At 31.9% G+C, this 57,671-nt stretch carries 52 protein-coding genes (2 of these 52 only partly in view); 34 read left to right on the forward strand and 18 right to left on the reverse strand.

All coding sequences use genetic code 11. The features are described from left to right. Positions 1–1,051, reverse strand: partial view of a response regulator gene (locus ATE84_RS16100; RefSeq protein WP_101448938.1) — the 5' portion only. It extends 179 nt beyond the left edge of the window; 1,051 of the gene's 1,230 nt are visible here — the first part of the coding sequence; it begins with the start codon at positions 1,049–1,051; the stop codon falls past the left edge of the window. Between the two features lie 418 nt (positions 1,052–1,469). On the opposite strand from ATE84_RS16100, the gene ATE84_RS16105 reads away from it, so the two are divergent. From ATE84_RS16105 to ATE84_RS16115, 3 genes are all read left to right on the forward strand, one after another. Continuing rightward, positions 1,470–2,114, forward strand: a complete 645-nt coding sequence (locus ATE84_RS16105) for a hypothetical protein (RefSeq protein ID WP_101448939.1) — start codon at positions 1,470–1,472, stop codon at positions 2,112–2,114. A gap of 397 nt (positions 2,115–2,511) precedes the next feature. Beyond that, complete coding sequence (locus tag ATE84_RS16110) at positions 2,512–3,000, forward strand: RNA polymerase sigma factor (RefSeq protein WP_101448940.1); 489 nt, start codon at positions 2,512–2,514, stop codon at positions 2,998–3,000. Between the two features lie 6 nt (positions 3,001–3,006). Continuing rightward, positions 3,007–3,624 (forward strand): hypothetical protein, encoded by a 618-nt coding sequence (locus ATE84_RS16115; protein ID WP_101448941.1) that lies wholly within the window; start codon positions 3,007–3,009, stop codon positions 3,622–3,624. An 87-nt stretch (positions 3,625–3,711) separates the two neighbouring features. Here ATE84_RS16115 and ATE84_RS16120 read toward each other — a convergent pair whose 3' ends face one another. Continuing rightward, positions 3,712–4,884, reverse strand: a complete 1,173-nt coding sequence (locus ATE84_RS16120; RefSeq protein WP_101448942.1) for a M12 family metallopeptidase — start codon at positions 4,882–4,884, stop codon at positions 3,712–3,714. 267 nt (positions 4,885–5,151) lie between these two features. Beyond that, positions 5,152–5,580 carry a hypothetical protein gene (locus ATE84_RS16125; RefSeq protein ID WP_101448943.1) on the reverse strand — a complete coding sequence of 143 codons (429 nt, stop codon included), beginning with the start codon at positions 5,578–5,580 and terminating at the stop codon, positions 5,152–5,154. A gap of 215 nt (positions 5,581–5,795) precedes the next feature. Here ATE84_RS16125 and ATE84_RS16130 point away from each other — a divergent pair, with 215 nt between their 5' ends. Continuing rightward, positions 5,796–6,206, forward strand: coding sequence for a hypothetical protein (locus tag ATE84_RS16130; protein ID WP_101448944.1), 411 nt, complete (start codon positions 5,796–5,798; stop codon positions 6,204–6,206). A gap of 11 nt (positions 6,207–6,217) precedes the next feature. Here ATE84_RS16130 and ATE84_RS16135 read toward each other — a convergent pair whose 3' ends face one another. Next, positions 6,218–6,541: a helix-turn-helix transcriptional regulator gene (locus tag ATE84_RS16135; protein ID WP_101448945.1), complete on the reverse strand. Its 324-nt coding sequence runs from the start codon at positions 6,539–6,541 to the stop codon at positions 6,218–6,220. Further along, positions 6,531–6,956 (reverse strand): SRPBCC domain-containing protein, encoded by a 426-nt coding sequence (locus ATE84_RS16140; RefSeq protein ID WP_101448946.1) that lies wholly within the window; start codon positions 6,954–6,956, stop codon positions 6,531–6,533. Before ATE84_RS16140 ends, ATE84_RS16135 begins: the two co-directional genes overlap by 11 nt. A 166-nt stretch (positions 6,957–7,122) precedes the next feature. On the opposite strand from ATE84_RS16140, the gene ATE84_RS16145 reads away from it, so the two are divergent. From ATE84_RS16145 to ATE84_RS16155, 3 genes are all read left to right on the forward strand, one after another. Then, positions 7,123–7,968, forward strand: coding sequence for a sterol desaturase family protein (locus ATE84_RS16145; protein WP_101448947.1), 846 nt, complete (start codon positions 7,123–7,125; stop codon positions 7,966–7,968). A 24-nt stretch (positions 7,969–7,992) separates the two neighbouring features. Further along, entirely contained in the window at positions 7,993–8,388 is a 396-nt protein-coding gene (locus ATE84_RS16150; RefSeq protein WP_101448948.1) for a cupin domain-containing protein, read from the forward strand. A gap of 99 nt (positions 8,389–8,487) precedes the next feature. Continuing rightward, positions 8,488–9,144, forward strand: a complete 657-nt coding sequence (locus tag ATE84_RS16155) for a class I SAM-dependent methyltransferase (protein ID WP_101451065.1) — start codon at positions 8,488–8,490, stop codon at positions 9,142–9,144. Between the two features lie 106 nt (positions 9,145–9,250). Here the strand turns inward: ATE84_RS16155 and ATE84_RS16160 are convergent, their stop codons facing one another. Together ATE84_RS16160 and ATE84_RS16165 are read right to left on the reverse strand one after the other, a co-directional pair. Next, on the reverse strand, positions 9,251–9,625 hold the full coding sequence (locus ATE84_RS16160; RefSeq protein WP_101448949.1) for a DUF779 domain-containing protein: 375 nt from the start codon (positions 9,623–9,625) through the stop codon (positions 9,251–9,253). A 12-nt stretch (positions 9,626–9,637) separates the two neighbouring features. Then, entirely contained in the window at positions 9,638–11,161 is a 1,524-nt protein-coding gene (locus tag ATE84_RS16165; RefSeq protein WP_101448950.1) for an aldehyde dehydrogenase family protein, read from the reverse strand. Between the two features lie 576 nt (positions 11,162–11,737). Here ATE84_RS16165 and ATE84_RS16170 point away from each other — a divergent pair. Continuing rightward, positions 11,738–14,971, forward strand: a complete 3,234-nt coding sequence (locus ATE84_RS16170; RefSeq protein WP_101448951.1) for a M14 family zinc carboxypeptidase — start codon at positions 11,738–11,740, stop codon at positions 14,969–14,971. Positions 14,972–15,452: 481 nt separating this feature from the next. Here the strand turns inward: ATE84_RS16170 and ATE84_RS16175 are convergent, their stop codons facing one another. Next, on the reverse strand, positions 15,453–15,662 hold the full coding sequence (locus ATE84_RS16175; protein WP_101448952.1) for a hypothetical protein: 210 nt from the start codon (positions 15,660–15,662) through the stop codon (positions 15,453–15,455). Between the two features lie 115 nt (positions 15,663–15,777). On the opposite strand from ATE84_RS16175, the gene ATE84_RS16180 reads away from it, so the two are divergent. From ATE84_RS16180 to ATE84_RS16195, 4 genes are all read left to right on the forward strand, one after another. Continuing rightward, positions 15,778–16,128: a hypothetical protein gene (locus ATE84_RS16180; protein ID WP_101448953.1), complete on the forward strand. Its 351-nt coding sequence runs from the start codon at positions 15,778–15,780 to the stop codon at positions 16,126–16,128. Between the two features lie 181 nt (positions 16,129–16,309). Then, entirely contained in the window at positions 16,310–16,870 is a 561-nt protein-coding gene (locus ATE84_RS16185; protein WP_101448954.1) for a TVP38/TMEM64 family protein, read from the forward strand. Between the two features lie 23 nt (positions 16,871–16,893). Then, the gene (locus ATE84_RS16190) at positions 16,894–17,433 is read left to right on the forward strand and encodes a class I SAM-dependent methyltransferase (protein WP_158237269.1); all 540 of its coding nucleotides are present in this window, start codon (positions 16,894–16,896) and stop codon (positions 17,431–17,433) included. A 181-nt stretch (positions 17,434–17,614) separates the two neighbouring features. Beyond that, positions 17,615–18,184: a hypothetical protein gene (locus ATE84_RS16195; RefSeq protein WP_101448956.1), complete on the forward strand. Its 570-nt coding sequence runs from the start codon at positions 17,615–17,617 to the stop codon at positions 18,182–18,184. 99 nt (positions 18,185–18,283) lie between these two features. Here the strand turns inward: ATE84_RS16195 and ATE84_RS16200 are convergent, their stop codons facing one another. Further along, a complete protein-coding gene (locus ATE84_RS16200; RefSeq protein ID WP_101448957.1) occupies positions 18,284–18,610 on the reverse strand; it encodes a hypothetical protein in 327 nt (108 codons plus the stop codon). A 117-nt stretch (positions 18,611–18,727) separates the two neighbouring features. Beyond that, positions 18,728–19,999 carry a hypothetical protein gene (locus tag ATE84_RS16205; RefSeq protein WP_143273653.1) on the reverse strand — a complete coding sequence of 424 codons (1,272 nt, stop codon included), beginning with the start codon at positions 19,997–19,999 and terminating at the stop codon, positions 18,728–18,730. A gap of 121 nt (positions 20,000–20,120) precedes the next feature. Between ATE84_RS16205 and ATE84_RS16210 the strand changes: the two genes are divergently transcribed. The 12 genes from ATE84_RS16210 (at position 20,121) to ATE84_RS16265 (ending at position 35,020) form a co-directional block, all read left to right on the forward strand. Continuing rightward, positions 20,121–21,227 carry a hypothetical protein gene (locus ATE84_RS16210; protein WP_101448959.1) on the forward strand — a complete coding sequence of 369 codons (1,107 nt, stop codon included), beginning with the start codon at positions 20,121–20,123 and terminating at the stop codon, positions 21,225–21,227. A 388-nt stretch (positions 21,228–21,615) separates the two neighbouring features. Next, positions 21,616–22,152: a Crp/Fnr family transcriptional regulator gene (locus ATE84_RS16215; RefSeq protein WP_101448960.1), complete on the forward strand. Its 537-nt coding sequence runs from the start codon at positions 21,616–21,618 to the stop codon at positions 22,150–22,152. A 72-nt stretch (positions 22,153–22,224) separates the two neighbouring features. After that, positions 22,225–22,746 carry a GNAT family N-acetyltransferase gene (locus tag ATE84_RS16220; RefSeq protein WP_101448961.1) on the forward strand — a complete coding sequence of 174 codons (522 nt, stop codon included), beginning with the start codon at positions 22,225–22,227 and terminating at the stop codon, positions 22,744–22,746. A 97-nt stretch (positions 22,747–22,843) separates the two neighbouring features. Beyond that, positions 22,844–23,260, forward strand: coding sequence for a hypothetical protein (locus tag ATE84_RS16225; RefSeq protein WP_101448962.1), 417 nt, complete (start codon positions 22,844–22,846; stop codon positions 23,258–23,260). A 107-nt stretch (positions 23,261–23,367) separates the two neighbouring features. After that, complete coding sequence (locus ATE84_RS16230) at positions 23,368–27,108, forward strand: efflux RND transporter permease subunit (RefSeq protein ID WP_101448963.1); 3,741 nt, start codon at positions 23,368–23,370, stop codon at positions 27,106–27,108. A 35-nt stretch (positions 27,109–27,143) separates the two neighbouring features. Next, complete coding sequence (locus ATE84_RS16235; RefSeq protein WP_101448964.1) at positions 27,144–27,497, forward strand: four helix bundle protein; 354 nt, start codon at positions 27,144–27,146, stop codon at positions 27,495–27,497. Then, positions 27,494–28,813 carry a TolC family protein gene (locus ATE84_RS16240; protein ID WP_233195826.1) on the forward strand — a complete coding sequence of 440 codons (1,320 nt, stop codon included), beginning with the start codon at positions 27,494–27,496 and terminating at the stop codon, positions 28,811–28,813. Before ATE84_RS16235 ends, ATE84_RS16240 begins: the two co-directional genes overlap by 4 nt. Positions 28,814–28,845: 32 nt before the next feature. After that, positions 28,846–29,406 (forward strand): DUF3347 domain-containing protein, encoded by a 561-nt coding sequence (locus tag ATE84_RS16245; RefSeq protein WP_101448965.1) that lies wholly within the window; start codon positions 28,846–28,848, stop codon positions 29,404–29,406. A 47-nt stretch (positions 29,407–29,453) separates the two neighbouring features. Further along, a complete protein-coding gene (locus ATE84_RS16250; RefSeq protein WP_233195827.1) occupies positions 29,454–30,014 on the forward strand; it encodes an AraC family transcriptional regulator in 561 nt (186 codons plus the stop codon). Positions 30,015–30,089: 75 nt separating this feature from the next. Next, the gene (locus tag ATE84_RS16255) at positions 30,090–32,591 is read left to right on the forward strand and encodes a heavy metal translocating P-type ATPase (RefSeq protein WP_101448966.1); all 2,502 of its coding nucleotides are present in this window, start codon (positions 30,090–30,092) and stop codon (positions 32,589–32,591) included. Between the two features lie 18 nt (positions 32,592–32,609). Continuing rightward, positions 32,610–33,308 carry a PepSY domain-containing protein gene (locus tag ATE84_RS16260; RefSeq protein ID WP_101448967.1) on the forward strand — a complete coding sequence of 233 codons (699 nt, stop codon included), beginning with the start codon at positions 32,610–32,612 and terminating at the stop codon, positions 33,306–33,308. Positions 33,309–33,313: 5 nt separating this feature from the next. Next, positions 33,314–35,020 (forward strand): efflux RND transporter periplasmic adaptor subunit, encoded by a 1,707-nt coding sequence (locus ATE84_RS16265; protein ID WP_101448968.1) that lies wholly within the window; start codon positions 33,314–33,316, stop codon positions 35,018–35,020. Positions 35,021–35,064: 44 nt separating this feature from the next. Here ATE84_RS16265 and ATE84_RS16270 read toward each other — a convergent pair whose 3' ends face one another. Both ATE84_RS16270 and ATE84_RS16275 read right to left on the reverse strand, forming a co-directional pair. After that, positions 35,065–35,793, reverse strand: a complete 729-nt coding sequence (locus tag ATE84_RS16270) for a LytTR family DNA-binding domain-containing protein (RefSeq protein WP_101448969.1) — start codon at positions 35,791–35,793, stop codon at positions 35,065–35,067. Continuing rightward, positions 35,793–36,830 (reverse strand): sensor histidine kinase, encoded by a 1,038-nt coding sequence (locus ATE84_RS16275; protein ID WP_101448970.1) that lies wholly within the window; start codon positions 36,828–36,830, stop codon positions 35,793–35,795. The genes ATE84_RS16270 and ATE84_RS16275 overlap by 1 nt, the downstream gene beginning before the upstream one ends. Before the next feature lie 223 nt (positions 36,831–37,053). Here ATE84_RS16275 and ATE84_RS16280 point away from each other — a divergent pair, with 223 nt between their 5' ends. From ATE84_RS16280 to ATE84_RS16305, 6 genes are all read left to right on the forward strand, one after another. After that, the gene (locus ATE84_RS16280) at positions 37,054–37,935 is read left to right on the forward strand and encodes an ABC transporter ATP-binding protein (protein ID WP_101448971.1); all 882 of its coding nucleotides are present in this window, start codon (positions 37,054–37,056) and stop codon (positions 37,933–37,935) included. Between the two features lie 31 nt (positions 37,936–37,966). Then, entirely contained in the window at positions 37,967–41,587 is a 3,621-nt protein-coding gene (locus ATE84_RS16285; RefSeq protein WP_101448972.1) for a M1 family aminopeptidase, read from the forward strand. A gap of 253 nt (positions 41,588–41,840) precedes the next feature. Continuing rightward, the gene (locus ATE84_RS16290) at positions 41,841–43,181 is read left to right on the forward strand and encodes a DEAD/DEAH box helicase (RefSeq protein WP_101448973.1); all 1,341 of its coding nucleotides are present in this window, start codon (positions 41,841–41,843) and stop codon (positions 43,179–43,181) included. Positions 43,182–43,186: 5 nt separating this feature from the next. After that, positions 43,187–44,497, forward strand: a complete 1,311-nt coding sequence (locus tag ATE84_RS16295; RefSeq protein WP_101448974.1) for a DEAD/DEAH box helicase — start codon at positions 43,187–43,189, stop codon at positions 44,495–44,497. Between the two features lie 85 nt (positions 44,498–44,582). After that, positions 44,583–44,774: a cold-shock protein gene (locus tag ATE84_RS16300; protein WP_101448975.1), complete on the forward strand. Its 192-nt coding sequence runs from the start codon at positions 44,583–44,585 to the stop codon at positions 44,772–44,774. Positions 44,775–44,942: 168 nt separating this feature from the next. Beyond that, positions 44,943–46,496: a DEAD/DEAH box helicase gene (locus ATE84_RS16305; protein WP_101448976.1), complete on the forward strand. Its 1,554-nt coding sequence runs from the start codon at positions 44,943–44,945 to the stop codon at positions 46,494–46,496. A gap of 3 nt (positions 46,497–46,499) precedes the next feature. Here the strand turns inward: ATE84_RS16305 and rlmF are convergent, their stop codons facing one another. Together rlmF and ATE84_RS16315 are read right to left on the reverse strand one after the other, a co-directional pair. Beyond that, the gene (rlmF, locus tag ATE84_RS16310) at positions 46,500–47,354 is read right to left on the reverse strand and encodes a 23S rRNA (adenine(1618)-N(6))-methyltransferase RlmF (protein WP_101448977.1); all 855 of its coding nucleotides are present in this window, start codon (positions 47,352–47,354) and stop codon (positions 46,500–46,502) included. An 18-nt stretch (positions 47,355–47,372) separates the two neighbouring features. Beyond that, positions 47,373–47,939, reverse strand: coding sequence for a Crp/Fnr family transcriptional regulator (locus ATE84_RS16315; protein ID WP_101448978.1), 567 nt, complete (start codon positions 47,937–47,939; stop codon positions 47,373–47,375). 99 nt (positions 47,940–48,038) lie between these two features. Here ATE84_RS16315 and ATE84_RS16320 point away from each other — a divergent pair, with 99 nt between their 5' ends. Then, positions 48,039–48,620: an HD family hydrolase gene (locus ATE84_RS16320; protein WP_369828527.1), complete on the forward strand. Its 582-nt coding sequence runs from the start codon at positions 48,039–48,041 to the stop codon at positions 48,618–48,620. Next, on the forward strand, positions 48,613–49,779 hold the full coding sequence (locus ATE84_RS16325) for an MFS transporter (protein ID WP_101448980.1): 1,167 nt from the start codon (positions 48,613–48,615) through the stop codon (positions 49,777–49,779). Before ATE84_RS16320 ends, ATE84_RS16325 begins: the two co-directional genes overlap by 8 nt. Positions 49,780–49,783: 4 nt before the next feature. Here ATE84_RS16325 and ATE84_RS16330 read toward each other — a convergent pair whose 3' ends face one another. After that, on the reverse strand, positions 49,784–50,482 hold the full coding sequence (locus ATE84_RS16330; protein WP_101448981.1) for a LytTR family DNA-binding domain-containing protein: 699 nt from the start codon (positions 50,480–50,482) through the stop codon (positions 49,784–49,786). 4 nt (positions 50,483–50,486) lie between these two features. Continuing rightward, positions 50,487–52,166, reverse strand: coding sequence for a histidine kinase (locus ATE84_RS16335; protein ID WP_101448982.1), 1,680 nt, complete (start codon positions 52,164–52,166; stop codon positions 50,487–50,489). Between the two features lie 238 nt (positions 52,167–52,404). Here ATE84_RS16335 and ATE84_RS16340 point away from each other — a divergent pair, with 238 nt between their 5' ends. Continuing rightward, the gene (locus ATE84_RS16340) at positions 52,405–54,804 is read left to right on the forward strand and encodes a TonB-dependent receptor domain-containing protein (RefSeq protein WP_101448983.1); all 2,400 of its coding nucleotides are present in this window, start codon (positions 52,405–52,407) and stop codon (positions 54,802–54,804) included. Positions 54,805–55,084: 280 nt separating this feature from the next. Here the strand turns inward: ATE84_RS16340 and ATE84_RS16350 are convergent, their stop codons facing one another. After that, the gene (locus ATE84_RS16350) at positions 55,085–55,786 is read right to left on the reverse strand and encodes a LytTR family DNA-binding domain-containing protein (protein ID WP_101448984.1); all 702 of its coding nucleotides are present in this window, start codon (positions 55,784–55,786) and stop codon (positions 55,085–55,087) included. Continuing rightward, positions 55,783–56,901, reverse strand: a complete 1,119-nt coding sequence (locus ATE84_RS16355; protein WP_233195828.1) for a sensor histidine kinase — start codon at positions 56,899–56,901, stop codon at positions 55,783–55,785. The genes ATE84_RS16350 and ATE84_RS16355 overlap by 4 nt, the downstream gene beginning before the upstream one ends. 261 nt (positions 56,902–57,162) lie before the next feature. Between ATE84_RS16355 and ATE84_RS16360 the strand changes: the two genes are divergently transcribed. Beyond that, positions 57,163–57,671, forward strand: partial view of an ABC transporter ATP-binding protein gene (locus ATE84_RS16360; protein ID WP_101448985.1) — the 5' portion only. 385 nt of this gene lie beyond the right edge of the window; only the first 509 of its 894 coding nucleotides appear in the window; the start codon lies at positions 57,163–57,165; its stop codon lies beyond the right edge, outside the window.

Consider the following 57,671-nt stretch of genomic DNA (forward strand, 5'->3'; position numbering starts at 1 on the left):
TCTTTGTAGTACCTATTCCATTTAATTTTGGCATATTGATATCCATAAGAATTATATCATACTCATTCTCTCTAACCAATTCTATGGCATCAAATCCATTATCTATAGTTGTACAATCAAAGTTTTCTTTTGATAATATTTTGTCTGCAATCAAGAGATTTAATTTATTGTCATCTACAATTAGCACCTTATGTTTTGAAGCTATAGAGTTATTAAAAGAAGTATTATCACGGTTTATCTCCTCTTTATTGATTTCTTGTTGTGATTTAAAATCAATGACTAATGCGTACTCTGATCCTACATGAGAATCATTTTGAATAATAATTTCGGCATCAATTGCTGAAGCAAGTCTATTTATAATTTTTGAATTAATTCCTGTGCCAAGGTATGTTTTTTTTGCATTTCCAACATTAATGAACTCTTGGTAGATAGATTTTTTGTCTTCTTTTGAAAGTTCATCTCCATCATGATTAATTTTGAAAGAAATAGTAGATATACCTTCGTTTTTCTTAATTAAAATTACAGAGAAATACACGTTTCCATTTTTAGTGAAACGTAAAGCATTACTTACCAGATTCATAAGTATTTGAGAAAGAATGGCAGGATCACCATAAATCATTTGATCAATTTCAGAATCAAATTCAAAGTGTAATACATTATCACTATTCTCTGTAGCATAACTAAATGAATGTATAAGATTTTGAGTAACTTCTTTTATATCAAATAGTATGTTTTGCACGGTAATCTCTTCAGAATCCAAAAAATTAACGTGTAGTACATTATTTATAAGTGTAAAAAGATAATCCCCAGAAAACTTTAATGATTTCAGGTTTTTATCATTTTTAAGGTCAGGGTATTCTTCTTCCAGGAGATTAGCCAATCCCATTATTCCATATAAAGGTGTTCTCAATTCCTGACTAAGAATAGAAATATGATCCTGTTGCAACCGAAACTGCTTTTCCGTTACTTTGTTTAAAGATTTCAATTCTTTATCCTTTTCATCAAGCTTTTTGATAACTTTTCTGTATTGTACATACAAAAAAAGGAGCATGGCCAGAAGTATTCCCCGATAACATAATTGATCATACCTATTTTTAACAACAAAATAATAAATATAAGGTTTATCTTACAAGTTTGTTGGGGTATTTTTTTACATATTTCTAATAATTTATGGTTTACCGTAAAATTATTAGGGTTAGAAGACTAAATTTAATCGTTTATTTGTCAAAACATATAGTATTTCATAGTTTGTTATTCTTCAAAATAAGCATAAAAACACCTCAGATATGAACAATTGGTTATTAGCAAACAGAACCAATATTATTAACACTTGTAATTATTAAAGGTTTGCAACGTCTTTATTAGTAGTTAGTGATTGATAAAAAACAAGATTTTATATTCAATTAACAGTCTTAAAGCCCTATATTATTTATCTTTACTTAAAATTAATAATGAGCAGCATAAAATATATGAAAGCTAATTTTTTGATAGTTTTTTTGTTATGTATGGGAATGGTAATGCATGCTCAAATAGAAAACTCTACTTCTTTACGAATTGACGCTAAAAGTGACCTTAGCACAAATAAGTATAGCCTTTCTAAGGGGGTAAATCCAAATTTGAATAATGATTCGTCTTTATATAAAACTCCAAAAGCATTAATGGAATATGGTCGTAATAAGTCAACTTTTGATATGACTGGTAATGATGGTTTTTTTAAACCCAAAGTTGATCCTGTTCCAAAATGGTTTAAAAAAGATAATGAAATCAAAGAAGAGTATAAGAGTAATCAGTACCTGGGTGATTTTAAGAGTAATGGAGAATTTGTAAGGTTGATGTACAGAGATCATCAGTACGTAGATGGAGATGTGGTAAGAATCTATCTTAATGATGCTGTTATTGTTTCAAAAATATTTCTTTCAGGAGATTTTAAAGGAATCTCAGTTGATCTTATTAAGGGGTTTAATAAGATAGATATACAAGCATTAAATCAAGGAGAATCCGGCCCTAATACTGCAGAGTTTCAACTTTATGATGACAAAGGTAATCTACTCGCAAGTAGTGAATGGAATCTCACCACCGGGGTTAAAGCTACATTGATCGTGGTAAAAGATTAAAATATAACTATTTTAAGAACTTATTCATTTCATTCACGATAGCTTATTTTTCAGAACATTCTAATAGCATAATTAATATTTCATAACTCGTTGTGCATTTGAGATTTTTTAATTCGAAATTCGTCAATTCGAGTGCTCGACCAAAGGAAGAAGTGTATCGAGCCCTTCGACACGCTCAGGATGACGAGAATTTTGAATTAAAAAAGCTATTCTCGATAGTTCTGCTGAGCTTGCCGAAGTACAATTTTTCTTCATTCTATTTCGAAAAACCACTCGAATTGACGCTTTTTTATACTATTAATTTCTAAATGCACAGTGGGTATTTTACAAAATATTTATAGCATATTCTGTGATTTTTTTGATGTACCCTATACTAATAAGGAAAAAGTAGGTTTATATGAGTAAAGAATACGAGTTTACTCGGATTATTAAGGAGAATGAAGGAGTTATTTTTAAGATAACAACTATTTACACTAATAATTACGAGGATCAGAAAGACCTCTACCAAGAAATTGTTTACCAGCTATGGAAATCATATGATAGTTTCAAAGGAAACTCTAAAATTAGTACTTGGATGTATCGTGTAGGTCTTAATACAGCTATTACCAGGTTGAAAAAGGAAAAACGAAGGGGAAATCAAATAGAAATATATGATGTGATAATGCGGCAAACCGAACAATATGATACAGAATTTGAAGAACGATTGAAAAAATTATACGCTCATATACATGACCTTAATGAATTGGATAAAGGATTGATTTTACTGCTCCTGGAAGGTAAGAAATATGAAGAAATAGCTGTGATAACCGGTTTGTCTCCAACTAATGTTGGAACCAGAATTTCTAGAGTTAAACAAAAATTGAAAACAAAAATTGAAAAAAAATAAGAGAAGATGGAATTGGAGGAAATGCAAACAGTTTGGTCTCAGATGAGTGACCAGATAGATAAACAAAAGAAGTTAACTGATAAAATGATTATTATGATGACACAAGATCAATACAGGAAAAAATTAAATAAAATAGCATATCCAGAGATGATAGGAGCAATCATATGTTATAGTGTAGTAATATTGATATTAGTCAATCTTAATAAACTAGATAACTGGTATACCTTATTATCAGGAATAATATCAACAGTCATACTACTAGTTTTACCGATTCTATCGTTAAAATCAATTTATCAAATGAGAAAAATAAATATTGCTAGAAATAATTATAAGGAAACATTACTTGAATATAGTAAAGGTAAAAAACGCTTTCAGGTTGCTACCAAAATGGGAGTTTACTTAGGGTTTGTTTTGATGTTTGTTATTATGCCTGTTACATCAAAAATTATTAATAATAAAGACTTATTTTCTGAAACTAAATCTCTTTGGCCGTTTGCAATCGCTATACCGGTTGCAATCATATTTTTTATTGTTTTTGTGCGATGGGTTGGTAAGTGTTATAATAACAACATAAATTCTGCGGAGACATTATTTAAGGAACTTGAAGATGTTGATGTATCATGAAAAAATTCATACTGTGATGTATTATTACTATAAAAAGGGCTGTCGTTAGACAACCCTTTTTCTTTTTTAGCTTAAGACAAAAAATGTTTATGAGCCACAACGTCCACTATTGCTCCATCTTCCATTGGTACCTAAAGTATATAAAAATCCATTATAGACTACTTTAGCGCCAGCTGCATAATTGTTGTTTCTACCATATTCACTAACTCCATCGCAAATATCTGCACTAGGAGTTGTTTCTTTACATTCTGCGATTCGGTTCCATCTTGCAAAATCTCTTTCGTATAAGAATCCACGGTATGTTACTTTATCTCCTACAGAATAGCTTTGACCGCTTACCCATTCTGCAACACCTTTACATGGGTTTGTTCCAACAGGAGGATTACCTCCATCAGATGGATATGCTTTGTTAGTTCCTTCAATATCAAGAGCTGAAATAGCAGCCTGTCTTCTTGGTAAAACATTTCCGTTAAGATCTGTTATGGTTGGTTGCCCATTTTTACTAAAAGTATAACTTCCATACATCATAGTAGATTTGATATCAAAATCTCTGGTAACCAAAGTTGCAGAATTACTTTTGTAAAACTGGTCCTTTGCTCCATTCTGAATATTATCAAAATTGATGATGATATGATTATCTCTATCAGAACGGTTTTGCTCATGGATATATCCTAGAGTATGTCCGATTTCATGAATAATCACAACAGCTGTTGTACGAGTACCTAAACGAATAAATCCTCTTGATCCATTCATTCCCAGAGTTGCAACACCACAATTACAGCTATCTCCATTACTACTAATGGTTACATAGTTTGATTCATTGGTGCGTTCTTTAAAACGAACATTAGTCTTGCTGGTCCATTCATCCATCGATTTTTGAAGTTCACTTCTTACAGATTGACTCAATCCATTGATTTGATAAACCACAGTATTATTTGTCCATTTACGAACACCTCCACCGAGTCCTAATTTTGCATTTATTCCAGCATCTGGCTCTAGTTTATTAGAGATAGGAATTTCTGTATCAGTTAACTGATCTTCAAATAACCTAGCATCAGTTCCTTGAAGACTATAAGTTCCATCATCTTCCTTTTTTACAAGAACACGATCTCCTAAGAAATACTTTTCGATAAATTGATCTTGTCCTTCATTAGAGTCTGGAATTTGTTCAAAATCTTCATTTTTTTGACAAGAAGCAAAAGATAAAGCAACTGCCAAAACTCCAATTTTAAATCGGTTTAATACGGTTTGTGTTTTCATTAAATTTAATTTTGAGTTTAATTTTGAGTTTATGATTTTAATCTAATTTGTGCACATTGTTTAAACTCTTTACACCTCAAATTAGTCTTTAAGATGGAGTTAAAAAAACAGTTAAACTTTCTTAAAACTAGTGATCCTATTCAAAAATTTGACGAAATCAATATGATATGATTTGACTTTGGAAACAAAATAAATCATAAAAAAAACCTGAATCAATAATTGAATTGAGATTCAGGTTTTAATATATAAAACAGTGAATATTTTTTATTACGAGATCAATCCTTTTGCCTTAGAATTTCTTGAAAACCAAACTAAAAAGATTGCAACGATAATGACTATGATTGGCATTATAACCCGGTTACCAGACAATTGTACAAAATTCTGTAAGAAAAAATTATAAGTAGCTTGTGCAAGAACGGCAATGAGCGAAAGAAGTAGAAGAGGAGAGGCCCATTTTTTTCTTAGGAGTAACGCAATACAACCTATAGCTCCTGCAAATACCGCAATAGCAAAAGCAGCAGTTACCCAAGCCGGTGTGTTATTATAGAAGTTTTGTTCTCCTTCAGGCAAGGTTGCCAAAACTTCATCCGTCATAAAAGCTTGACCAATGTAAGCCATTACACCCATGATATTCCATAAAAGTGCTAAGACACTAATAATCCAGAACCATACTGGTATTTTTATTGTTGTTTTCATAACCTGTTGATATTAAGTTGTTTTGTTGTAACAATGTAACCAGAAACTCTCTGAAATACAAATAGAGGGTTTCATGAGGTTGTTTTTAAGAATAAAATAGATAAAAGAACACCTATTCATCTAAGCATCAAAATATCGATAAGAATTAGTACATTTAATATAAGTTTACTTGGATTGTCAAATTCTATCTTTACTCTAAAACCTGATTATTACATATGTCAAGACCTATAAAAAAAGACAAAATTATTAAGCAATATGATCTAGAGATGGGTAAGGTCTTTTTTTATGAGAATTACCTGATAATTGAAGTAGCAGAAGGGGTTTGTTTTGATTATGAAAAAGCAGAGGTATTATCCTTGTTAACAAATTTACACTTTGGTGACCGCTCTTTCGGTTATGTCTCTCATAGAGTAAACTCATATTCACTAGAGGCCATAGATTATATGAAAATACAAGATGTATTTCCTAATATGAAGGCTTTTGCTGCTGTTACATATAATGAACTTCAAAAAACAAGCATCAGAATAGAAAACATGTTTCATCAAGATGGTATAGTATCTTTTGATAATATTGAAGAAGCAATTAAATGGGTTACAGAAAAATTAGAAAACGATTCAAGTAAGTAGCTTTAAAAAAATTAAGACAGATTATCTAAATAATCATTTAAATCATCTAAAGCTCCATCCCAGAATTGCTCATAAAACTTTAACCATTGATTTACTTCTTTTAATGGATTAGCATTAGCATAGCAAAAACGTTCTCTCCCTTTGGTATCAATATGGATCAAACCAGCTCCTTCTAGAGTTTTTAGATGTTTAGTAATGCCTTGACGACTAATATCAAATTGACTTGATATTTGTGTAATAGGAAGGGCAGTAGTTGCAACCACCAAAGCGTGAAAAATTTCACGCCTTGTGGGATCTGCAACAGCTTTTAATATTGTGGTGATTCTATCCTGCATGAACCATTTGTTTTAGGTAATCCGTTAATCCCGAAATACAATTATCCCATCCACCATCAAAATTGTTAAACATTTCAATAGCAGTTTCTCCTTTGTAACCAGAAATACCAGAATGCTCTAAGTATAATTTAGTTCCTCCTTCAGTTTCTTCTAATACCCATTTAACAGTAGTTTCTATTGGTGCTTCTGTTACAATCCACGAATATACTAAAGTATACGGATTTGCTTGTTTTACTTTACCTTTAATAGGAGAGCAATTTTCACCAGAAGAGTTAAATATATACTGATACCCTTTTTCAGCTTTAAAATCAGCTTCCAAAAACCAAGTTGAAATCTCCTTAGCATCAGTTATCGCGTTCCATACTTTATCAATAGGGTGATTAAGTATCTTTTCTTTGATTATTACATCTTTCATATTTATTATGTTTTTAATATTAATACGCAACTATATGGTTGCAAATATAAGTATATATTTTTAATACGCAACTTTAAGGTTGCTTAAAGAGATAAACAAGTAGTATAATACTCACATTTATAGAAAAACAATTGGCTAATTATTAAAAATAGAATATTTTGTGTTTATGGAAAGTATAATTGATTATTTTGAAACGATACCATCATCTCATCGTAGTCTAATTTTGGTAGGAGGGATTACCTTTTTCTGGCTTATAGAGTATGCGATACCCTTGTTTAAATTTGAGTATAAAAAGTTTATGCATGCATGGCCAAATATTTTTTTTACACTAACCACTATAGTAGTAAATTTTGTATTAGCATTTATATTACTTAAAACCAGTGATTGGACAGTAGAGAATCAATTTGGAATATTGCAATGGCTAGCATTACCACAATGGGCTACTATAATACTTGGTATTGCTTTACTGGATCTTATAGGAGCATGGTTAGCACATTATGTTCAGCATATCATAAAACCATTATGGATGTTTCATCTCATTCACCATACCGATAATCATGTAGATACCACAACAGCCAATAGACATCATCCTGGAGAGAGTGTTATACGATTTTTGTTTACTACTCTGGCTGTATTTATTGTGGGAGCACCCGTAGGTATAATTATGTTGTATCAATCTTTATCTGTAGTATTATCCCAATTTAATCATGCCAATATATCTTTACCAAAAAAAGTAGATGATATAATAAGTTGGATTATAGTTTCTCCGGATATGCATAAAGTACACCATCATTATGTATTGCCATATACCGATACCAACTATGGTAATATTTTTTCTATTTGGGACAGAATTTTTGGAACTTTTGCCAAGATACAAAATGAAGATTTGATATATGGAGTGGATACATATCCAGATGTGGATTCGAATGCAAATGTGGGTAAATTATTGAAACTTCCTTTTTCGAAATATCGTGCACCAACAGGAGCAAAATTTGAATCCGAAAAACCGTAGTTTAATTCACTAAAACAGAAACTCATGAAAATTACATCTTTTATTTGTTGTATCATCATTTCTACAGGGCTTTGGGCACAAACTAAAAGTGCTATTCTGGACTTTGAACCTGATCAGAACTATGATAATATATTAGTCAAGAAAGTGTATACTGATGCACATACTTCGACTTTTATGATATGGATAAAAAAGAATGTAAAACCTCATAAACATATAAAACATACCGAGCAAGTACTAGTGTTAGAGGGTAAAGCCAGTGTGCAATTAAATGATAAAGAAATTATAGTACAAAAAGGAGACTGGGTTACTATACCTGAACAAACTATACATGCGGTAAAAGTCTTATCAAAAATACCACTGAAAGTAATTTCTGTTCAAACTCCAGAATTTAAGGGAGAAGACCGAGTGTTTGTAGAGTAATATTAATTACGGTTAAAACACAAACTTTTCATAAAATAAACCTACTGTATTTAATTAAAAAGTAATTTGAAAACTGAAGTAGTCGTAAAAATGTTTGATATGAGACAACGAATACAGTTTTTGGTTTTATCAGTTTTGATTTTGATAGTAGATATTGGTTATGCCCAATATAAGAAAACGGATTGGGAAGAAAGAGATACCTGGATGAATGTACCCAAAATCTTTAAACTTGCAGAAATAAATCAAGGTAATGAAGTTGCAGATGTAGGATGTCATGAAGGCTATCTTACGATGCATCTGGCTCAAAAAGTAGGAGAATTAGGTAAAGTATATGCTGTAGATGTAAGAGAAGATAGACTTGAAAAATTAGATAAATATATTGATGATCGTAAACTTAAAAATATAGAAACCATAGTTGGGGATTATGATAACCCCAAATTACCAAATGATACATTAGATGTAGTTGTTGTAATGGATACATATCATGAGATGGATGACTACATGAAAATTCTGGGGCATATAAAAAAATCTCTTAAACCGGGAGGAAGGATTGTTATTATTGAAAAATTCAAAGAACATATGCTCAATACATCAAGAGCAGAGCAAACAGAAAAGCATACATTATCTCTAAACTATGTGAAGCAAGAACTACAAAAAGCAGGATTTTCGATATCTAAAGAAATTAAGGATTTTGGAAAATGGAAAAATGAATCTGATAAAACCATATGGATTTTGGTAGGAATTCATAATAACTAATTTTCTTAGTAAACATAATTAATTCCTTATACCCGTTTCTAGTTTTTCTTTTATAGTTTTGATATAATACATCTCAAATAATAGACGTAAACTTCTGTTCTACCGTCTATACTTCACCAACATAAATAGGACTTAGTTGTTCTATTTCTTGTTCGGTATATATCCGTGATTTGATTACAAAACGAATTCCCATAGGGATTTCAAGAGAAAAACTAGATCCTCTACCTGGCACAATATCTATGGTTAATTGTGTATGTTTCCAATATTCAAATTGATCTCTAGACATATAAAAGTTACAACCATAAATATTACCCAACCAGATGTCGGTTTCATTAATTATTAATTCTCCTTTTTGAAAACACATTGGGGAGGAGCCATCGCAGCACCCTCCGCTTTGATGAAACATCAACTCCCCATGTTTTGCAGTAAGGGTATCGATTACAGTTTTTGCTGCATCGGTAATCCTAATACGTGGTATCATTTTGTTTATTTTTTAGAAGAAACCCATTGCTTTTTTATCGTATGATATAAGCATATTTTTGGTCTGTCGATAGTGATTAAGCATCATTTTATGTGTTTCTCTACCGATACCAGATTTTTTATATCCTCCAAAGGGAGCATGCGCGGGGTAAGTATGATAGCAATTTACCCAAACACGACCTGCTTGTACAGCTCTTGAAACCTGATAAGCCTGATGTGTATCACGCGTCCATACTCCGGCGCCTAATCCATAAAGTGTATCGTTAGCAATTTCAATAGCTTCTGCCTGATCTTTAAATGTGGTTACACAAGCTACAGGTCCAAATATTTCTTCTTGAAATACACGCATTTTGTTATTTCCTTTTAGAAGTGTTGGTTGTATGTAGTAACCATTCTCTAGACCCTCGATATAGGCAGATTCTCCTCCTGTTAGTACTTCACACCCTTCTTCTTTGCCAATAGAAAGATAGTTTAGGATTTTTTCATATTGATCATTAGAAGCTTGTGCGCCCATCATAGTTTCAGGATCTAGAGGATGTCCTAATTTAATAGCTTCTGTACGCTCGATAACACGTTCTATAAATTGGTCATAGATATTTTCCTGGATCAAAATTCTTGAAGGACAGGTACATACTTCTCCTTGATTAAGAGCGAACATTACTGCTCCTTCCAGAGATTTATCAAAAAATTCATCATCCGCTTCCATTATACTTTCAAAAAAGATATTTGGGGATTTTCCTCCAAGTTCTAAGGTTACCGGAGTTATATTTTTTGATGCGTATTGCATGATGAGCTGCCCTGTAGTAGTTTCTCCGGTAAAAGCTACTTTATTAATACGTGGGCTTGATGCTAATGGTTTACCTGCTTCAACTCCAAAACCATTCACTACATTAAGAACACCTGCAGGAAGTATACCTTCTATAAGTTCCATTAAAATCATGATTCCTACGGGGGTTTGTTCTGCTGGTTTTAAAACCACACAGTTTCCTGCAGCCAGCGCTGGAGCAATTTTCCATGTAGCCATTAATAATGGGAAATTCCAAGGGATGATTTGCCCTACCACCCCAAGAGGTTCTGGTACATTTATAGATACCGTATTTGCGTCGAGTTCACTAACCGACCCTTCTTCTGCCCGAATTACACCAGCAAAGTATCTAAAATGATCAATAGCCAGTGGGAGATCTGCGGCAAGAGTTTCACGTAATGCTTTTCCGTTATCCCAGGTTTCTGCCCGAGCTAATACTTCCAGGTTCTCTTCTAATACTGTTGCAATTTTCAATAAACAATTACTGCGATATGTAGCAGAAGAATTGTTCCACTCTGGTGCTGCTTTCCATGCAGCGTCAATAGCAAGTTCTATATCCTCATTTGTAGAACGAGCTACTTTGGTAAAACTAACCCCATCAACCGGAGAAATGTTTTCAAAATATAAGCCCTTTACTGGCGAGGTCCATTTTCCTCCAATATAATTATCATATTGGTCCTTAAAACTAGGTCTTTCCATTTTACTTTTTGGGGATGCTTGTGAGATACTCATAATTTTAGATTTAAAGGTTTTTAAGTAATAAAATGTGTGTTTTATTGTCTACATATATAATGTATTGACAAGAAGAGATCTATCCTTAAATATACGGTATTTTGAGCATATTTTTTAATGAACATTGTTAATATTATTGTGAGGTTTTAAGGAGTGTAATACTTGTGTATTTATAATGATGGAAGTATTTATAGCTATTGTTAATGATTTTTGGAAACACTACCTGGCATGACAGCTAAATCATAAAAAAACTAAGAAATTTTATCGCATATTTAATGAAAAAACATATAAGTATTTAATGTCTTTTTTTAAGGAAAACTACTAAAAAAAAAGAAGATTATAAAGCTGAAAATTCCACAACAAACTGAATAGTTATATAGTGTATTTATAGTAACTGTTTTGCGTTGTTTTTCATAATGTTTTCTATAAGAAAAGATTAGGAGAAACGCTTTCTAAAACAAAGAGAAAGTGTTTCTATCTAATTATCAATGAATTTAGTACCTTTAGTTTTGATATTTATTACACAATATCATTAAAACCTAAATATTAACTCAATTTAAACTACTCTTAAAACCAATGAAAAAAAACATCATGTTAATGCTGTTGGTGTCATGCACCATGAGCATTTCTCTTTTTGCGCAAAAAAGTAATAAAGAGCTCGCTAATGAATACCTGAACTTAAAAGGAGAAGTAATTTTCAGCTTCACAATTAACAACAAATCAGAATTAAGTACTATTACCAAAGAATTGGCTATTGTTCATTTTGATGAAAATACTAATAGTGTAAAAGCAATGGCTAATAAAAATCAGTTTTCATCTTTTTTACAAAAAAAAGTTGCTTTTACAGTCACTTCAGAAGACAATATCATAGGATATAGAACTATGACTTCTGATTTAGCTATAAAAGCTGCTACGTTTCCACTTACTGCATATCCAACATATGCTGATTATGTAACAATGATGAATGATTTTGCTACTAGTAACCCGTCCTTATGTAAGGTAGAAAATATCGGAGCTACGGTTGAAGGAGATAAATCTCTATTGTTTGTAAAACTATCAGATAATGTAAACCAGAATGAGCAAGAACCCAGAGTAATGTATACTTCCACTATGCATGGTGATGAAGTAGCAGGCTATCCTATGATGCTTAATCTTATTGATTATTTGCTTGGAGCTTATAACAATACAAGTCATCCAAAACATGCTGAGATTAAAAATCTTTTGGATAATAATGAGGTTTGGATTAATCCACTGGCAAACCCCGATGGTACATATCGTAATAGTGCTAATAACACATCTATTGCTAATGCTACCCGAGGAAATGCTAATAATGTAGATTTAAACAGAAATTATCCCGATCCTGATGATGGGGCTCACCCTGATGGAAATACTTATCAGACAGAGACCGTCGCTTTTATGAATTTTGCTGATACTAAACATTTTGTATTGTCTGCTAATTTTCATGGAGGAATAGAATTAATCAATTACCCATGGGATACCTACGCAGGAGCACACCCTGATGAGGACTATTTTGTATACGTATCTAAAGAATATAGAGATCATTGTCAAGCCAATAGTCCATCTGGATATTTTACCGGACAAAATAATGGTATTACAAATGGGTATGCCTGGTATGAGGTACAAGGAGGCAGACAAGATTATCAGATATATAATCAAAAAGGAAGAGAAGTAACGGTTGAATTGTCAAACAATAAAACACCTGCTGCTAATCAATTAGTAAATTTTTGGAACTATAATAGAGAAGCTCTTTTGGCATTTTTGAAACAAATAAATTATGGTATCCGCGGAGTAGTAACTGATGCAGCAACCAACCAACCGATACAAGCAAAAGTAACAGTTGTAGGTCGTGAGAGCTATGATTCCTGGATACCAACAGAATTACCAGAAGGAGACTATTACAGACCTATAAAAGCAGGAACTTACAATATTTTGTATGAAGCAGAATGTTATGAATCACTTACTTTAACAGGAGTAACAGTGGCAGACTATGCTGCAGTGGTTAAAAACGTTCAATTAACGCCTATAGGCGGAGTAGCACCAACAGGGTTAGCAGCATCAAATATACAACCAACTACAGCAACATTAAGTTGGAGTGCAAACTCTGGTGCTACATATGATGTACGATATCGTGCTACAGGAATTTCAAATTGGACTACTTTATCTTCCAATACAAATACGATTAATATAACCGGGTTAACCGCTACAACTCAATATGAGGCTCAGGTAAGAAGCAATTGTACAGGAGGAGCAAGTTCTCCTTATGGTACCTTGATAAATTTCACAACTACGGATACTCAAGCTTGTACAGGGATAAATAGTTTTCCATATACAGAAAGCTTTGAGACTGGATTAGGCCTTTGGACTAATGCTACCGGTGATGATATTAATTGGACACGAGATTCTGGAGGAACTTCTTCGTCCTCTACGGGACCTTCGTCGGCTCAAGATGGTACTTTTTACTTATATACCGAGGCATCTACAAATGTTACACCGCCAGGAAGTCCAAATAAAAAAGCACTCCTTAATAGCCCCTGTATTGATTTGGCGACTCTTTCAGGTATTTCGTTAGAATTTGGATATCATATGTATGGTTCCAATATGGGAACCATGGAAGTCTTAGTGAGTACAGATGATGGAGCTAATTATACATCATTATGGACAAAGAGTGGAGATCTGGGAAATAACTGGAACCAAGCTACAATTGATCTTACTACATATGCAGGGTCAGTAATAAAATTACAATTTAAAGGTACTACAGGAACGAGTTTTAGAAGTGATATGGCAATAGATAATGTTAGCATAAAATCTTCTGCTCCCGATACAGAAGCTCCTTCTGTACCGACTGGACTAACAACATCGTCGGTTACTTCGACCACTATTGGGTTATCCTGGAATGCCTCGACAGATAATATTGGAGTGTCGGGATATGAAATATATCAGGGAGCTACTTTAGTTACTACAGAAACAAGTACTAGTTATACTGTTACTGGGTTGACTCCTAATACTAGTTATACTTTTTCTGTAAAAGCTAAAGATGCAGCAGGGAATACTTCTTCATCTAGTAATACAGCTAGTGCAACTACATCGGATACTTCAATCACATATTGTGCTTCTAAAGGGAATAATGTGAGTTATGAATATATCGATTATGTAGGATTAGGTGGTATTACAAATACGACAGCTGCAGATGGAGGGTATGGAGATTTTACCAATTTAATTGCAAATATCGGAACGGGAGCAAATACAATTGTAATAAGTGCTGGATTTGCAAATGCTTCATACAAAGAATATTGGAGTATTTGGATTGATTATAATCAAAATGGGACTTTTGATGCTGCTGAGCAGATTGTGTCAAATTTATCTAATAGTAGCGATAATCAATCTTTTAATTTTGATGTTCCTACTACAGCTGTAGCAGGTAATACAAGGATGCGTGTGTCTATGAAATACAGTACAGCATCTGGGCCGTGTGATACTTTTACTCATGGAGAAGTAGAGGATTATACAGTGAATATTAGTACAACTCTACTTTCTAAAGGAAATAAACCTTCTTTGGTAAATAATCTGGTATTGTATCCAAACCCGATAAAAGATGGAGTGTTATTTATAAAAAATATAAATCAAAAAAATGTATCTTTTAGAATCGTCAATTATATGGGGCAAATGGTAATGCAAGATCAATTATCGGAAGATAAAATCAATGTAGCCCATTTATCTAATGGAATGTACTTTTTAGAAGTCAATACAGGTAACAAAACGATTACCAAAAAGTTTATTATAACTAAGTAATTTTTATATACATGATATAAGCTTCCAGAAGATTTATCTTTTGGAAGCTTTTTTGATTAAACCTGTTCGATTTTTAGATTGAAATGCTGACCGTACTTATATTCTTTTTAATCCTAGGTTTCTAATACACTTGAGACAACAAGAGTTTTTGAAGAGGTTGATATAAAGCAAAAGTAAAGAAGTGTGTACTATGAGCTCTTTGGTCACTAATGAAGACGAACAGTTTATAAAAAATACAGTAGGAAAATCTATTTCATCAAAAACAAAATGTTTAGTTTTTAATAGTGTATAGAGCAAAAAAATCACCAATGGCTTTGGATACAAGATATGTGAAAATTGATATTCTTGTGGTGGCTATGATTTGCTTCACTTTACTATTGACATCATTTTTGATAGTGCATTAATTAGAGAAAAACCAATTAGAGAAAGAAAAATACCGTCTTTAAAAATAAAAATTATTAAAAGAGAAATAAGTTAGTAATTATTTCTCTTTATAATCAATGATATCTCTTATTTCTACCCCCATATAATCAGCTATTTTCTTTAGCCGTTCAAAATCTTTTACCAAATCTTTTCGCTTAACTACATAATCTCCTGCCTGTGGGCTAACTCCTAAGGCCTTAGATATTCCGTATACCGTTTTAGCTCCTCTACTTTTTTTAAGGAGCCTTTTTAATTTCTTATTAATCATAAGAACAAATATACATATAACATTTGATTAGTCAAATAAATTTTTATTAAAAAAATATTTGATTATTAAAAAAATGTTTGTATATTCGTAGCATACAAATTCAAATCATCTAATTATGAAACTTTTATTTGCAATAGCTTTATTTTGCGTATCTATAGGAAATGCAACTACTTATAAAACAGGTGTTAACACTGAAGAAAAGGGGAAAAAAGAAAATAAGAAAGAGGTTGAAGAGAAGAAATCACAGAATAAAAATGTTCATTCTCTGAAGAAATGGAAAATGACGATTGAATATGTTAATGGAAATACTATAACAAAGACAATTGTTGTAAGTAAGAACTCTCGATTGAGTGCTTTAGAAACAGCTTTTGAAGAAGCAGAGAAGCACCTAAAAAATATAGAGAATATAAAAGAATATAATATATCTCCTGTAACAAGTTCTTATGTACTATTAGCAGGTGATTAAGAATTAATCAGTAACCCCTGAACTTACCTATTTTTATAAAAAAGAAGCCACATGATGTGGCTTCTTTTTTATGATTCAAACAGAGCGTCTATGTAATAAAGATATGAGATGTTTTTTTATGAAGAAGAGGTTTAATGTGTAACTATTTTTGAACATATTCGTCATATTTTAAACGATCAAAATGTCATCAAAGCTTAAATATATAATAAAGTACATCTGGATAGGTCTTGTTGCTATATGTTTGTTGATATATTTTATTTATCCAGACCTGTTTGCAAAAGAAAAAATTGCTTCTTTTGTAAGACAGTTTCATAAATATGCTTGGATGGCTTATTTTTTAATGCATATTGTAAGAGGTTTCCTTTTATTGCCCAGTACACCACTAATTTTTGCTGGCGTATTATTGTTTCCTAATAATTTGGTTTGGTTGCTTATTATTTCTTTAATAGGGATTCTTGCCTCATCATTATTGATTTATTTTTTTTCAAATACACTTGGTTTTTCTAAAATATTTGAAAGAGATAATACTAAATTTAATCTTATAGAGAATAGATTATTGAGTAAAAATGGTTACTTGTATATTATTCTCTGGTCTTTTATACCAATAGTACCTACAGATTTAATTTGTTACTTATCTGGTGCTATTAAAATCAAAATTTCTGTATTTATTATTTCTATTTTGTTGGGAGAATTAGTTTTATGTTCAATTTATATCTTTGGAAGTGCATTCATCATCAATTAAAAAACAATCATAATCAAAAAATCATGTCAAACTTTTTCACGATTACTGCTTTAAAAAACCTAAAACAAACAGGAAGCTTATTTCGAAGTTCTAGAACATTGGCAAATAAACTTGTTGAACCTTTGGATGGAAATAAAGATCTGGTAGTGATTGAGTTAGGTGCTGGTGATGGAATTATTACGAAACAAATTTTAAGTAAAATAGGAATGAATTCTTATTTACATTCTTTTGAAATAAACCTTTCATTTGTACCCATACTAAATACTATAAATGATAAGCGTTTAACCATACATAATACATGTGTATCAAATTTAGCTACTATTTTTTCTGAAAACAAAGTGGATTTTGTAGTGTCTTGCTTGCCTTTAGCGAATATTGAGCATACTTTTAAAAAGCAACTAATTGAAGATGTAAAATTTATACTCAAGGATAATGGAAGTCTGATTCAGTATCAATATTCTAAAAAAGACTTAGAGTTTTTAAAAAATAACTTTACAGATACAAGTACAACGCTTTGTATTAAAAATATTCCACCAGCATTTATTTATAATTGCAAAAACTAAATACTATTAATTTTTTATGGTAATGTGTAGTCCACTCTAATTTTATTTCAAAGAAAAATCAATACACATCTTCAGACTCTACGATATATTTCTATTATTTTTTGGTAGCCTATGTGGATGAAAAGAATGTTGGTAATATCAAAAGAATGTATACCTTTCAAAATTATAATATATTGAATCTATGAATAAGATACATTTCTTTATTTTTTTATTAGGTTGTTTTACAACATCTTTTTCTCAGGATACAAATGAGGCTCAGCATTTTTGGAGTTCATTGCAGAATTTATGTGGAAAATCATTCGAAGGGAGCCTAGAGTTACCCAAAGATGATGAACAATTTGGTGGCAAACGATTAGTGATGCATGTACGCTATTGTAGTGATGCCAAAATAAAAATTCCATTTTTTGTTGGTGATGATAAATCCAGAACCTGGGTGTTAACGTATAAAGATAATCGCATTATTTTAAAACACGATCATAGACATAAAGATGGCTCTGAGGATAAAATTACTCAATACGGAGGAGCGACAACAAATGTAGGACAAAAAGGGATACAAATATTTCCGGCAGATGAAGAAACAAAAAAAATGATCCCTGCTGCCTCTACCAATGTTTGGTGGATTACAGTTGATGACACAACTTTTACCTATAATTTAAGACGTTTGGGTACTCCACGTGTTTTTAAAGTTGTAATGGATATCACAAAACCGGTAGAAAATCCTGATGCTCCTTGGGGTTGGGTAAAGGATTAATACATCCTCAATTATAGTATTGTATTTATGTTGGATAATATATCAATAGATTAAAATACACTTCTAGAGAGGTAAAGCGTATTTAATTTTATCTGATAATTAACTCATTTCACCTTCACCAACAGGTTCATTAGCAGTAGAAATCCTAGAATTATTGAATCCATTATCATTATTGAAATAAACATAGATTGGACTTTCATTTCTTAGCATGTCTATTAAATGTTGTAATTGATCATGATGATAATAAAAACTATAATATGATCCAGAAACGGTTGCTGCTGGAAGTACAGCATTAGGGTCTTCTCTAAACCAAACCGAGCAGGTTTCTCCACCAACTCCATTTAAAATTAGATTGGTTTTCCCTAAGCTTCGGGATGACCAATTGTAATATGAATATGTTTTTACTTGAAAAGATGATTGTGCCATAACTTTATAGATTTATTATGACCAAATATACAATGGAAGGTTTTGAGATAAAAGGGTTAAAAGGCTGATTTTTAATAGTTAAAACCCTGTGTTTTTAAGGATATTGATAAACAACATCTATTTTGTTGCGCTAAAATCATGATTTATTATATTTTTTTCATCGAGACCTTCAGTAATATTTAGATAACTAACTTCTCCTGCACCCAAAAATCGATAACGAATACCTACAAATTTCCCTATGGATTTATTGTATTGTCTCGAGTAAATTTCCTTATCGCCAATAAAAACAACTACTTTTTTTTCTTTGATATTGATATCGATAGCTCTGAAATCAGAAAAATCAACTCCAAAAGCAGAAAGATCATGTTCTTTACCTCTTAAGTACACATCATTAAGCATTACATTGATATCCGAAACACATCCTGGAATAGAGAAGGGTACTATTAAAGCCCCATTGGTACCTAATATAACAATTCTGAGTTTTTGACAAACTGCCCATTTCTCTCTATATACGTTACGAACGGAGGTTTTGATTCTGATATTATCTCCAGATACATCGCCAAAATCTTTTACCAAATGAAAAGTAGAAGTAACAGGTTCTGTAGTTGACTTAATTTCATTGAATATAGTATTTGAAAAAGACAGCCTATCTCGAAGTAAATCTGTATTTGGGACGTATTTAGGAATAGGTTTATAATCTATCGTGCTCATCCAATTATTAGACGTAATGAACAAATCATGTTCCTTTATGACTTGCCCGTCAACCAAAAGTTTGGCACCAAAATATCCGGGAAAATAATAAATACCAGTAGCTTTCTTTTGTCCTGGTCTTATTTTAATAGTTTTTGTAACATCCCAGAACTGTTGAATATATATGCTATCTGATTTAATAGTATTCAAATTAAAATCAAAAACTACAGAATTTGGCAAGCCTTGGGTTATAGGTCTACTTGTGAAAGTAATTTTTGAAAGATCGATATCGTCTGCCTTATCTTTTCTAGTTCCGATCATAGAATAAAATGAGATGAATACTATAGTCATAATAGCAGCAGAAATCACAATAACACCAATATTTTGAGCTACTTTTTTTTCTATCCAGGAAGGTTTTTTGGTGTCATTTTTATTCTTATAATCTCTCCAATTTGCATATCCGGCAAATTGTGATAATGTATTTAATGTGCTAATACTTGGTGCACTTTTATAATTTACCTTACCCCAAACACGTTTTAAGGTCGTTGGACTTAAAAGAATACCGGTGTTTTGCTGAATACTTTCGCTTAATTCAATGAATACATCATTATGCCATTGATCAGAGTTTCCCCACTTAAGTTTCTCCTCGATTTCAAGCAAACACTTTTTTACTAATTTATGTTCTGGATATGTGTTCATAATATCAAACAAAAGTCATCAAAAATTACGACTTGAACAACATTGAACCAACTTGCACCAACTTGTTTACTCATTGTATATCATATATCAGAACTTTGGATAACATCAAAATAAAAAACTCATGATTAGATATATTGTATTCTTTTTAATAAGTATTTCTTTTATACAAATTGGGAATTCTCAAAAAATCATTCCTTTAGATACCTTACATTGGGAAATAAATGCGAAATCATATGCTTTAAAAAATTATAAAGGAAAAGATGCCATTTATATTCAACGTGGCTTAGCATTTTTAAAAGATACCAAATTTCTAAATGGTACCATTGAGTTTGATGTATATCTAACCAATCAACAGGGGTTTCCTGGTGTTCGTTTTAGAGCTTCTGATAGAAATAATATGGAATCCTTTTACCTACGAGCACATCTTTCTGGTAAACCCGATGCAAATCAAGTTGCACCTGTTATTAATGGTATAACACCGTGGCAACTTTATTTTGGCCCTAGATATTCTTTTGTATATGATTATAATTATGATGATTGGACTCATGTGAAAATAGTAGTAAATGGTCGTAGAGCACAGATATATCTGGACTATTCTAAAACTCCAAACCTATCATGGGATCTGGTTCACGAACCTAGAGAAGGTGAGGTCGCAATAGGAGGAGGGGGAGCTGCGGCAATGCATTATGCTAATTTCAAAATTGATAAAAGTAAAAATGAAATAGTAGATTTTAAACCTATAAAAAGAAAACCTATTGAAGGATTGATTTCTGAATGGGAGGTATCTGATATGTTTGAAGAAAAATCAGTACATGATCCAATGAAACTAAAAGAAGTAATTCAATCTAGGAAATGGGGACAAAAAATCAAAGTAGAAGAAGGTACAGCTGCAAATATTGCAAGAGAAGTGGTTATGGTTGATGGAACTCCTGGAAATACTGTTTTTGCAAAAATCAAGATTATATCAAAGAAAGATCAAATAAAACTTTTTGAATTTGGATACAGCGATAGAGTGGTAGCTATTTTAAACGGGAAACCTATTTATAAAGGGACAAACAGATGGCGCTCGAGAGATTATCGATATTTAGGTACTATAGGGTTATTTGATGCGATATACCTAAATCTAAAAAAAGGAGAAAACACACTTTTATTAGCCGTTTCTGAAGATTTTGGAGGCTGGTTGGTAACAGGGAAATTCCCTGATCAAAATGGTATTGAAATAAAATAAACAATCATTAACGAACAGTATAATTGTTGATCTTTGATAGAGATGGAGTAACCGGATAATAATTAAAATTTAGCTAAGTAAGTCATTAATATTTAGCCTATATATTTTCCCCACAGGAATTCTGTGATCTTTAATTGTTATTCGGTTACCTTCAATTTCCTTTTTCCATATATGATGAGAAGTTTTTGGTTTTTATTTATTAGATAATCAGTGTTTTGATTTTGTTGTAACTTCAATAAAAAATGAAAATAGTTGAAGTAATTAGGTATTGTTTTTATATTAGCCACTATCTATTGAAGTGTAATTTTGTAATGTAGTAGATATGCATTATTTAACTACTGTATAAATTATCATATATAGTTACCTTTCATATATATTAGGAAGTAAAATGAAAGCCATTCAAGAGCTAAAAAATAATCTGAAGCAAAAAGGGATTCTTGCAAAAAGCAGAGTTTTAGACAAGGATGAATATTTAGATACTTTTAGTGGTATCAATACAAACCTATATTTTATAACAAAAGGTAGTTTACGAGTATTTTTTACTAATGATAATGAAGAGCATATCCTATATTTTGGTTATAAAGGATCATTAATAACTACAATAGACTCATTTTTTTCTACTAAAGTTTCACAATTGAAAATTCAAGCTTTAAAGAAAACAGAAGTTAATTTCATTTCTAAAAATGAGTTTATGGAATTTATAACCAGTAATCCAGAAAATTTAGATTTATGGCAGGCCATTCAGGGAGAACTTATTCATTTGCAAGCTGAAAGAGAAATAGATCTTTTGATTTCCTCTCCAGTTAAACGATACCAAAGGGTTTTAAAAAGAAGGCCTCAGTTATTTCAGGAAATCCCACATAAATATATAGCCTCATACTTACGGATGGCTCCTGAAACCTTATCAAGAATTAAGAAATCTTGACTTCAATCAATTTCTATCCTCTTTTTATATAGTTATTTTGTGATTAATAATTTTTTAAAGCATAATTTATTAATGGAAAACTATATAGTTAAAATGTTAAGTGCTAATCAAAGTGAATCGTTTTTTCAATTAATTCATACGAATAGAGAGCGGTTAGAAGATTTCTTTGCAGGAACAGTTGCTTGCACAAAAACATTATCAGATACTATTGATTATTGTAGAGAAATAGAACAAAAAATAAAAGAAAGAGTCTATTTTCCTTATGTTATTATTGAAAAAAGTTCACAAGAAATCATTGGGTTTATAGATATTAAGAATATAGATTGGAATATTCCTAAAGCAGAATTAGGGGCATTTATTGATTCAAAATATGAAGGAAAAGGAATTATAACAAATACGATGTCTTCCTTAATTGATACCATTGTTAATGAGCACCATTTTAAAAAACTACTTTGTAGAATTTCTAGTAGAAATGTAAGAAGTATTAATGTAGCATTAAATAGTGGGTTTGAACTAGAGGGAACTATAAGGTGTGATTATAAGACAACTAAAGGCGAAATAGTTGACTTAAATTATTATGGTAAAGTCTTTTGATTTACAAAATATTTGAAGCCCTATTTGTTAAAAACAAAGATTAAACTTCTGTTAAACAAAAGTCATTATATCTATTTTTTGTAGCTTTGTTATCTAAATGAAAAAGTTTATCCATAAAATATCAGCTGTTTTAATGGCAATGGTAGTGTTAATATCTACTATGTCGTTTACATTAGATATGCATTATTGTGGAAATACTTTGGTAGATGTTGCCCTGTTTAAAGAGGCAAAAACTTGTGGGATGGAGCAACAAGTTTCTAATTCCATTGCATGCCCGATAATGGCGAAAAAAAGTTGTTGTACAGATAAACAACTTACTTTTGAAGGACAAGATGAACTTCAAAATTCATTTGATAAAATCACTTTAGAGCAACAGGCTTTTGTTGCAATTCTTTATTATTCATATATAAACCTTTTTGAAGGACTTGAGAATAATGTCATCCCTTTTAAAGAGTATCCGCCTCCTTTCTTGGTCAAGGATATTCACGTACTTAATGAAACTTTTCTTATTTGATTTATTAGATAATTAAAATTATGCCCAATGAGGATTCATTAGGGCTGGAGTTGTTGTTTATAATTCTAAGACAACGTCTTTTTCTAATTATCAAATAATCAGAGTATATGCTAAATAAAAGCATCAAATTTCTTATCGAGAATAAATTGGTTGCGGTCCTTATGATAGTTCTTTTTGTAGGATGGGGCGTTATAAATGCGCCATTTGGTTGGCAAACAGGAATATTACCTAGTGACCCTGTGGCAGTCGATGCCATACCAGATATTGGTGAAAACCAACAAATAGTGTTTACAAAATGGCAAGGACGATCACCACAAGATATCGAGAATCAGATTACGTACCCTTTAACCACATCACTTTTAGGAGTGCCTGGAGTAAAAACCATTCGTAGTTCTTCAATGTTCGGATTTTCTAGTATTTATGTCATTTTTGAAGAAGATGTAGAATTCTATTGGAGTAGGAGTCGTATTCTGGAGAAACTAAATTCATTACCATCGGGGTTATTACCAAAAGGAGTAAACCCCAGTTTGGGGCCAGATGCAACTGGATTAGGTCAGATTTTTTGGTATACCCTAGAAGGGCGAGACGAAAACGGAAATGTAATTGGTGGTTGGGATTTGCAAGAACTAAGAAGTGTTCAGGATTACTATGTGAAATATGCGTTATCATCTGCGGGCGGAGTATCAGAGGTAGCCTCTGTCGGAGGATATGTACAAGAATATCAGGTAGATGTAAATCCAGAGCTAATGCGCCAGTATAATATTAGTTTACAGCATGTTGTTAATGCTGTAAAGCAATCAAATAGAGATATCGGCGCACAGACGTTAGAAATTAACCAGGCAGAATATCTTGTTCGCGGTCTGGGGTATATAAAATCTATTGCAGATATAGAAAATGCTGTAGTGACCTCAGAAGAGTATACTTCAATACGTATTAAAGATATTGCCAGTGTTAGTTTAGGACCAGAAGCCAGAAGAGGTATCTTGGATAAGGAAGGTGCAGAAGTAGTAGGGGGTGTGGTCGTAGCACGCTATGGCGCAAACCCGTTAGAAGTTATCAATAATGTAAAAGACAAAATTACCGAACTCAGTACCGGGTTACCATCCAAACAATTAAAAGATGGTCGTACCTCACAATTAACCATAGTTCCTTTTTATGATCGAACCGAACTTATTCATGAAACAATAGGTACACTTAACGAGGCTCTTACCTTAGAAATTTTGATAACCTTTCTTGTTGTCATTATTATGGTATTTAATCTCAGAGCTTCAATCCTTATTTCGGGACTTTTACCCGTAGCCATTTTGATGGTTTTTATAGCTATGAAATTGTTTGGAGTCGATGCTAATATTGTTGCTTTATCTGGTATTGCTATTGCTATCGGTACGATGGTAGATATGGGAGTGATACTTTCAGAAAATATTATAAGGCATCTGGATGATAATAAAAATCATTTACCAGTGAATACTGTAGTATATAATGCTACTGCAGAAATTTCTGGAGCAATATTAACAGCAGTACTAACTACCATAATCAGTTTTATACCTGTATTTACAATGATAGGTGCAGAAGGAAAATTGTTTAGACCATTAGCATTTACCAAAACAATGGCACTTACAGCATCAATCGTAGTAGCCCTATTTTTTATTCCTCCATTTGCTGCTTTTCTATTCAAAAAGAAAAATATCAAAACTTCAATAAGCTATGTGATCAATAGTATTTTAATTGTATTAGGATGTATAGTAGTTTTTAATGGTATGTGGTTAGGTGTAATTTTGATAGCTTTTGCAATAACGGCTATCCTTAACTTAAGAGGTATAGTTTCTAGAGACCATACTAATTTGATCAATATTAGTATCGCAGTAGTAACAATAGTTTTCTTGTTATCAGAATATTGGAGACCAATGGGAGCAGATAAAAGCATGCTCGTGAACCTCATTTTTGTAGGGATTATTTGCTTTGTACTGCTAGGTAGTTTTACGCTCTTTAGAAAATATTACACCAGAATATTACAATGGGCATTGAACAATAAGCTACTATTTTTATCTCTACCTGCTATTATTGTTGTTTTTGGTTTTTTAATCATGAAAAACATTGGAAAAGAATTTATGCCTTCATTAAATGAGGGATCTTTTCTATTGATGCCGACCACATTGTCACATGCAGGAGTGGCAGAAAATAAAAGAATATTACAGCAATTGGATATGGCAGTAGCAAGTATTCCAGAAATTAAAACCGTCGTTGGTAAAGCCGGTAGAACAGAATCTTCACTTGATCCCGCTCCATTATCAATGTATGAGAATATCATTTTATATAAGCCAGAGTATATGCTTAATAAAAATGGGAAAAGACAACGATATAAGATTAATGATGATGGCTTATTTATAGGTAAAGATGGAAAGCTGATTTATAATGAAAACTATGATGTTGACTCTGGTATGATTAGTAATGCATCAAAAAAGAAATATTTCTCTATTAATAGAGAAAGCCTTATTCCTGATAATAATGGCGAATTCTACCGTAACTGGAGACCAGAAGTTAAGAGTCCAAACGATATTTGGACTCAAATCATAAAAGTGACAAAATTACCAGGAGTAACTTCGGCACCAAAATTACAACCGATAGAAACTCGATTGATAATGTTACAAACGGGAATGCGGGCCCCAATGGGGATTAAAGTAAAAGGACAGGATTTAAAACAAATTGAAGCTTTTGGAATCCAATTAGAAGAGATACTAAAAGAAGTAGATGGAGTAAAAGATGAAGCTGTTTTTGCAGACCGTATTGTTGGAAAACCTTATTTACTTTTAGATATTGATAGAGAACAATTGGTACGTTATGGAGTATCAGTTGAACAGGTTCAGCAAATTCTCGAAGTAGCAATAGGAGGAATCTCCCTTACACAAACGGTGGAAGGCAGAGAACGTTATGGAGTTCGAGTACGCTACCCAAGAGAACTTCGGGCTAACCCGACCGATCTCGAAACGATCTATGTTCCCTTAGAAAAAGGAAGTTCGATACCGCTAAGTGAATTGGTAAATATTCGTTATGAACAAGGGCCGCAAGTGATAAAAAGTGAAGATACATTTCTAGTAGGCTATGTCTTATTTGATAAAAATGATGGTTTTGCAGAGGTAAATGTAGTTAAGAATGCTCAAGACCTGATAAGAGCTAAGATTGATAATAATGAACTGATTGTTCCAAAAGGAATTACCTATCAATTTACGGGTGCTTATGAAAATCAATTAAGAGCAGAAAAAACATTATCGATTGTGGTACCTTTAGCTTTGCTCATTATCTTTTTGATTCTCTATTTTCAGTTTCGCTCAATTACTACTTCGCTAATAGTATTTACTGGTATTGCAGTAGCTTTTTCTGGTGGATTTTTAATGATTTGGTTATATGGTCAAGATTGGTTTTTAAATATTAACTTCTTTGATAAAAACTTGCGAGATCTGTTTCAGGTTCACACCATCAATCTAAGTGTTGCAGTGTGGGTTGGCTTCATAGCACTTTTTGGTATTGCCACAGATGATGGAGTAGTAATGGCGACTTATCTTAAACAAACTTTTGATAAAAATGAACCGAAATCCCTTAATGATATTAGAACATCCGTGATCGAAGCAGGAGAGAAGAGAATTCGTCCTTGCCTAATGACCACTGCAACTACAATTCTTGCATTATTACCAATATTAACATCTACCGGTCGTGGGAGTGATATCATGATACCCATGGCAATTCCTTCATTTGGCGGAATGGGGATTGCTCTTATAACACTGTTTGTTGTACCGGTATTATTTGGTTGGAAAGCAGAAATAGAAATGAAAAATGTAAAATGTAAAATGTAAAATTTTGAAGAGTGTTTGATTATTGAATTGAAATTATGAGTAAAAATATATTAAAAGAGAAGAGTTATGCATTTGCAATAGAAATTGTAAAATTGGCTCAGGTTCTCGTTTCTGATAAAAAAGAATATGTAATTAGTAAGCAACTCTTACGAAGCGGAACTGCTATTGGAGCATTAATAAGAGAAGCAGAATTTGCACAAAGCAAAAAAGATTTTATTAGTAAAATGAGTATCTCATTAAAAGAAGCGAATGAGACTTTATATTGGATAGATTTAATTAAAGACACCGGATATATTGATATAACTATACATATGCAATTATCTTCTGACAGTAAAGAATTAGTGGCAATGCTTGTTAGTAGTATCAAAACAACTAAATCAAGGTTATGATGGGACTAGATATATTTAATAAGGAAACTTTCATTAAGTCAGAAATCTCGAAAATCTTTCGAGGTGTAGTTCTTTATTTTTCACTTTTCATTTTTCATTTAAAAAAAGTTGTCATTTTTAGTTTTTCACTTTTCATTTTTCATTTAACACATGCTCAACAACTTGAATCATATATTCAGGAGGGGTGGGATAACAACTCTAATATTCAGTCTTTTGAGTTGCGTTATGTAGTTGCAAAAGAGAAAATAGAAGAAGTAAATACGATACCTAATACACAGTTGAGTGTAGGGTACTTTGTAAGTGAACCCGAGACACGTACAGGTGCACAACGTGCAAAATTTTCTATCCAACAAAAGTTACCATGGTTTGGAGCAATTACAGCAAGAGAGAATTATTCTACGGCTATGGCAGAGACAGAATATGTAGACATTGTAATTGTGAAAAGAAAATTAGCGCTTTCGATTTCTGAAACATATTATAAATTGTTTGCAATACAAAGCAAACAAAAAATACTTGAAGATAATATGCTACTATTACAGACTTATGAGAAGCTGGTACTAACATCTGTAGAAGTAGGTAAAGCCTCTGCAGTTGATGTATTAAAACTGCAAATTCGCCAAAATGAATTAGAACAATATAAAGCAGTACTCAAAGAAAGTTTTTTGGCAGAGCAAATAGCTTTTAATGCCTTACTCAATCGAGATTCGGGTAAGGATATAATTGTTCCTGATGAAATAAATATGCCACTAGAAGATCCTATTACAAATACTGAAAGTTTACAACTTAACCCAGAACTACTTAAATACGATAAGATATATGAAAGCATAAAACAATCAGAATTACTTAATCGAAAAGAAAAGTCTCCACAAATTGGATTTGGACTTGACTATATACCAGTATCAGAGAGAAATGATGTGGCTATACATGATAATGGTAAAGATATTATAATGCCTATGGTATCTTTTTCTATCCCTATATTTAATAAGCGTCATGATTCTCGAACTCGTCAAAATGAATTACGCCAACAAGAAATTACAGCACAAAAAGAAGAACGACTAAATACTATGGAAACGATTTTGGGGAAAGCTGTTTCTTATAGAAATACAGCAAGAATCAAATACAATACTCAGAAAAAAAATTTAAAACAAGCCAAAAATGCAGAAGAAATACTGATAAAAAGTTATGAAACAGGAACTATAGATTTTAACGATGTATTAGATATTCAGGAACTACAACTTAAATTTCAGCTAAATCAAATAGAGAGTATACAATTATACTATACACAAGCTGCGATGATCAATTATTTAACAAATTAAAAAAAACAAAACTATTTAAAAAAGTAAACAAAATGAGAAACTTAAAAATTTATGATATAAGAGTAATTATAGTAGCAATACTAGGATTAACAATACTATCTTGCAAAGAGAATAAAACATCTAAAACAGATGAAAAACAAGAACATTCTGAAATGGGTCATAATAATGATCATAGTAGTCATGAAGAAGAGCAAACAAAGGAAGTTCAGTTTAAAAATGTAGAGACAGCAGAAGCTTTTCAGCATTATATCCATATCAAAACAGCTTTAGTAAACACAGATGCTAATGAAGCTAAAGCAGGAGCCAAAATGCTTGCCAAAGTAACAGAAAACACAGCTCTAAAAACGGCGGTTGAGGCAATAACTAACACAGATGATATCGAGGAGCAAAGAAAAGCGTTCATAGAAATTACTGTACAAATGGAAACTGTACTTAAAGGAGCATTGTCATCTGGAGAAGTTTATAAGCAATATTGTCCAATGGCATTTGATAATACAGGCGGATATTGGTTATCTAAAGAAAAAGAAATTAGGAACCCATATTTTGGGGATCGCATGCTAAAATGTGGTAATGTTGCCGAAACTATTCGATAATTATGCTAACTATTCCATCTGACTTCTAAAACAATAAATACAACCAGATGAAAAAAGTTTTAATCAAAAACATGGTCTGCAACCGATGTAAAACTGTACTACAACAGGAGTTTAAAAATGCTAAAATCCCTGTTGAGACAATAGAATTGGGAGAGATCGTGTTTAGTAATATTGACACCATTACTTATGAAAAAATAAATGAAATTATTACTCGTAATGGTTTCGAGATCATAATTGATGAAGTAGCTCTTATTGTAGAACAAGTGAAATCCTATTTGATAAGTGAATTGTCAAATGAGGATATGTTAAATGAAAATCTATCTGATCTTATTTCCAAACATATACATAAGGATTATTCTGTGATAAGCAAACTGTTTAGTTGTAATGAGGGCTTGACTATAGAAAAATATTTCATTCGCCTTAAAATTGAAAAAACGAAGGAATATATTCAAATGGGAAACTTAAGTTTTTCTGAAATAGCACATGCATTGAATTATAAAAGTGGAAGTCATCTGGCAAAACAATTTAAAGCAATTACTGGGATGTCTATGAGTAGTTTTAAGAGCCTACAATCATGGGATCGCCAACCTCTAGACAAAATTGTATAAGAAGAAACCATAATTATCAAAAAGAAAGAGATGTAAACTCAATAATTTTACTGGTTAAACATTGAAAATTAAAAAATGAAACATACATATAAAATATCTGGGATGACTTGTAATGGCTGTCGTGGCCATGTAGAGCACATACTTGATACTATGGATGGGGTGACCAGTGCGTCTGTTGATCTGGAGAAAGCAGAAGCAATTATTGAGACAGAAGAGCATATTTCTTTAGCTGTTTTTAAAGAGACATTAGCACAAGAAGGTGGGCGTTACAGCATTTATCTTCCGGGGACACAAGATCAGGATGATAAACCCAAACAGGTCAAACCTAAAGGAAAAGGTACAGGAGTTTTTTATTGTCCTATGCATTGCGAAGGAGACAAAACATACAATGCGTTACAGGATTGTCCGGTATGTGGGATGGATTTAGTTGAAGAGATAACGTTACATACAATTGCTGTAGAACAGTATGCCTGTCCAATGCATCCAGAAGTAATTAAAGATGCCCCAGGATCCTGTTCTATTTGTGGTATGGATCTAATAGTAGTACAACCAGATCTTTCTGAAGAAGAGAAGAATTATAAAAAATTACTGAAGAAATTCTGGATAGCTGTACTATTTACTATTCCTATTTTTATAATAGCGATGTCAGATATGTTTTCGAGTAATCCTCTTAATGATATTTTGGAATTAAAATATAGAAATTGGATTCAGTTTGGACTTTCTGTTCCTGTAGTGTTTTATGCTACCTGGATGTTTTTTGAGCGTGCTTTTCGTTCTATAAAAATCTGGAACCTCAATATGTTTACTCTTATAGGTATTGGTGCGGGTACTGCATGGTTATTTAGTGTTTTAGCAATGCTTTTTCCAAGTTTTTTCCCAGATCAGTTTAAAACAGAATCAGGAACAGTACATGTGTATTTTGAAGCAACTACCGTTATCTTAACACTTGTACTTTTGGGTCAGGTATTAGAATCACGTGCACATAGCAAAACAAACACTGCAGTTAAGGAGCTATTGAAACTAGCTCCTAATAAAGCAATACGTGTTGTAGAAGGGAAAGAAGAAGATATTTCTATTGATCAGATAGAATTGAATGATATACTACGAGTAAAACCAGGAGATAAAATTCCTGTAGATGGATCTATCTTTCAAGGGCAAACATCTGTAGACGAATCAATGATCACAGGTGAACCAATACCGGTAGATAAGATAGAAGGAGATCAGGTGAGTAGTGGAACCATTAATGGAAATCATTCCTTCTTATTGAAAGCAGAAAAGGTGGGAGCTGAAACACTGTTATCAAAAATTATCCAAATGGTAAATGATGCAAGTCGTAGTCGCGCACCTATCCAAAAACTAGCAGATAGTGTTTCTGGATATTTTGTGCCTATAGTGGTTATCATAGCCCTAATCACATTTGTCATTTGGGCAGTTTATGGTCCCGAACCTGCTTATGTTTATGCATTTGTAAATGCAATTGCTGTACTTATAATTGCCTGTCCATGTGCTTTGGGACTGGCTACACCAATGTCTGTAATGGTTGGAGTTGGTAAGGGAGCTCAAAATGGTGTACTGATTAAAAAAGCAGAAGCACTCGAAACAATGAACAAAGTGGATATTCTTATTGTGGATAAGACAGGAACCATAACTGAAGGGAAACCAACTGTTGAAAGCGTTGAAGTTTTTGGAAATCGATTTAGCAAAGAAGAAATCCTTCAATATATCATTTCTCTTAATAATTTAAGTGAACATCCATTGGCTCAAGCAACACTAAAATATGGAAAAGAACAGCATATTGAATTATTAGATGTAAGTAAATTTAAAGCTGTAACAGGGAAAGGAGTAGAAGGAAACATCGCTAATATGAAAGTGATATTGGGTAATGCGAAAATGTTGGAATATGCCAATGTACCTATTTCAGCTGAACTTAAAAAACAAGCCGAATCTTATCAGAAAAAAGGGAAAACAGTTTCTTTTTTATCTATAAATCAGGATGTTACAGGTTATGTAGTGATAGGAGACAAAATCAAAGAAACTAGTCGTGAAGCTATTAAGCAGTTACAGGATAGTGGAATTGATGTTATCATGCTTACTGGAGATAATTATAATACTGCCTATGCAGTAGCTAATGAGCTTAATCTTGCAAATTTTAAAGCAGAGATGCTGCCCGAGGATAAACTTAGTGAGGTTGAAAAATTACAAAATAACGGTAAAGTGGTTGCTATGGCTGGAGATGGTATTAATGATGCTCCTGCTCTTGCAAAAAGTGATGTTGGTATTGCGATGGGTACAGGTACCGATGTAGCCATAGAAAGTGCAACTATTACTTTGGTAAAAGGAGATTTACAAGGTATTGTAAAAGCAAAAAAACTAAGTGATAAAGTAATGAAGAATATCAAGCAAAATCTTTTCTTCGCACTTATTTATAACACGCTAGGGGTGCCGATAGCTGCGGGAGTACTTTTTCCTTTTTTCGGAATCCTATTATCTCCTATGATAGCAGCTCTGGCTATGAGTTTTAGTTCTGTATCAGTAATAACTAATGCTTTACGATTAAAAACAATACATATCAACTAGATATGAAAATGAATATATATGGTTAAAAGGCAAACAGCAACAAAAATTAGAAAAGCACATAGGTATTTAGGCCTCTTTTTAGGAATCCAGTTTCTACTATGGACGGTTAGTGGCTTATATTTTAGCTGGACAGATATTGACGATATTCATGGAGATCAATTTAGAAATGAAAATATTGATGTTTTATCCTTTAATGATTTGATAAAACCTTCTCAAATAGAAACAAAGGAGTCCATTCAATCACTAGAACTTAAAGAAATAGCCGGACAACCGTATTACTGGGTAAATGACAAGCAACTTTTTGATGCAACTACAGGAGCCATAAAATCAGAAATAACTACTTCTGAAGCTTTGAAAATTGCAGAAAAAAATATGCATCCAGAACTAAAAGCAGAAAGTATTGAAAAAATAAGTGAAGTTGGTAATCATCATGAATATAGAGGAAGACCGCTACCTGCTTATGTTGTTTCATATGAGCACTCTCAAAATGTAAAAGCATATATCTCGGTAAAAGATGGAAGTTTTCAAAGAGTGAGACACCGATCGTGGCGCTGGTTTGATTTCCTTTGGATGACTCATACAATGGATTATGAAGGAAGAGATGATTTTAATACAATTATTCTAAGGGCTTTTTCTCTATTAGGATTAATAACTGTGCTAAGTGGGTTCACTTTATGGTTTATATCCTCACCGACAATTAGAAAAATAAAAAAATAAGCGTCATGAATAAGAACATCATTTATATTGGTATAGCAGTTCTTGCAGGGCTATTGGGAGGTTACTTTATTTTCGGAAGTAATAATTCTACTCAACACAATCAAAACAATCATCAGGAAGAAGCTACAACAAATCAAATGTGGACTTGCTCAATGCACCCACAAATTATGCAAACAGAACCTGGCGATTGTCCAATATGTGGTATGGATCTAATTCCGACAGAAACCAAAACTGATGGTCTTTCTGCTGATCAATTTAAAATGACCGAAAATGCAATGGCATTAGCAAACATCCAAACTACTAGAGTCGGAAATCTAACAGGAGTTGATAAAGACAGGATTATATTATCTGGAAAAATAATGGAAAATGAAGAGGCAAACGCAGTACAAGCTAGTTATTTTGATGGTAGAATCGAACGGTTGAATGTTAATTACAAAGGACAAGAGGTTAGAAAAGGGCAAAGATTGGCAACTATTTATGCACCAAACCTAGTCGCTGCGCAACAAGAACTTATTACTGCAGTATCACTTAAAGAATCTCAACCAATACTTTATAAAGCTGTTCGTAATAAATTAAAGTTATGGAAACTTTCAGACAACCAAATCAATGCAATAGAATCTTCGGGTAAAGTTCAGGAAAACTTTCCGGTTTATGCAACCGTTTCTGGTACCGTTTCAGAAGTAATGAGTGCAGAAGGTGACTATGTAAAACAAGGGCAGCCTATTTTAAAAGTAAGTAACCTTAGTACGGTCTGGGCAGAATTTGATGTATATGAAAATCAAATTGCACAATTTAAAAAAGGGCAGCAAATCAATATTACCACTACTGCATATCCAGATAAAAAATTTGATGGCACAATATCTTTTATAAACCCAGTTTTAAATGCTAAAACAAGAACCATTACAATAAGAACTAACCTTAGCAATCGAGATCATCTTTTTAAGCCAGGGATGTTTGTAACTGGTAGTGTTGCAAGTAAAAATGAGACTACAGAACAACTTGTTGTTCCGGCAAGTGCTGTGTTATGGACAGGTGAACGCTCTGTAGTCTATATAAAAACAAATGCTACCGAACCCATTTTTGAAATGAGAGAAGTATTGCTGGGAAATGCTACAGGGAATACATATACAATTCTAAATGGACTCAATAATGGTGATGAGATAGTTACAAATGGAACATTTACCGTTGATGCTGCAGCCCAATTACAGGGAAAAAAATCAATGATGAACAAAGAAGGAGGAAAGACCATGATGGGTCAAGATAAAAATATGGAAGTATCAAAGTCTTTTCAGAAAGATTTTTTACCAGCCTTTATACCATACTTACAAATGAAAGATGCATTTGTAGAATCAGATGCTTCTCAGGCCTCTATTTTCGCGAAAGAAACAAATGAAATCTTAAAAGCAATTAAGACTTCAGATTTGAAAGAGGTAGAAAAAACTCATCTATCAAATAGTATCAAAATATTAGATAATATTGCGAACAACAAAGAATTAGAAAAACAAAGAACCTATTTTGTAGCATTAAATGAGACTATAGTAGCTCTAGTATCTAACTTTACCGAATTAAGTACAGCAATATATGTGCAAAAATGCCCTATGGCGAATACCAATAAAGGAGCTATTTGGATAAGTGGAGAAAAAGAAATTCGTAACCCATATTTTGGTGATGCAATGCTAACTTGTGGTAGCGTTATTAATACAATTAAATAGGAGTAAGACAGAAGAAAAAAGTCTTTTTAATAATATAACTCACGTTATTTTTTAATAGCATGGGTTAGGTTATGTTTATAAACACTACCGATAGGAATATCAACTCCAGCTACTTTTAATCGATTCCCTTCAATAGTTTGTATTTTTTTAAGCGCTATTATATAAGAACGATGTATTCTTAAAAATTGATTTTTTGGTAAAGTATTTTCAAAATTGGTCAGCCTGTCTAATGAAGTAATGGTTTCGTTTTCCAGATGTATTTTGACATAACTTCCTAAACTTTCTAGATATAAAATACTATCTAATTGAATTTGATGCACTTTTTTGTCTCCTTTCACAAAAATGCTATCGTTTTGATTTACAGTGTTTTTTGGGTTTTCGAAAACTTGATTTTCTGTTCCATTCTGCAAACTCTCTATCATTTTCTTTTGACTTTGGGCTTTATTTATAGCTTTTAAAAACCGCTCAAAACTAAAAGGTTTTAAGAGGTAATCCAGAATGTTTAGTTCATAACCTTCAATAGCATATTCCTGATAAGCTGTAGTTACAATAATTAGAGGGGGATTACTTAAAGTACGTAAAAAATCCAATCCTTTAAGCTTGGGCATATTAATATCTAAAAAAATTAAATCCACATGATTTTCATTTAAATAATTCATAGCTTCAAATGCAGAATGGCATTCTTTCACAACATTTAAAAATGAAAGATTAGCGCAATAGTTTTTTATCACTTTATGGGCCAAAGGTTCGTCATCAATTGTAATGCAGTTCATTATAAATTTAATTTTAAATCAATAGTAAAAACAGTGTCCATTTTATCAATCTTAAGTTCATGTGCATTGGGATAAATTAAAGATAATCTTCTTTTTACATTTTCAAGACCAATACCACCATCATTTTCATTTTCGGTATCACTAAAATTGTTTTCAATATGTAGGTGCAATATCTTTTCTGTAGTCTGTAGTTTAAAGTTTATAAACGCATTTTTTTCCATGTGATCAAAACCGTGTTTAAATGCGTTTTCTAAAAATACAATTAAGATCATAGGTGCAATTTGCTTTGATGCATCATCAATTTTTTTTTCGAAAGTGATAATTCCACGGTTATGATGTCTCATTTTTTGCAGTTCAATAAAATTTTCTAGATATGTTACTTCTCCACCAATAGATACTCTGGGTTCTTTGCAATCATAGATCGTATAACGCATTATTTCAGACAATTTCAAAATCAAGGATGGTGTTTTGTCAGATTTTTCTAGTGAAAGTGCATATAAGTTATTTAATGTATTAAAGAAGAAGTGTGGATTGATTTGATTTTTCAGTAATGATAATTCTAAATGAAGACGATCATTTTCGATCTGATTTATTTTTGAGAGTTGAATAAACCATCTATAGGATAGGTTTAATAGCGTAGAAACCAGTATAATAACAATCATTCCAGTGATACCGCTTTCTGGTGCCATTTCCTGGTCAGGTTGATTAAACCAATATTGATCCATTAAGGGTTCACTATATCCTATGATATATCCCCAACCAATAATCGTTATAAGGAGTAATACAATATAAATGAAGTATCGTTTTTTTACTAAATACCTGGGGATAATCCAATATATATTGAAATAAACAGGAGGGGCTATTAACAAAAGAAAGCTTGTAGTAACTTGAAGAAAATAAGTAGTTAGAGATGATAACGTAAACGGATTTTTATCAGAAATAACAAAACTAAATACAACTATCAAAATTATAGTAAACAATACTAAAACATGTATTAGAATATTTTTTTTTCGGGTATCTAATGTTTGGATTTTCATAGTAATCTATTCTTGGAAATAAAAATATTAAAACTATCGGAGTTTGACTATTCTAATTAATGAATACACTATTATCATCAATGAAATTATGTTTTTTATCAACGAACAGCATTCATTAATGATAATACACTTTTTAGCTATTCATATATAGGAGTTGGTTAAAAAAAATTGATTTCTTCTCTCTCTTAACTTCTTTTTGTTGCTGACTTTAAATCAGTAGCTTATGGAATTAGTAATTAAAAATTTATGTAAAACATATTCAAATGGAGTAAAAGCATTAGATAATCTCTCTCTCGAAATTTCTAATGGGATGTTTGGTTTATTGGGGCCAAATGGCGCTGGTAAATCTTCATTAATGAGAACTTTGGCCACATTGCAGGAAGCAGATAAAGGGACAATACATTTGGACACCATTAATATTCTTGAAAACCCAATTGAGTTACGAAAAGTATTAGGGTATTTACCACAAGAATTTGGAGTATACCCAAAGATTACAGCAAAGCAATTATTGGATCATTTAGCAATATTAAAAGGCATCACAAACCGAAAGGAAAGAACAGAACTAGTAAACTTTTTATTGCAAAAAGTAAACCTGTATGAAAAAAGAAACAAAAGTGTTAAAGGCTTCTCGGGAGGGATGAAACAAAGAATAGGTATTGCTCAAGCACTGATTGGCAATCCAAAACTAATCATTGTAGATGAACCAACTGCTGGGTTAGACCCCGGAGAAAGAAATAGATTTCATAACCTTTTGGCAAACGTTGCAGAAGATGTCATCATTATTTTATCTACTCATATTGTAGAAGACGTAAGAGAATTATGTCAAAATATGGCGATTATGAATCAAGGAAAACTCATCTGTAAAGGTAAACCACAACATGTAATTGATGAATTAAATGAGAAAGTATGGCAAAAATTAATTGAACGAAATGAACTTGAAGGTTATAGCAATGAACATGTGGTTATCTCTAATAAAATGGTTGATGGTAAACCATTGATTCATGTTTTAAGCGACATAAAACCTGGAGCAGGATTTACTCTTGTTTCACCAACCTTAGAAGATGTGTTCTTTTCCAAAATTGATAGCATCAGAGAAATAGTATAAACCTGGATTAATCAACTAAAAACGTAACATCATGTTTAAAACATTTTTTTTCAAAGAGATATCAATGGGCTTAAAAAGGTCAATGGTCTATATTTTCTTTTTCATATTTGCTGCCATTGCAGCTATTGGGGTCGTTAGTGACGGTATTACTTTTGGAGGCGCAACTGGTAATATTTTAAAAAATGCACCACATGTTATAACGCTTTATGTTGCTAACTTGTCCATTATTGCATTGCTAATAGCTACTGCATACTTTAACAATGCAGCCTTACGGGATTATCAAAATAATTTTGATGGTATTATTTTTAGTACCGCTCTTAACAAAGCTAGTTATTTCTTTGGACGTTTTTTTGGGGCTCTATTTCTATCTACAATTCCTCTTTTAGGCGTTTTTTTTGGTTTTTTTATTGGCACTGATATTAGTGTTGAAATGGGAATGGCAAGTGCAGATAGAATGGGAATTCTTAATTCTGAAGCTTTTATAAATAACTATCTTATCTTTATTTTACCCAATATGTTTGTAGCTGGAGCAATTATTTTTGCGGTAGCTAATAAGTGGAAGAGTACAATGGTTTCATTTATTGCAACTATAATAATTATTGTTGCATATTTACTATCAGGGACATTTTTAAAGGATATTAGTACTGAAAGTTTCGCTGCATTGACAGATATTATGGGTTTAAAAGCTTATACCATAGACTCAAAATACTTTACTTCTATTGAAAAGAATACAGAAATTGTGTCTTTTACTGGTTGGCTTTTTGTGAATAGATTACTTTGGCTTAGTGTTGGGATTGTTACTATAATAGCATCATATTTATCATTCTCTTTTGTTCAGAAACATAAAAAAGTTAAAACGAAAAAGGAAACTAAAAAAAGTGATGTTTCCGTGCAGGTATTCAATCTTCCAAACACAACTAATAGTTTTAGTTTTATTACATCATGGAACCAATTCATTAGTTTTTTCAAGATTAATTTCTATACCATTTTAAAGAGCAACACATTTAAAATTCTACTTGCGTTTGGTGTACTAATTCTTATAAATAAATTGCTTAATGGTTTTGAATTTTATGGACTGCAATCATACCATGTAACATCAAAAATGCTTGCTTTTAATAGACCAATAAGTATGATTATTGGTATTATCATCTTAATATTTTTTAGTGGAGAGTTAGTTTGGAGAGAACGATCAAATAATATTAACGGTGTAATTGATGGTACACCACACAATTCACTTACACTAATTTTAGCTAAAATAGCTGCGCTAATAGTAATTAATCTACTGTTCGATTTGTTTTTAATTGTAGTATCAATTTTATATCAATTACTTAACGGATATACAAATCCTGAAATCGGAGTGTATGTGTTAGATTTTCTCTATTCAGGCGTCACTATGTACGTTATTTGGTCTTGTATTTTAGTATTCATACAAGTCATTCTAAACAATAAATACATCGCTTATTTTGTTTCAATTTTACTTATTTTCATGTTTGAATTTTTAATTGTAGACGCGCTTGGTATTAAATCATATATGCTAAATCTTGGTTTTACGCCATCTTACTTGTATTCTGATATGAATGGTTTTAGTTCAGAATTAATTGCAATAAATTGGTTTAATCTATATTGGATGCTGTTTGGTTTTGTTCTCATTACCCTGGCAAGTTTATTTTGGGTAAGAGGTACTGTCAAAGGAGTAAAGAGTAGATTTAAATCCGCTAAAAATCATTTCACTAAAAAATATGTTTTATGCCTATCTGTTATTGTGGTTCTATTTACTCTAACATCAAGTTTTGTGTATTACAATACTCAAATTTTAAACCCTTATGGTTCTGCTTCTGAGATTAAAATGATGCAGAAATCTTATGAAAATATGTATAAGAAGTATGAACATATAATACAGCCAAAAATTGTAGAAATCAAATATAAAGTTGATATATATCCAAATGACAGAAATGTAATTTCTAAATCGTTTATTACTATTGAAAACAAAGGAGAATATGCAATTGATTCTTTACATTATTCATTAATTCACTTTATTGATAGTGGTGTAGATGGCATAGAATTAAAAGAATCTGAATGGAAAAAATCGTTAACTATCCCTAATTCTAAATTGGTTTATAATGATAGTGATTTAGGATATCAAATATATAAATTAGAGAAACCTTTATTACCAGGAGCTCAAATGAAATTCACTCTTGAAACTGAATATTTAAGCAAAGGATTTGAAAATACAATGTCTAATATACGCGTTGTTAAAAACGGAACTTTTTTCGATTCAAATTACCTTTTACCTACTTTTGGTTATGAGGCATATAATGAAATAATGGACGCTAGTGATAGAAAAGAACGTGGGTTGAAACCTAGGAAACTAATAAATAAATTAGAGGAAAAAGATAAAACATACCTTAAAGAGAATTATATCACCGGAAAAATATCAGATTGGGTAAATGTAGAAACCACAATTTCTACATCTAATGACCAGACAGCAATTGCTCCAGGGACATTAGTTAAGCAATGGTCTGCAAATGGCAGAAATTATTTTAATTATAAAAATGACCATACATCTTTGAATTTCACCAATTTTATGTCAGCTAAATATGAAGTCGCACGAAAAAAGTGGAACGGTGTTGATATAGAAGTTTACTACCATAAAGCACACGATTATAACATTGATATCATGTTAAGCGGAATAGAGAAATCTTTAATGTATTATACCGAAAACTTTGGTCCATATTTTCATAAACAGGCAAGAATTATTGAAATCCCAAGATATTATAATTTTGCACAGTCATTCCCTGGAACAATGCCATATACAGAAGGTGGAGGGTTTGTTTCTAATCTCACAAATGAAAATGATACTAATGTTGTTTATTCAATAATAGCTCATGAGATGGCGCATCAATATTGGGGACATCAAGTTGTTGGTGCCAATGTACAAGGTGCAACAATGTTATCAGAAAGTTTTTCTGAATATGCAGCATTAATGGTTATGAAACATGAATTGAATGACGATATTAAAATGAAGCGATTTTTAGCATATGATTTTGAAAAATATTTGAAAGGAAGAAGTAATGAAACTCAAAAAGAATTGCCTTTATATCAAGTCGGAAATCAAGGATATATTCATTATGGCAAGGGAAGTTTAGTTTTGTATGCGCTACAGGATTATATTGGGGAAGAAAGAGTAAATACTGCTTTAAAAGCGTTTTTGAACGGCTATAAATACAAAGAAACGCCATTCCCTACAACGCTAGATTTTTTAACTTATTTAGAGCCTTTAATCCCTGAAAAATACAAATACTTAATTACTGATTGGTTCAAAGAAATAACGTTGTATGATTATCGATTAAAAGATGCTACTTATAAAAGAAAAGGAAACGGAAAATATAAAGTTTCAATGGATATCGAAGCATCTAAAATTAAAGTTGATGGTCTGGGTACCGAAACTAAGGTAAAACAACGCGATTGGGTAGATATAGGTGTATATGCAGATACAGAAGAAAAACACCTTATCTTTTCAAAAAGAGTGCTGTTTACCGATGAAAAAATGAATTTTTCTTTTGAGATTGATACTATTCCTGCAAAAGCTGCAATAGATCCAAAACGATTATTAATAGAACGGGTAATCGATGATAATGTTAAAGAGTTTTAAGAAAGACCAAATCTTTAATACATATTCAGCAAAAGAGCATAAGAGTAGGGTAAAGTATAAAAAGTGGTTAATACTTTTAATTTTAGTTTCTTACTCTTATGCAGTAGCTGATGACAAAATAACATAGATCAAATAACCGTAGAACAAAAATCTTGATGAAAATGATCACTATATAAAGTCATTTATTCATTAGCTTTTTTAAAACTGTACAGAATACTCTATTTATACTTCTATCTTTGCCAAAAATTATTTTATGTCAAGACAGTTTTCTGATTTAGGAGTTTTAGTTCCATTACAAAAAAGTTTAGTAGACCTAAATTTTTCTACACCAACCGATATTCAGGAAAAATCAATTCCTATTTTATTACAGAAGAAGGATGATTTTGTTGGTTTAGCCAAAACCGGAACAGGAAAAACGGCTGCATTTGGATTGCCATTGTTGCAAATGATTGATGCCAGTAATCCAAGTATTCAGGCCGTAATATTGGCCCCGACCAGAGAATTAGGACATCAGATTCATAGCGATTTAACATCTTTTATTAAGTATTTACCAGATATTTCTATTGCATCAGTGTGCGGAGGAATTCCTATCAAACCTCAAATTGAGCGTTTAACAAATCCTACCCATATAGTTATTGCAACTCCTGGACGTTTAATTGATTTGATGAACCGTGATGCTATTGATATTAAAAATTCTAACTATCTGGTTCTAGATGAAGCAGATGAGATGGTAAATTCATTAAAAGAAGATTTAGATAAAATAGTTGCAGTGCTACCAAAAAACAGAAGAACCATTCTGTTTACCGCTACGATGCCAGGAACCATAAAACAGATGGTGCAAAATTATATGTCTAAGCACATTATTCAAGTAAGTGCAGATATGGAAACTGTTGGACATCAAGGTATAGATCACCGATATGTTGTTGTAAAACCTATAGAAAAATTAGAAGTTTTAATGCATTTTCTTAGCTCAAAAGAAGGAGAGCGAGGTATTATTTTTTGTAAAACAAAAGCGGCAGTAAATAAGCTTGCAAAGAATCTTGCTATTAATAAATTTTCTTCTGGAGCACTACACGGTAGCTTATCACAGCCAATTCGTGATAGAATTATGGGGCAATTTAGAGAAGGACATATAGATATTCTTGTTGCTACAGATTTGGCTGCTAGAGGAATTGATATCAAAGAAATATCATATGTAGTCAATTATCATTTACCAGATGTTTACGATACCTATGTACATCGAAGTGGAAGAACCGCAAGAGCAGGAGCAAAGGGGTTATCTTTAACAGTATTACAACAAGAAGAAGCGCATGAAATATCTGATTTTGAAAATGAATTAGGTATCTCTTTTCAGGAGTATAAAAAAGCAGATGCCCAAAGTATCGAAGAAAATAATGGCCTTTTGTGGGCAAAGAAAATATTTAAAACCAAACCCAATCATACCGTTTCTACTGAGTTCAAAGATAAGATTAAAACAGTTTTTCATCACCTTACCAAAGAGGAATTGATAGAGAAACTGTTAGCAAATTACCTTGCGCAACATACAAATTCTACTCATACAAAAACAGAAATACCTAAGAAGAAAAAGAAATAAAACGTATGGCAAATATCATTAAAAAGCAACAACATATTCTCGAAAAGATGAATATTCAAAGCTTGAATCCTATGCAGGAAGACGCGCTTGTAGCCATTAAAGAAACTACCAATACAATTATACTTTCTCCTACCGGAACAGGAAAAACGCTGGCATTTTTATTACCTATTATTGCTAATTTAGATCCTGAAAGTACAGAGATACAAGCTTTAGTTTTAGTACCATCAAGAGAATTAGCTATTCAAATAGAACAAGTGGTTAGAGAAATGGGGTCAGGATATAAAGTAAATGCTGTATATGGTGGTCGCTCTATTTCTAAAGATAAAATAGAACTGAAGCATACTCCGGCAATTCTTATTGGTACACCAGGTAGAATAGTAGATCATTTCAGTAGAGAACGTTTTTCTAAAGAAAGCATAAAAACATTGGTGCTGGATGAATTTGACAAATCATTAGAAGTTGGTTTTGAATATGAAATGAGAGGCATTATAAATGAACTGCCAGGAATAAATAGAAGAATATTAACCTCTGCAACACAAGAAATAGACATTCCTGATTTTGTCAAATTAGAAAACCCAACTATTATTGATTACTTGGGAGATGGTGTTTCTAATTTAACAATAAAAACGATAGTATCTCCTTCAAAAAACAAGCTAGATACTCTTGTTTCACTATTACACCAATTAGGTAATCAACCCGGAATTATATTTTGTAATCTAAAAGATACTATAAGCAAAGTGAGTGACTTCCTGGATAAAAATAATATTAGTCATGGTTGTTTTTATGGAGGAATGGAGCAGAAAGATAGAGAACGTTCTTTAATCAAATTTAGAAACGGAACTCATCAGATTATTATTGCCACCGATTTGGCAGCCAGAGGAATCGATATCCCAGAGATAAAATACATTGTTCATTATCAACTTCCATTAAAAGTAGAAGAATTTACACATCGAAATGGTAGAACAGCCAGAGTAAATGCTAAAGGAACCGCTTATGTATTGAAATGGGAAAAGGAAAACTTACCAGATTTTATTGAAAATGCCGAAATAGAAACGATTAGTAAACACTCTATACGAGAACCTCAATATTGGCAAACTTTATTTATTTCTGGAGGTAGAAAGGATAAAATCTCTAAGGGAGATATTGCCGGATTATTTTTTAAACAAGGTAAAATTAATAAGGATCAATTAGGAGTTATAGAGTTAAAACAAGATTGCACGTTTGTTGCTGTACCTGTTTCTATAGCAGATGAACTAGTTGCAACACTAAATAATAGTAGATTAAAGAAGAAAAAAATAAGAGTAACTAGTATCTAGAAAGAAATACAGTTTCATTGCTTGTATATTTGTGGCATCATATTTGAAGTGCATAAAGTAATTATTAAAATTAAATTATATTACAATGAGTACAGGAACAGTAAAATTCTTCAACGATGCCAAAGGTTTCGGATTTATTAAAGAAGATAGTTCAGACAAAGAGCATTTTGTTCACATTTCAGGATTAATCGATGAAATTCGTGAGGGTGATGAAGTTGAATTTGACCTTAAAGAAGGTAACAAAGGATTGAATGCAGTAAACGTAAAAGTTATCTAAACATATACGCTTAAATTTTGTATCAAGAGGCCCATCATTATTGATGGGCCTCTTTCTTTATAATACGCTGAAAGAACATTTCTTACAAAGTTTATTATTTTTTAAGACAAAATCCTTTCAAAACTCCTGAAAGGCATTAATTTTACAGGCCTAAAAAAATGGAAAGTTATGTCTGAGATGACTACAGAGTCAGAAGAAAGAAAAACCGGTAAAGAATTATACAGTTACCAAAAAGGAGCAATCAATAAGATTTTTAAAAGTTTTGAAGACGCTCCCGAAGATTATCATCTGTTATATCAACTACCAACGGGTGGTGGTAAGACCGTGATTTTTTCTGAAATAGTAAGACAATACCTTAAACATCATAACAAAAAAGTGTTAGTGATGACACATCGTATAGAACTATGTAAGCAAACATCTAAAATGCTTACCGGGTTTGGGGTAGTTAATAAAGTAGTTGATAGCAAAGCAAATCTTGATGACCAAGAGGAGTATAGTTGTTTTGTGGCTATGGTAGAAACTTTAAATAATAGATTAAATGAAGATAAGCTTGATATCTCAGACATTGGTTTAGTCATTATTGATGAAGCACATTATAATTCTTTTACCAAATTATTTAAGTTTTTTGAAAAATCGTTTATTTTAGGAGTTACGGCTACACCATTGAGTTCGAATATGAAATTGCCGATGAAGGATAACTATAATGAATTGATTGTTGGCGAAACGATAGAATCCTTAATCGAAAATGAATTTCTTGCCCGAGCAGAAGTCTTTGCTTATAATATGGGATTGACATCTTTGGAAGTTGGATCCAACGGTGATTATACAGTAAAATCATCAGAAGACCTGTATACAAATCAAGATATGCTGGGTAAATTACTAGATGCATATAAAAAACATTCTTTGGGTAAGAAAACGCTAATTTTTAATAATGGAATTAATACTTCATTACATGTTTTTGATACATTTAGAGCTGCAGGGTTTCCTATTGCACACTTAGATAATACGGCCACAAAAAAACAGAGAAGTCAAATCCTAAAATGGTTTAAAGAAACACCTAATGCTATTTTAACATCGGTAAGTATCTTGACTACAGGATTTGATGAACCTACAGTAGATACTATAATCCTAAATAGAGCTACCAAATCTTTGACTTTATATTATCAAATGATTGGTCGTGGTTCTCGTATTCTTAAAAACAAATCTAAGTTTTCTGTAATTGATTTAGGAAATAACCTCTATCGTTTTGGACCCTGGGGAGCAGATTTGGATTGGCAAAAAATATTTAATTCACCAAATTATTATATGGATAAACTCCTTAATGATGAGGAGATTGAAGGTAAGTTCAGACATGAGATGCCAGCAGAATTAAGAGCAGAGTTTGCTAATTCTGAAGAAGTATATTTTGATATCAAAGAAACGTATATACAATCTGTAAAGAATGGCCAATCATCTAAGGTTGTATTAGAACAATCTATAGCGCAGCATGCCAAAATATGTATTGAAAATAGTGAAGATATTTATGATGCATTAGCATTAGCCAAAATGCTGGGAGAGGATACTAATTATAGAATTCAAGCCTATGCTAAATGTATAAGCAAGAGTACTCATAATTTTTTAACCTGGTTGAAAGATGATTATCGAAAGAAATTAAATACGTATCTACGTGATAATTTTGATACTTTGTTTGAAGAAATTCATGGTAGACCACCAGAAGATTAGTGTCTAAAATTTCCAAGTTATAAAGCGGCTTTTTTTATTACCCTGTTCCATAGTAATGGTAGTATGCGTTGCCTTCATTTTATTTAATTGTTTCTCTAATTTTGGAAGGTTTTCTTTTTTAGAAACAAGACTTGTAAAAAAACCTACTTGTTTAGCAAAAGGAACGCTTTGTTTTATCATTCGTTTTAGGAATAGCGCTTCACCGCCATTACACCAAAGCTCATTGGCTTGACCTCCAAAATTAAGTTCGATATGTTCTGAAATTCCTAAATTCTTTAGCTTCTTTAGTGTTCCTTTAGAAGCTTCTTCTTGTGAGGCATGAAATGGAGGATTACACATCGTAAAATCAAAGTACTCTTCATCTTTTATAATCCCTTCGAATATATTGGCATTGTTAGTCTGATGTCTTATTTCAATGGCATCACTCAAATGTTTATTTATTTTAATATTGTTTTTTGCAGATACCACCGCTTTTTTTTCAATATCTGATCCAACCATACGCCAATCATATACTTGTGACCCTAAAATAGGGTAAATACAATTAGCACCCATACCAATATCTAAACCTTTTATTTTGGTAGTAACTCCTTCTTTTAATAACACATCAGCCAAATGATGTATATAATCTACTCTCCCGGGGATAGGAGGACAGAGATAGCCTTCAGGTATATTCCAATCCTTTAATCCATAATGATGCTTTAAAATAGCTTTATTCAACTCCAAAACTGCTTTTTGGTTAGAGAAATCTATTGTACTCTTTCCATATGCATTGATAAAGACAAAAGTTTCTAATACTTCATGTGTATTTATTAATGCCGTAAAATCATATGGTCTATTATGAATATTATTGAGATGCACGCTTACTTAATTTATGTGTTATTTTTTATCATTTAATTTCATCAATACCCTGTTTAAACTTCTTAACGTAATTCCCATATAATTAGCGATGTCTTTTTTTGAAATTACCTCGGTAAACTCAGGAAAATCCTTTTTAAGCTTTAAAATATTATCTTCTATGGTATATGATTGTTGGTAAGAATGTCTTGGAGCTTTATAAGCTATTTTAACTGCCATGGATTTCATTACCAATCTATTAAATCTTTTGTCTTGCTCTAACAAGTAATTGAAATTAGCATATGAAATTTTATAAACCTCTAGTCTTGTAATAGCTTCAATACTACAAAAGCTTAATTTACCAGTAAAGACTTCTAATTCTCCGAATTTCATTCCTTTGCCCAAGAACTCCTGAATAAAATCTTTTCCATTTTCATCAGACAAATAACACTTTGTGATGCCTTCTTTAATAATAAAAACAGAAGTGTATCTTTTGTCTTGTTCTATTATTTTTTGTTGCGGTAGAAATCTTTCTTCAATAAAATAGTTAATATCCAACCGACAAAGAATATCAATATAATCTAATAATTCCTGATCGGTTCTTACCATTTTTCTTGTGTTCGGACATTTGTCCTTTTTATTTAATTCTACAAACTATTTCTTTGAACTCAGTAAAATTATAGAATAAAAAGGGATTAAATATTGCAAATGGAAAGATTATTAAAGCAGGTAGAGTTTATTAAAGAAATCGATAAAATTAAATACATACGGCGTCAAACTAAATTATTTAATAGCAATAGACGAGAAAATGATGCAGAGCATAGTTGGCATTTGGCTATGATGGCACTTGTTTTGGCAGAACATTCTAATGCATCTATTGATATTCTTAAAGTTTTAAAAATGGTATTGATTCATGATATTGTTGAAATAGATACAGGAGATATTTTTATTTATGATACTGTAAAAAACCATGTAAATACCGAAGAAGAGCTAAAATCAGCTAAGCGAATATTTGGAATACTCCCAAAGGAACAATCAAACGAACTAATAGAAATTTGGTTAGAGTTTGAAGAAGGAAAAACTAATGAGGCAAAATTTGCCAAAGCATTGGATAGATTTGAGCCCACTCTTCAAAATCACTCTAATAATGGAGGGACATGGCATGATTTTGATGTTGAATATCAAAAAGTACACGAAAAAACAAAGACTATAAATAAAGGATCTAATAGCTTGTGGCAGTATTCTGAAACATTAATTAACACATATTACAAAGTAGTATTAAATGATTAATCAGAAGCATTCTATCTATACAATTAATTTTGCATTGATTTGTTTGAGTTCTCTATTCTTTTCAGCAAGTTATAATATGTTAATCCCAGAATTACCTGCATATTTAAGTAATCTTGGCGGGGCAGAATATAAGGGGTTAATTATTTCTTTATTCACCCTTACAGCGGGTTTCTCAAGGCCTTTTAGCGGTAAAATTACAGATACAGTAGGGCGCAAGCCAGTAATGATTATTGGTATAATTGTATGTATAGTATGTGGTTTATTATACCCTGTGTTAACTACTATTTCTGGTTTTCTCTTTTTAAGACTATTACATGGTTTCTCTACAGGTTTCAGTCCGACAGCAATTTCTGCATATATTGCAGATATTGTGCCCAAAGAACGTTGGGGAGAAGCATTTGGTATACAAGGTTTATGTTTTGGTACTGGTTTGGCCCTAGGGCCTGCTCTAGGTAGTTTTATCAAAATGTATTATTCTTTTGATGTACTATTCTATAGTTCTTCATTAATTGCTTTTATATCTGTAGCCTTACTTATTAATACAAAAGAAACTCTTAAAAACCCTCAGCACTTTAATCAATCTATTCTTAAGATTTCTAAAAATGATATCATTGCCATAGAGGTTTTACCATCAGCAATTGTAACTTTTTTGTGCTATATCGCTTTTGGAGTTATTTTAACCTTAATTCCAGATTGGAGTGATCATTTGGGAATCATTAATAAAGGAACATTTTTTATAGTTTTTACGATTGCTTCTTTATGTATTCGATTTATGACTAGAAGATTATCAGATAATTACGGTCGGAAAATTATTATTATTATAAGCCTTATCATTTTGTTTTTGGCACTCATCCTCATCGGTTTCCTGGATACGGCTAATGGATTGTTTATTGCAGCTGTTTTCTATGGTTTAGCAATGGGAGTACTATCTCCTACATTAAACGCCTGGACTGTAGATATGAGCGATCCAAATCAAAGAGGGAAAGCAATGGCTACTATGTACATTGCACTAGAAGCTGGCATTGGTTTGGGAGCTTTCTTTTCTGGGTGGTATTATCAAGATGTAATTTCTAAAATCCCATTGATTATGTATACGTGTGCATTTATGGTTTTTATAGCATTTATGTATATGATATATAAACTTAGAGAGAAATCGTAAAGTACTAAAGCCATTTTGCTTTTATATCTTTATATTTCGTTCTTCCGATGGGAATAAGCTCTCCATTCTTTAATTCTGCAATATACTTACTACCTGATTTCACAATAATTTCTTTTATCTCAGATATTTTTACCAGATATGATTTATGAATACGTTCAAAAGTTTCTGGTAGTAATTGTTCTAGTTTTTCGAGAGATTTATCATGTAATTCTTTTTTTTCATTAGTAAGAAATAGTTCTGTATAAGCGCCTGCACCTTTTATAAAAAGTATATCCTCAATCGAGATCAGTTGTATTCTACCTTTTTTCTTAACGGCTAATAGTTTGATCTTATGAGTTTCTGTTTTTTCTTTAGACAACACTCTGTTAAAGGCTTGCTCTAATCTATCCTTACTAAAAGGCTTAGGGACAAAGTCTAACACTCCGTACTCAAAAGCGGATATTGCTTGTTCGCTATTTGCAGAAATGATGACAGTATGAAATGATTCTGAGACCGCTGTACCGAGGATATCGAAACCACTTTCCCCATTAAGATTTAGATCTAGAAGTACGATATCCAATGAATTATTTTTAATAAATTCTAGTGCTTCCGGTAATGCCTCTACGCGATGTAATGAATGTAATGTATTTGTAAAGAATTCTCTGGTCATTCTTTCAATTCTCTTAGCAATTCTGGCTTCATCTTCAACTATTAAGATATTCATAAGGCTAGTTATCTATTTTTATACTGTTTTTCCAACCATTTGGAGTAGCTTCTGAAGAAAAATTCCATTTAGAAGCATAGCTTTCAGTTAGTCTTGCCTTTATATATTTAATTCCTGTGCCTTCTATTATCTTTTTTTCTAGATCTCTCACTTTGGCAATTGTTAAAAATGTATAGGTTTTATAAGTATCACCGGTTTCAAAAATTAATTTGAATGTTATGCTATTGTTGTCATTAGGAAGACCATGGGTTATTCCATTTTCTAATAAGGTATGCAGTATTGCCGGAGGGATTTTTTGATTAGGATCTATATTTTCTTCTTCCCAATGATATTTTATTTCTTTTCGATATTCCATAATATTAAGATGCGTACGGCATAATTCTATTTCCTGACCAATAGGAATTAAGGTGTGATTATCTATTTGGTTAAAAAGTTTAAATTCTTGAGCCAGTGCTTCTATAAAAGCAACGCCTTTTTGTGGAGACTCTTCGACCCAATCTATCAATGAAGTTAGGGTATTCATCAAAAAATGAGGTTGAATATTCTTTTTAAGTAATTCTAGTCGAAGACGGGTAGACTGTACCAAAGATTCTTCATAAGCAAGTCGTTGCTCTTTTGTTCTCACAGAGAGGATATAAAACATGCCTAGAAGGATAATACCAAAACCTGCAAAAAGGCTGATGTCGTAATAAGTTATAGCATTTATAAGAGCACAGGATAATAATGCTAATAGTACTATAATAGCTCCTTTGGTTTTTTTATAAACCCCAAAAAGAATAATCCCAAAAGAAAAAATCCACATGGTTATTGCCATATTATAGGCAGTAAAATCATAACTATAATGATTGATTAAAAAAACAAATACTAATACTCCTATATATGTTATTAGTATAGCTTTCCTTTTAGGAAAAGGAAATTGCAATGAAAAATATAAAGGAACCAAAATGGCGATACAAAATGTTAACCCTCCTATAATCTCTAGTCTAATATGATGCTGGCTATAATGAATAGGGACATAAAATTTAACGTACTCCATCATAATCAGAGCAAAAAACAAAAAACAACTAGTACTAAAGATTAAGATAGGATATCCTTTTTTTTCACTTAGAAAAAGGAAAAAGAAGTAAAGAGAAGCAATCAGGAAAGCACCAGCAAAAATATGCATAAATGCTGTGTTAATAAGTTGTGATCGTACCAAATGATCATAATCATCAACATGTATATAAAGTTTTCTCCAGTGATTGGGAAAATAATATAAGCTAGTTTTTAATGCTAATACATGTGATCCTTTTGTTGCTAGAGTATCGGGGATATTAAAAGTGGCCCACAATTCACCAGACGGTTCATGAGTAGCTTCTTGCCCTGGATTTCCATTTTCACCAATGAGTACGCCATCCCAGAAGACATCATATTCTCCAAAAGTATTTATAAAAACTCCATACCGTTGAAATAATTCGGGGGCTTTTGTGATTTCAACTTCGGTTCTTGACCAAAAGACTTCTCCTCCTGTTACGTTTACCTGATTTTTCCAATGTTGATGATCCCAATCTTTAGTTGCCCATTGTGATTGATCACCGTGCATATATACAGAATCATGTGTCTTGTAATACCTAGACCTGGAACAAGAACTCACTAGTATAACAGTGATTAAAATAAGAAAGCGATATAATAATCTAAAATTCATGCATCATTAAATAGTATGAAGTAAAATTAACTTAAAAACAGGACTTCTTAGAGTCGTTCACTCATATATAGAGCAGTTGGTGAAAAATACCTTGAAAAGATACTGACTAAAACCGAGTTTTACTCTCATCAATTAAAAATCGACAGTATGTGATATGCCATAATCTATTAGATTATAATGAAAATCTAAATGAAAAATGGCAATTCCATCTGATAACTAAAAACAAGTAAATATACAGATGAAACAAAATTTAAAAGCCTTAATAGTAGTGTGGTTTTCAATAACCTGTACTATAGCACAACAATCAAAAACCGGAAATGCAGAAGTTACCGGAAAAGTAATAGAGAATATTACAAACGAAGCTTTACCATTTGCATCAGTAGTTTTAAAAGATGCAACACAGCAATTAGTTGAAGGAGTAATTACTAATGAGGAAGGAGTGTATATTATTATGGATATTCCTGTCGGAAAGTATAACTTAGAAGTAACATATACTGGGTTTCAGGCACACTCAGAACCATTAGAGGTCAACGAGTCTCGTCAAAAAATAAATCTAAAACCTATCCTGTTATTAGAAGAAACTGTTTCACTTGATGAAGTAAAGATTACTACCGAGGTATCACAAGTTTCTTTACGTTTAGACAAAAAGGTATTTAAAGTAGGTAAAGATATATTATCACAAAGCGGTTCGGTTACAGATGTATTAGGTAATGTACCATCGGTTGCAGTAGATCCATCAGGAACGGTACAATTAAGAGGTAATGCCAATGTTACTATTTTAATTAATGGTAGACGTTCTGGCTTAACATCTGCCCAGGCATTAGAACAAATTCCATCTGATAATGTAGATCGGGTAGAGGTAATCACTACTCCTTCTGCAAGATATGACGCTTCAGGATCTGCAGGGATCATTAATATTATTCTTAAGAAGAATACCAAAGGAGGACTAACAGGGCAATTAAGAGGAGTTGTAGGAACTCCGGATGATTATAGATTATACGGGAGTTTTAGTTATAAGGCAGAAAAATTCAACTTTTTTGCTAATGCAGGAATACGATATACAGATTATGAAGGAGAATATACTAAACAACAAATGTCTACCAGAAATAATACCACTGTACATTTAGACCAACGTGAAGATCAGGACAGACATGATGATGGGAAACTAATTTATGTTGGTGCAGACTATTATCTTAATAAAAATAATGCTATCACAGCAGCGTTTTATAGAAACCAGACAGAAGATACTGATGAAACAATGCTTTCTTATGGATATACTTCTACTACTACGGCTATTGATAGCATATTAACAACTTTAGGAAATTCTAAAGAAAAAAGGTCTTATAACCAGCTTGAAATGAATTATACCAAAACTTTTGCAAAAGAAGGGCGTAAATTGACTTTCGATTTGCAATATGATTTTTGGGATAGTACAAAAAAGTGGGGTGTACGCACTCAAAAAATAACGCCTACAATTACTCCAATATCAAATTTAAGAACAAAATCTACAAACAAGAATAATGATATTGTTTTACAATCTGATTTTGTGACTCCTTTTGGAGAAAATACAAAACTGGAAATCGGAGCTAAGTTTGAAAATAGGCATGTAACCGATGGGTTTATTGCCGAAGAGTTTGTAAATGATAACTATCAACTGTTAGATAACCTGGATAATGAGATTAAATATGACGAACGAATTATTGGAGGATATGTTCAATACGGAAGTAAGATAGGTAAGTTTAGTTATTTACTTGGGTTACGAATTGAAGATACTAATATCAACATCAAAGATGAGGAAGGTACTTTTAATAACACTAATACCTTTACGAATCTATTTCCTACGTTAAACTTAGGGTATGCTATTGGTGAAAAAACAAATTTTCAAGTAAGTTATAGCAAAAGAATAAACAGACCTTCATTATGGCAATTAAATCCATTTTCTGAACTTGAAGATTTTAACTCCCGGTTTTTTGGTAATCCAACATTGAAATCTGCATTTACCGATGTTGTAGAGGTATCACTTTTACAAAAAGGAACAAAATTCACAATAAATCCAAGTATATATTATTCCTATACTACAGATGATACCCAGTGGTATACTACTCAGAATGATGATGGTGTTTTTGTAAGTACAATTATCAATTTAGATTTAGAAGAACGATATGGTTTTGAACTTTCAGCTTCTTATAATCCACTAAAATGGCTTAGTTTTAATGGAGATTTTAACGCCTATCGTTTTGACCAGGAAGGTACCGCCGGGACACAAGAACTAGATTTCTCTGATGAAACATGGCAAACTTCTTTAAGTACTAGATTAAAGCTTAAACATGGTATTTCAATTCAAAGTAGGTTTAATTACCAGGGAGAAAGAGGTAATGCTCAATACAAAAGAAAATCAATTTCATATTTGAACTTAGGAGCCAGTAAAAAGTTATTTAAAAATAAGGCGAATCTGATATTTAATGTTAGTAATGTTTTTGATAGTCGTAAAACTCGAGAAGAGATAACGGGTACAGATTTTTTTGTAAACCAAGTAAGAAGTCGTAATGGTGCAAGATGGTCATTGAGTTTTGTATACAAATTTAATGGGAAATCAGACCACAAAACCAGACGAGTACAACGAAGTAATAGAAACTAGTCGAGTGTAGATAAAAATAATGAATACTGACAAATGAAGGGAAGAAGAAAGATGGAACATGGTCAAAACCAATTGGCCATGGAAATACAGTAAATTCTGACTTTGATGAAAAAAGCCCGAGTATCACTCTGGATAATAAATTTTTATTTTTTATCAGATATAACGAAGAAGGTGGACTCTATCAAATGTGTATTGGGTAAGTACAGAAGTTATTCATAAAGTAAGACCAGTAGATTTTTAAGAAGTAATAGAAATTAATTTATTTCCTAAAACGCGAATATTACTTCAATAACTGGATAATATTTGTTTTATAGATTTTCCCGATAGGGATAATATGATCTCCGATACCTATTCTGTTTCCTTCAATACTTTTAATATGTTTTGTCGCCACTGCAAATGATTTATGAACCTGTAAAAAGTAATCTTTTGGAAGTAATTCTAAGAGGTCAGATATTTTCTCCCTAACCGTTATGGTTTCTGTTGTTGTAATTACTTTAGCATAATTTCCTGCCGCTTCGATATATTGGATAGTATCGATAACTACTTGGATATATTTTTTGTTACTGTGAAGAAAAATAGTTTTTGCCGTAGTGCTATCTCCAACTACTTTAGTTGGGAGCTGCACTGCAGGTGATGAACTTACTGCCTTGTTTATTGCTTTTAGAAAACGTTCGAACCCAAAAGGCTTTAAGAGATAATCAGCAATATTAAGTTCATAACCTTCTAGAGCATGTTCTTTATAAGCTGTAGTTACAATAACTATAGGAGGAGAAGGTAACGTTTTTAAGAACTCAAAACCTTTTAATTTTGGCATATTGAGATCCAGAAAAATTAAATCTACCTTGTGTTTATTTAAATATTCAAATGCTTCTAATGCATCATAGCAATTCTTCATCAATTTCATATTGGGTAATAAATCGCAATACCCTTTAATAATATCATGAGCTATATGTTCATCATCAATAATTAAGTATTTGATCATAATTGATTTAATATTAGTTGCGCTTTATAAACATCTTCAGTAATGGTATAAGATAACGAATGCTTATTAGGATACACCAGTTCAAGTCTTCGCTCCAGATTATTTAAACCAATTCCAGGCTGTTCTGTGTTTTCTGAAGGATCAAAATTATTTTCAACTTCAAAATGTATTTCATTTTCTCTGGCAATCATATCAACATGAACATAAGCATTCTCTCTTAAATTTTCTACACCGTGCTTGAAAGCATTCTCTAAAAGTATAATAAAAAGCAAAGGCATTACCTTATATCCTTCATTTTCAATTTGAAGATTAAAATTTATGGATATAGCTTTATGATAGCGCATCTTATGCAGCTCAATATAATTTTTTAGGTAGGCCACCTCTTCCTCTAGTGTAACTACATCTTTCTGTCCATCATATATACTATATCGCATCATATCAGAAAGCTTAAGAATCAACTCTTTTGCTTTCTTTGAATCTTTATCTACCCAACCGTATAAATTATTAAGCATATTAAAAAAGAAATGAGGATTTACCTGGCTTTTTAAATGCAATAATTCGGTTTTTGCTTTTTCATTTTTTAAAGTTAAAATTGATTTTATTTGTTTGAAAATCCAATGAACTATTAAAAAAAAAATCAACGGAAAATAAATAAAAACGATAATAATCAATGCGTCATTATTCTCATATTCTTCTAATAGTATCAAAGTCCTTCCTCCGCCTATTACAAAAGACCAAAAGATTAGTTTTTGTATCACTGATTTGGAAATAGTGGGGACTCCTTTTTTCTTGAGGTAGTAATTCCAGATAAGCACAGCACTAAAGATTAAAATATAAATAAACAATAAGACAAAAACAGAAGTAAACTCAGGATGATTTGGATAAGATTCTAATATTCCGATAAAACATAGTAACCCCGTTAAAGTCGTGGTTATTCTAATTTCCTTTTTTGACCATAGTCGAGAGGAATTTCTTTGTTTTTTTCTGTTGAAGAACCAGAAAAATAGTAAATATCCAATACTACTAACTGCCAAAAAAACAAATAAGGTACCTGTAAATTCGATACCCGAAGCCATACAAATCACCCCACCAAACCATAAAAAAATGGATATCATCAGAGAGATTATCACTCGCTTATATTTTTCAAATAGTAACATCATATACCCAAAACTAGGGTAATAAAATGGTACAGCCAAAGAAGTTGATAAACATACGCTATACAGGTCTTAACTTCTAGAAAAGTGTGATGAAGTTACTTGATACTCACCAAAAGCCTTTGTATACCTTACTACACCAAACTTGTCACATTTATCATAATATCATCCGGCTTGACTATTATGTTTGATCAAAATAATTCAATCAAAAAACGAACAATTATGGAATTAGTCATTAAAAACTTAACAAAGACATATAAAAACGGAGTGAAGGCCATTAACAATCTAAGTCTTGAAATTGGAACAGGAATGTTTGGATTATTAGGGCCTAATGGTGCCGGAAAATCTACATTGATGCGGACTATTGCTACGCTACAAGAAGCGGATGAAGGTACAATCACTTTTGGAGATCTGGATGTATTAACTCAAAAAAATGAAGTAAGAAAAATTTTGGGATACTTACCACAAGAATTTGGTGTATACCCTAAAGTATCTGCAGAAGTATTACTGAATCATTTGGCTGTACTTAAAGGATTGACACATACAAAAGAAAGAAAAGAAGTTGTTAAGGCACTTTTACATAAAACAAATTTATATGAACATAGAAAGAAGAATATGGGAGGGTATTCTGGCGGAATGAAGCAACGTTTTGGTATAGCACAAGCATTACTTTCTAATCCAAAACTCATTATCGTAGATGAACCTACTGCAGGTCTCGATCCTGCAGAAAG

The sequence above is a fragment of the Aquimarina sp. MAR_2010_214 genome, from assembly GCF_002846555.1.
Lineage (GTDB): Bacteria > Bacteroidota > Bacteroidia > Flavobacteriales > Flavobacteriaceae > Aquimarina.

Excerpts from the sequence above, each read along its gene's own strand:
- ATE84_RS16110 (WP_101448940.1), top strand. The coding sequence starts at position 2,512 with ATGAGTAAAGAATACGAGTTTACTCGGATTATTAAGGAGAATGAAGGA.
- ATE84_RS16125 (WP_101448943.1), bottom strand. The coding sequence starts at position 5,580 with ATGAAAACAACAATAAAAATACCAGTATGGTTCTGGATTATTAGTGTC.
- ATE84_RS16215 (WP_101448960.1), top strand. The coding sequence starts at position 21,616 with ATGAAAGCCATTCAAGAGCTAAAAAATAATCTGAAGCAAAAAGGGATT.
- ATE84_RS16305 (WP_101448976.1), top strand. The coding sequence starts at position 44,943 with ATGTCTGAGATGACTACAGAGTCAGAAGAAAGAAAAACCGGTAAAGAA.
- ATE84_RS16250 (WP_233195827.1), top strand. The coding sequence starts at position 29,454 with ATGAAAAAAGTTTTAATCAAAAACATGGTCTGCAACCGATGTAAAACT.
- ATE84_RS16265 (WP_101448968.1), top strand. The coding sequence starts at position 33,314 with ATGAATAAGAACATCATTTATATTGGTATAGCAGTTCTTGCAGGGCTA.
- ATE84_RS16180 (WP_101448953.1), top strand. The coding sequence starts at position 15,778 with ATGAAACTTTTATTTGCAATAGCTTTATTTTGCGTATCTATAGGAAAT.
- ATE84_RS16210 (WP_101448959.1), top strand. The coding sequence starts at position 20,121 with ATGATTAGATATATTGTATTCTTTTTAATAAGTATTTCTTTTATACAA.
- ATE84_RS16295 (WP_101448974.1), top strand. The coding sequence starts at position 43,187 with ATGGCAAATATCATTAAAAAGCAACAACATATTCTCGAAAAGATGAAT.
- ATE84_RS16145 (WP_101448947.1), top strand. The coding sequence starts at position 7,123 with ATGGAAAGTATAATTGATTATTTTGAAACGATACCATCATCTCATCGT.
- ATE84_RS16275 (WP_101448970.1), bottom strand. The coding sequence starts at position 36,830 with ATGAAAATCCAAACATTAGATACCCGAAAAAAAAATATTCTAATACAT.
- ATE84_RS16200 (WP_101448957.1), bottom strand. The coding sequence starts at position 18,610 with ATGGCACAATCATCTTTTCAAGTAAAAACATATTCATATTACAATTGG.
- ATE84_RS16175 (WP_101448952.1), bottom strand. The coding sequence starts at position 15,662 with ATGATTAATAAGAAATTAAAAAGGCTCCTTAAAAAAAGTAGAGGAGCT.
- ATE84_RS16290 (WP_101448973.1), top strand. The coding sequence starts at position 41,841 with ATGTCAAGACAGTTTTCTGATTTAGGAGTTTTAGTTCCATTACAAAAA.
- ATE84_RS16255 (WP_101448966.1), top strand. The coding sequence starts at position 30,090 with ATGAAACATACATATAAAATATCTGGGATGACTTGTAATGGCTGTCGT.
- ATE84_RS16325 (WP_101448980.1), top strand. The coding sequence starts at position 48,613 with ATGATTAATCAGAAGCATTCTATCTATACAATTAATTTTGCATTGATT.
- ATE84_RS16330 (WP_101448981.1), bottom strand. The coding sequence starts at position 50,482 with ATGAATATCTTAATAGTTGAAGATGAAGCCAGAATTGCTAAGAGAATT.
- ATE84_RS16280 (WP_101448971.1), top strand. The coding sequence starts at position 37,054 with ATGGAATTAGTAATTAAAAATTTATGTAAAACATATTCAAATGGAGTA.
- ATE84_RS16150 (WP_101448948.1), top strand. The coding sequence starts at position 7,993 with ATGAAAATTACATCTTTTATTTGTTGTATCATCATTTCTACAGGGCTT.
- ATE84_RS16240 (WP_233195826.1), top strand. The coding sequence starts at position 27,494 with ATGATGGGACTAGATATATTTAATAAGGAAACTTTCATTAAGTCAGAA.
- ATE84_RS16190 (WP_158237269.1), top strand. The coding sequence starts at position 16,894 with ATGTCAAACTTTTTCACGATTACTGCTTTAAAAAACCTAAAACAAACA.
- ATE84_RS16350 (WP_101448984.1), bottom strand. The coding sequence starts at position 55,786 with ATGATCAAATACTTAATTATTGATGATGAACATATAGCTCATGATATT.
- ATE84_RS16195 (WP_101448956.1), top strand. The coding sequence starts at position 17,615 with ATGAATAAGATACATTTCTTTATTTTTTTATTAGGTTGTTTTACAACA.
- ATE84_RS16170 (WP_101448951.1), top strand. The coding sequence starts at position 11,738 with ATGAAAAAAAACATCATGTTAATGCTGTTGGTGTCATGCACCATGAGC.
- ATE84_RS16320 (WP_369828527.1), top strand. The coding sequence starts at position 48,039 with ATGGAAAGATTATTAAAGCAGGTAGAGTTTATTAAAGAAATCGATAAA.
- ATE84_RS16155 (WP_101451065.1), top strand. The coding sequence starts at position 8,488 with ATGAGACAACGAATACAGTTTTTGGTTTTATCAGTTTTGATTTTGATA.
- ATE84_RS16225 (WP_101448962.1), top strand. The coding sequence starts at position 22,844 with ATGAAAAAGTTTATCCATAAAATATCAGCTGTTTTAATGGCAATGGTA.
- ATE84_RS16340 (WP_101448983.1), top strand. The coding sequence starts at position 52,405 with ATGAAACAAAATTTAAAAGCCTTAATAGTAGTGTGGTTTTCAATAACC.
- ATE84_RS16165 (WP_101448950.1), bottom strand. The coding sequence starts at position 11,161 with ATGAGTATCTCACAAGCATCCCCAAAAAGTAAAATGGAAAGACCTAGT.
- ATE84_RS16315 (WP_101448978.1), bottom strand. The coding sequence starts at position 47,939 with ATGGTAAGAACCGATCAGGAATTATTAGATTATATTGATATTCTTTGT.
- ATE84_RS16245 (WP_101448965.1), top strand. The coding sequence starts at position 28,846 with ATGAGAAACTTAAAAATTTATGATATAAGAGTAATTATAGTAGCAATA.
- ATE84_RS16105 (WP_101448939.1), top strand. The coding sequence starts at position 1,470 with ATGAAAGCTAATTTTTTGATAGTTTTTTTGTTATGTATGGGAATGGTA.
- ATE84_RS16355 (WP_233195828.1), bottom strand. The coding sequence starts at position 56,901 with ATGATATCCATTTTTTTATGGTTTGGTGGGGTGATTTGTATGGCTTCG.
- ATE84_RS16260 (WP_101448967.1), top strand. The coding sequence starts at position 32,610 with ATGGTTAAAAGGCAAACAGCAACAAAAATTAGAAAAGCACATAGGTAT.
- ATE84_RS16235 (WP_101448964.1), top strand. The coding sequence starts at position 27,144 with ATGAGTAAAAATATATTAAAAGAGAAGAGTTATGCATTTGCAATAGAA.
- ATE84_RS16230 (WP_101448963.1), top strand. The coding sequence starts at position 23,368 with ATGCTAAATAAAAGCATCAAATTTCTTATCGAGAATAAATTGGTTGCG.
- ATE84_RS16220 (WP_101448961.1), top strand. The coding sequence starts at position 22,225 with ATGGAAAACTATATAGTTAAAATGTTAAGTGCTAATCAAAGTGAATCG.
- ATE84_RS16270 (WP_101448969.1), bottom strand. The coding sequence starts at position 35,793 with ATGAACTGCATTACAATTGATGACGAACCTTTGGCCCATAAAGTGATA.
- ATE84_RS16185 (WP_101448954.1), top strand. The coding sequence starts at position 16,310 with ATGTCATCAAAGCTTAAATATATAATAAAGTACATCTGGATAGGTCTT.
- ATE84_RS16115 (WP_101448941.1), top strand. The coding sequence starts at position 3,007 with ATGGAATTGGAGGAAATGCAAACAGTTTGGTCTCAGATGAGTGACCAG.
- ATE84_RS16120 (WP_101448942.1), bottom strand. The coding sequence starts at position 4,884 with ATGAAAACACAAACCGTATTAAACCGATTTAAAATTGGAGTTTTGGCA.
- ATE84_RS16135 (WP_101448945.1), bottom strand. The coding sequence starts at position 6,541 with ATGCAGGATAGAATCACCACAATATTAAAAGCTGTTGCAGATCCCACA.
- ATE84_RS16335 (WP_101448982.1), bottom strand. The coding sequence starts at position 52,166 with ATGAATTTTAGATTATTATATCGCTTTCTTATTTTAATCACTGTTATA.
- ATE84_RS16300 (WP_101448975.1), top strand. The coding sequence starts at position 44,583 with ATGAGTACAGGAACAGTAAAATTCTTCAACGATGCCAAAGGTTTCGGA.
- ATE84_RS16160 (WP_101448949.1), bottom strand. The coding sequence starts at position 9,625 with ATGATACCACGTATTAGGATTACCGATGCAGCAAAAACTGTAATCGAT.
- ATE84_RS16140 (WP_101448946.1), bottom strand. The coding sequence starts at position 6,956 with ATGAAAGATGTAATAATCAAAGAAAAGATACTTAATCACCCTATTGAT.
- ATE84_RS16205 (WP_143273653.1), bottom strand. The coding sequence starts at position 19,999 with ATGAACACATATCCAGAACATAAATTAGTAAAAAAGTGTTTGCTTGAA.
- ATE84_RS16285 (WP_101448972.1), top strand. The coding sequence starts at position 37,967 with ATGTTTAAAACATTTTTTTTCAAAGAGATATCAATGGGCTTAAAAAGG.
- ATE84_RS16130 (WP_101448944.1), top strand. The coding sequence starts at position 5,796 with ATGTCAAGACCTATAAAAAAAGACAAAATTATTAAGCAATATGATCTA.